Source organism: Variovorax davisae, assembly GCF_030316845.1.
In the GTDB taxonomy this organism is placed as follows: domain Bacteria; phylum Pseudomonadota; class Gammaproteobacteria; order Burkholderiales; family Burkholderiaceae_C; genus Variovorax; species Variovorax davisae.
Genome location: NZ_JASZYS010000009.1, coordinates 163,598 through 219,654, shown reverse-complemented (window position 1 = coordinate 219,654; position 56,057 = coordinate 163,598). Strand labels below are relative to the sequence as shown.

The 56,057-nt window shown below is 69.8% G+C and carries 48 protein-coding genes and 2 tRNA genes (1 of these 50 cut by a window edge); 23 read left to right on the top strand and 27 right to left on the bottom strand.

What is annotated here, in order from left to right; all coding sequences use genetic code 11:
• Positions 1 to 96 precede the first annotated feature (96 nt).
• The 5 genes from QTI33_RS21505 to QTI33_RS21485 form a co-directional block, all read right to left on the bottom strand.
• Positions 97 to 990, bottom strand: a complete 894-nt coding sequence (locus QTI33_RS21505) for a LysR family transcriptional regulator (RefSeq protein ID WP_286508297.1) — start codon at positions 988 to 990, stop codon at positions 97 to 99.
• Between the two features lie 6 nt (positions 991 to 996).
• The gene (locus QTI33_RS21500) at positions 997 to 1,899 is read right to left on the bottom strand and encodes a LysR family transcriptional regulator (RefSeq protein ID WP_286508296.1); all 903 of its coding nucleotides are present in this window, start codon (positions 1,897 to 1,899) and stop codon (positions 997 to 999) included.
• Positions 1,900 to 1,939: 40 nt separating this feature from the next.
• On the bottom strand, positions 1,940 to 2,845 hold the full coding sequence (locus tag QTI33_RS21495) for an SDR family NAD(P)-dependent oxidoreductase (protein WP_286508295.1): 906 nt from the start codon (positions 2,843 to 2,845) through the stop codon (positions 1,940 to 1,942).
• 99 nt (positions 2,846 to 2,944) lie between these two features.
• Positions 2,945 to 3,766, bottom strand: coding sequence for a thioesterase family protein (locus QTI33_RS21490; protein WP_286508294.1), 822 nt, complete (start codon positions 3,764 to 3,766; stop codon positions 2,945 to 2,947).
• 49 nt (positions 3,767 to 3,815) lie between these two features.
• Entirely contained in the window at positions 3,816 to 4,313 is a 498-nt protein-coding gene (locus QTI33_RS21485; RefSeq protein WP_286508293.1) for an Lrp/AsnC family transcriptional regulator, read from the bottom strand.
• A gap of 64 nt (positions 4,314 to 4,377) precedes the next feature.
• On the opposite strand from QTI33_RS21485, the gene ilvB reads away from it, so the two are divergent.
• Positions 4,378 to 6,183 (top strand): biosynthetic-type acetolactate synthase large subunit, encoded by a 1,806-nt coding sequence (ilvB, locus tag QTI33_RS21480; protein WP_286508292.1) that lies wholly within the window; start codon positions 4,378 to 4,380, stop codon positions 6,181 to 6,183.
• On the opposite strand, the gene QTI33_RS21475 is transcribed toward ilvB, so the two are convergent.
• From QTI33_RS21475 to bktB, 3 genes are all read right to left on the bottom strand, one after another.
• Positions 6,164 to 11,215 (bottom strand): non-ribosomal peptide synthetase, encoded by a 5,052-nt coding sequence (locus QTI33_RS21475; RefSeq protein ID WP_286508291.1) that lies wholly within the window; start codon positions 11,213 to 11,215, stop codon positions 6,164 to 6,166. The genes ilvB and QTI33_RS21475 overlap by 20 nt on opposite strands.
• A gap of 290 nt (positions 11,216 to 11,505) precedes the next feature.
• Positions 11,506 to 11,581, bottom strand: a tRNA-Lys gene (locus QTI33_RS21470).
• 62 nt (positions 11,582 to 11,643) lie between these two features.
• Positions 11,644 to 12,825: a beta-ketothiolase BktB gene (gene bktB / locus QTI33_RS21465; RefSeq protein WP_286508290.1), complete on the bottom strand. Its 1,182-nt coding sequence runs from the start codon at positions 12,823 to 12,825 to the stop codon at positions 11,644 to 11,646.
• 97 nt (positions 12,826 to 12,922) lie between these two features.
• Between bktB and QTI33_RS21460 the strand changes: the two genes are divergently transcribed.
• The 7 genes from QTI33_RS21460 (at position 12,923) to QTI33_RS21425 (ending at position 23,275) form a co-directional block, all read left to right on the top strand.
• A complete protein-coding gene (locus QTI33_RS21460) occupies positions 12,923 to 13,633 on the top strand; it encodes an SDR family NAD(P)-dependent oxidoreductase (RefSeq protein WP_286508289.1) in 711 nt (236 codons plus the stop codon).
• Between the two features lie 171 nt (positions 13,634 to 13,804).
• Positions 13,805 to 15,379, top strand: coding sequence for an arylsulfatase (locus tag QTI33_RS21455; RefSeq protein WP_286508288.1), 1,575 nt, complete (start codon positions 13,805 to 13,807; stop codon positions 15,377 to 15,379).
• A 139-nt stretch (positions 15,380 to 15,518) separates the two neighbouring features.
• Positions 15,519 to 16,529, top strand: coding sequence for an HAD family hydrolase (locus tag QTI33_RS21450; RefSeq protein WP_286508287.1), 1,011 nt, complete (start codon positions 15,519 to 15,521; stop codon positions 16,527 to 16,529).
• A 16-nt stretch (positions 16,530 to 16,545) separates the two neighbouring features.
• Positions 16,546 to 17,019, top strand: a complete 474-nt coding sequence (locus QTI33_RS21445) for a YidH family protein (RefSeq protein ID WP_286508286.1) — start codon at positions 16,546 to 16,548, stop codon at positions 17,017 to 17,019.
• Between the two features lie 22 nt (positions 17,020 to 17,041).
• Positions 17,042 to 18,622 carry an efflux RND transporter periplasmic adaptor subunit gene (locus tag QTI33_RS21440; RefSeq protein ID WP_353506348.1) on the top strand — a complete coding sequence of 527 codons (1,581 nt, stop codon included), beginning with the start codon at positions 17,042 to 17,044 and terminating at the stop codon, positions 18,620 to 18,622.
• A complete protein-coding gene (locus QTI33_RS21430; protein WP_286508285.1) occupies positions 18,619 to 21,810 on the top strand; it encodes an efflux RND transporter permease subunit in 3,192 nt (1,063 codons plus the stop codon). The genes QTI33_RS21440 and QTI33_RS21430 overlap by 4 nt, the downstream gene beginning before the upstream one ends.
• Complete coding sequence (locus QTI33_RS21425) at positions 21,797 to 23,275, top strand: efflux transporter outer membrane subunit (protein WP_286508284.1); 1,479 nt, start codon at positions 21,797 to 21,799, stop codon at positions 23,273 to 23,275. Before QTI33_RS21430 ends, QTI33_RS21425 begins: the two co-directional genes overlap by 14 nt.
• Positions 23,276 to 23,303: 28 nt before the next feature.
• Here QTI33_RS21425 and QTI33_RS21420 read toward each other — a convergent pair.
• Positions 23,304 to 23,379, bottom strand: a tRNA-Ala gene (locus QTI33_RS21420).
• A gap of 97 nt (positions 23,380 to 23,476) precedes the next feature.
• Here QTI33_RS21420 and QTI33_RS21415 point away from each other — a divergent pair.
• A complete protein-coding gene (locus QTI33_RS21415; protein WP_286508283.1) occupies positions 23,477 to 24,343 on the top strand; it encodes an alpha/beta hydrolase in 867 nt (288 codons plus the stop codon).
• 93 nt (positions 24,344 to 24,436) lie between these two features.
• Here the strand turns inward: QTI33_RS21415 and QTI33_RS21410 are convergent, their stop codons facing one another.
• Positions 24,437 to 25,414 (bottom strand): GMP reductase, encoded by a 978-nt coding sequence (locus QTI33_RS21410; protein ID WP_286508282.1) that lies wholly within the window; start codon positions 25,412 to 25,414, stop codon positions 24,437 to 24,439.
• Positions 25,415 to 25,618: 204 nt separating this feature from the next.
• Here QTI33_RS21410 and QTI33_RS21405 point away from each other — a divergent pair, with 204 nt between their 5' ends.
• Positions 25,619 to 27,991, top strand: a complete 2,373-nt coding sequence (locus QTI33_RS21405) for a UvrD-helicase domain-containing protein (protein WP_286508281.1) — start codon at positions 25,619 to 25,621, stop codon at positions 27,989 to 27,991.
• 13 nt (positions 27,992 to 28,004) lie between these two features.
• On the opposite strand, the gene QTI33_RS21400 is transcribed toward QTI33_RS21405, so the two are convergent.
• Entirely contained in the window at positions 28,005 to 29,405 is a 1,401-nt protein-coding gene (locus QTI33_RS21400; RefSeq protein ID WP_286508280.1) for an amino acid permease, read from the bottom strand.
• Between the two features lie 37 nt (positions 29,406 to 29,442).
• On the bottom strand, positions 29,443 to 30,585 hold the full coding sequence (locus QTI33_RS21395) for a cupin (RefSeq protein ID WP_286508279.1): 1,143 nt from the start codon (positions 30,583 to 30,585) through the stop codon (positions 29,443 to 29,445).
• Positions 30,586 to 30,758: 173 nt separating this feature from the next.
• On the opposite strand from QTI33_RS21395, the gene QTI33_RS21390 reads away from it, so the two are divergent.
• Positions 30,759 to 31,475 carry a Crp/Fnr family transcriptional regulator gene (locus tag QTI33_RS21390; RefSeq protein WP_286508278.1) on the top strand — a complete coding sequence of 239 codons (717 nt, stop codon included), beginning with the start codon at positions 30,759 to 30,761 and terminating at the stop codon, positions 31,473 to 31,475.
• On the opposite strand, the gene QTI33_RS21385 is transcribed toward QTI33_RS21390, so the two are convergent.
• Genes QTI33_RS21385 through QTI33_RS21375 form a run of 3 tightly spaced genes read right to left on the bottom strand, consistent with a single transcriptional unit; the run spans position 31,476 to position 33,705 of the window.
• Entirely contained in the window at positions 31,476 to 32,273 is a 798-nt protein-coding gene (locus QTI33_RS21385; protein ID WP_286508277.1) for a BPSS1780 family membrane protein, read from the bottom strand.
• Between the two features lie 9 nt (positions 32,274 to 32,282).
• Positions 32,283 to 33,326 carry a homoserine kinase gene (locus QTI33_RS21380; protein WP_286508276.1) on the bottom strand — a complete coding sequence of 348 codons (1,044 nt, stop codon included), beginning with the start codon at positions 33,324 to 33,326 and terminating at the stop codon, positions 32,283 to 32,285.
• A gap of 7 nt (positions 33,327 to 33,333) precedes the next feature.
• A complete protein-coding gene (locus QTI33_RS21375; RefSeq protein ID WP_286508275.1) occupies positions 33,334 to 33,705 on the bottom strand; it encodes a hypothetical protein in 372 nt (123 codons plus the stop codon).
• 98 nt (positions 33,706 to 33,803) lie between these two features.
• Between QTI33_RS21375 and polA the strand changes: the two genes are divergently transcribed.
• The 4 genes from polA to QTI33_RS21355 are packed head-to-tail and all read left to right on the top strand — an operon-like array spanning position 33,804 to position 39,547.
• Entirely contained in the window at positions 33,804 to 36,596 is a 2,793-nt protein-coding gene (gene polA / locus QTI33_RS21370; protein WP_286508274.1) for a DNA polymerase I, read from the top strand.
• 26 nt (positions 36,597 to 36,622) lie between these two features.
• The gene (locus tag QTI33_RS21365; RefSeq protein WP_286508273.1) at positions 36,623 to 37,909 is read left to right on the top strand and encodes a M20/M25/M40 family metallo-hydrolase; all 1,287 of its coding nucleotides are present in this window, start codon (positions 36,623 to 36,625) and stop codon (positions 37,907 to 37,909) included.
• A 7-nt stretch (positions 37,910 to 37,916) separates the two neighbouring features.
• Positions 37,917 to 38,828, top strand: a complete 912-nt coding sequence (locus tag QTI33_RS21360) for a LysR family transcriptional regulator (protein WP_286508272.1) — start codon at positions 37,917 to 37,919, stop codon at positions 38,826 to 38,828.
• On the top strand, positions 38,825 to 39,547 hold the full coding sequence (locus QTI33_RS21355) for a hypothetical protein (RefSeq protein ID WP_286508271.1): 723 nt from the start codon (positions 38,825 to 38,827) through the stop codon (positions 39,545 to 39,547). The genes QTI33_RS21360 and QTI33_RS21355 overlap by 4 nt, the downstream gene beginning before the upstream one ends.
• 8 nt (positions 39,548 to 39,555) lie before the next feature.
• Here QTI33_RS21355 and QTI33_RS21350 read toward each other — a convergent pair whose 3' ends face one another.
• Genes QTI33_RS21350 through QTI33_RS21340 form a run of 3 tightly spaced genes read right to left on the bottom strand, consistent with a single transcriptional unit; the run spans position 39,556 to position 41,693 of the window.
• Complete coding sequence (locus QTI33_RS21350) at positions 39,556 to 39,960, bottom strand: hypothetical protein (protein WP_286508371.1); 405 nt, start codon at positions 39,958 to 39,960, stop codon at positions 39,556 to 39,558.
• 22 nt (positions 39,961 to 39,982) lie between these two features.
• Positions 39,983 to 40,462: an ASCH domain-containing protein gene (locus QTI33_RS21345; protein WP_286508270.1), complete on the bottom strand. Its 480-nt coding sequence runs from the start codon at positions 40,460 to 40,462 to the stop codon at positions 39,983 to 39,985.
• 16 nt (positions 40,463 to 40,478) lie between these two features.
• Positions 40,479 to 41,693 (bottom strand): D-amino acid dehydrogenase, encoded by a 1,215-nt coding sequence (locus tag QTI33_RS21340; RefSeq protein ID WP_286508269.1) that lies wholly within the window; start codon positions 41,691 to 41,693, stop codon positions 40,479 to 40,481.
• Positions 41,694 to 41,903: 210 nt separating this feature from the next.
• Between QTI33_RS21340 and QTI33_RS21335 the strand changes: the two genes are divergently transcribed.
• The 3 genes from QTI33_RS21335 (at position 41,904) to QTI33_RS21325 (ending at position 44,156) form a co-directional block, all read left to right on the top strand.
• Positions 41,904 to 42,788, top strand: a complete 885-nt coding sequence (locus tag QTI33_RS21335; RefSeq protein WP_286508268.1) for a transporter substrate-binding domain-containing protein — start codon at positions 41,904 to 41,906, stop codon at positions 42,786 to 42,788.
• Positions 42,789 to 42,924: 136 nt separating this feature from the next.
• Positions 42,925 to 43,806 (top strand): ZIP family metal transporter, encoded by an 882-nt coding sequence (locus tag QTI33_RS21330; RefSeq protein WP_286508267.1) that lies wholly within the window; start codon positions 42,925 to 42,927, stop codon positions 43,804 to 43,806.
• Between the two features lie 116 nt (positions 43,807 to 43,922).
• On the top strand, positions 43,923 to 44,156 hold the full coding sequence (locus QTI33_RS21325) for a hypothetical protein (protein ID WP_286508266.1): 234 nt from the start codon (positions 43,923 to 43,925) through the stop codon (positions 44,154 to 44,156).
• A 21-nt stretch (positions 44,157 to 44,177) separates the two neighbouring features.
• On the opposite strand, the gene QTI33_RS21320 is transcribed toward QTI33_RS21325, so the two are convergent.
• Positions 44,178 to 44,387 carry a dodecin gene (locus tag QTI33_RS21320; protein WP_286369278.1) on the bottom strand — a complete coding sequence of 70 codons (210 nt, stop codon included), beginning with the start codon at positions 44,385 to 44,387 and terminating at the stop codon, positions 44,178 to 44,180.
• A 76-nt stretch (positions 44,388 to 44,463) separates the two neighbouring features.
• Between QTI33_RS21320 and QTI33_RS21315 the strand changes: the two genes are divergently transcribed.
• On the top strand, positions 44,464 to 45,756 hold the full coding sequence (locus tag QTI33_RS21315) for an alpha/beta hydrolase (RefSeq protein WP_286508265.1): 1,293 nt from the start codon (positions 44,464 to 44,466) through the stop codon (positions 45,754 to 45,756).
• On the opposite strand, the gene QTI33_RS21310 is transcribed toward QTI33_RS21315, so the two are convergent.
• From QTI33_RS21310 to QTI33_RS21280, 7 genes are read right to left on the bottom strand one after another with little or no spacing between them, the layout of a single operon-like run.
• Positions 45,753 to 46,352 (bottom strand): DUF3299 domain-containing protein, encoded by a 600-nt coding sequence (locus QTI33_RS21310; RefSeq protein WP_286508264.1) that lies wholly within the window; start codon positions 46,350 to 46,352, stop codon positions 45,753 to 45,755. The two genes, QTI33_RS21315 and QTI33_RS21310, sit on opposite strands and share 4 nt — an antisense overlap.
• 3 nt (positions 46,353 to 46,355) lie before the next feature.
• On the bottom strand, positions 46,356 to 47,618 hold the full coding sequence (locus tag QTI33_RS21305) for an ABC transporter permease (protein ID WP_286508263.1): 1,263 nt from the start codon (positions 47,616 to 47,618) through the stop codon (positions 46,356 to 46,358).
• Positions 47,615 to 48,319, bottom strand: a complete 705-nt coding sequence (locus QTI33_RS21300; RefSeq protein WP_286508262.1) for an ABC transporter ATP-binding protein — start codon at positions 48,317 to 48,319, stop codon at positions 47,615 to 47,617. Before QTI33_RS21300 ends, QTI33_RS21305 begins: the two co-directional genes overlap by 4 nt.
• Positions 48,320 to 48,326: 7 nt before the next feature.
• Positions 48,327 to 48,872, bottom strand: a complete 546-nt coding sequence (locus QTI33_RS21295) for a DUF2796 domain-containing protein (RefSeq protein WP_286508261.1) — start codon at positions 48,870 to 48,872, stop codon at positions 48,327 to 48,329.
• Positions 48,869 to 49,774, bottom strand: coding sequence for a sulfurtransferase (locus QTI33_RS21290; protein WP_286508260.1), 906 nt, complete (start codon positions 49,772 to 49,774; stop codon positions 48,869 to 48,871). The genes QTI33_RS21295 and QTI33_RS21290 overlap by 4 nt, the downstream gene beginning before the upstream one ends.
• A 12-nt stretch (positions 49,775 to 49,786) precedes the next feature.
• Complete coding sequence (locus QTI33_RS21285) at positions 49,787 to 50,719, bottom strand: DMT family transporter (protein ID WP_286508259.1); 933 nt, start codon at positions 50,717 to 50,719, stop codon at positions 49,787 to 49,789.
• Positions 50,719 to 51,861, bottom strand: coding sequence for an aromatic ring-hydroxylating oxygenase subunit alpha (locus QTI33_RS21280; protein ID WP_286508258.1), 1,143 nt, complete (start codon positions 51,859 to 51,861; stop codon positions 50,719 to 50,721). Before QTI33_RS21280 ends, QTI33_RS21285 begins: the two co-directional genes overlap by 1 nt.
• A gap of 181 nt (positions 51,862 to 52,042) precedes the next feature.
• Between QTI33_RS21280 and xseB the strand changes: the two genes are divergently transcribed.
• Genes xseB through QTI33_RS21260 form a run of 4 tightly spaced genes read left to right on the top strand, consistent with a single transcriptional unit; the run spans position 52,043 to position 55,526 of the window.
• Positions 52,043 to 52,333, top strand: coding sequence for an exodeoxyribonuclease VII small subunit (xseB, locus tag QTI33_RS21275; protein ID WP_286508257.1), 291 nt, complete (start codon positions 52,043 to 52,045; stop codon positions 52,331 to 52,333).
• Positions 52,330 to 53,247 (top strand): polyprenyl synthetase family protein, encoded by a 918-nt coding sequence (locus tag QTI33_RS21270; RefSeq protein ID WP_286508256.1) that lies wholly within the window; start codon positions 52,330 to 52,332, stop codon positions 53,245 to 53,247. Before xseB ends, QTI33_RS21270 begins: the two co-directional genes overlap by 4 nt.
• 15 nt (positions 53,248 to 53,262) lie before the next feature.
• The gene (gene dxs, locus QTI33_RS21265) at positions 53,263 to 55,104 is read left to right on the top strand and encodes a 1-deoxy-D-xylulose-5-phosphate synthase (RefSeq protein ID WP_286508255.1); all 1,842 of its coding nucleotides are present in this window, start codon (positions 53,263 to 53,265) and stop codon (positions 55,102 to 55,104) included.
• A 53-nt stretch (positions 55,105 to 55,157) separates the two neighbouring features.
• Entirely contained in the window at positions 55,158 to 55,526 is a 369-nt protein-coding gene (locus QTI33_RS21260) for a hypothetical protein (RefSeq protein WP_286508254.1), read from the top strand.
• Between the two features lie 3 nt (positions 55,527 to 55,529).
• On the opposite strand, the gene QTI33_RS21255 is transcribed toward QTI33_RS21260, so the two are convergent.
• Positions 55,530 to 56,057, bottom strand: the 3' portion of a protein-coding gene (locus QTI33_RS21255) for an ABC transporter ATP-binding protein (protein ID WP_286508253.1). The gene runs 195 nt beyond the window's last position; the window shows 528 of its 723 coding nt (coding positions 196–723); the start codon falls outside the window, past its right edge; the stop codon is at positions 55,530 to 55,532.

The following is a 56,057-nucleotide window of genomic DNA, read 5'->3' as shown; positions in this document are numbered from 1 at the left end:
TGTCTCCTTCGCTTCTTCGATGGCGCGATTCTTGACGCGCGCAAGCGGGAGAACAATTCGTTTGTGGCGGGCGCGAGGCTTCGCGAAACGCGAAGGCTAGGGCGTGTCGGGGCTGCGCAGATGCTCCAGCACCGAGCGCGCCGCCGCCGTCAGGTCCTGCTCGCGCCGCACGCACAGCAGATGGCGCCGAATCGCCCACGGCGCGTCGAGCCGCAGGCAGCGCAGCCGCAGGATCTGCAGCTGCGGCAGGATGGCGGCGAAGGGCAGCACGCCGATGCCGATGCCCTGCTCGACCATCCGGCAGACCATGTCGAAGCTGCCGACCTGCATGCGCACCTTGAGCGGGACCTGGGCCTCGATCGCGGCAGCGAGCAGCACGCGGTGCAGCGCCGTGCCTTCGCGCACCACGATATGGTCGTGGCGCAGCACCTCCTCGACGCCGACCCGCTTGCGGCGTGCCAGCGGGTGGTCGCGCGCCACCACGACGGCCAGTTCGTCGCTGCGGTAGGCCAGGCATTCGAGCCCGTCGGCCGGCGTGTGGCCCTCGATCACGCCGATGTCGGCCAGCCCGCCGACCACGGCCTTGACCACCTCGGTGCTGGCGCGCTCCTGCAGGTCGATCTTGAGCACCGGGTGCAGCCGCAGGAAGGAGCCGATCTGCGCCGGCAGGAACTGGGCGATGGCCGAGGCGTTGGCCGTGATGCTGACCACGCCGGCCACGCCGTTCTGGAAGTCGTCGAGTTCGGCGCCGAGCCGGTCCATGGCCGACAGCACGGCGCGCGCGTGCAGCAGCAGGCCGTGGCCGGCCGAGGTCAGCGTGACGCCGCGCGCATGCCGCACCAGCAACGGCAGCCGGGCCCGCGCCTCGAGGTCGGAGATGCGCTTGCTGGCCGCGGCCAGCGCGATGTGGCAGCGCTTGGCGCCCTCGCTGATGCTGCCGTGGTCGGCCACGGCCACGAACAGGCGCAGCGATTTGAGGTCGGCCGACATCGGGGCTCAGTCCGGCTGCGAGGGCTGGGCCAGGTAGTCGAAGAGTTCGCGCGCAGAGGCGGGCAACTGCTCGCGGCTGCGCGCGATGATCTTGAGCTCGCGCTCGGCCCAGGCATCGGTCAGCGGCACGGTCTCGATGCGCAGCGCGCGCGACAGGCGCCGTGCCGACGAGGCCGGCAGCACGCCCACGCCGACGCCGGCCTCGATCATCAGGCAGATGGCCTCGAAGCTGCCGACCTGGATCCGCGGCGCGTAGCCGCGGCCCGCCAGCTCGGCCTTGCGCAGCAGGAAGCGGTGGATCGCGCTGGCGTGCTGCAGGCCGACATGCTGCTCCTCGAGCGTGTCGACGAAGGCCATCGCGCTGGCGTCGGCGAAGCGGTGGGCCGTGGGCACCACCAGCACCAGCTGGTTGCGGCCGAAGGGGCGGGCGTCGAAGTCACCGGTGTGGGCGTCGCCCGCGAGGATGCCGATGTCGGCGCCGCCGTCGGCCACCGAGCGCACGATCTCCTCGCTCAGGAATTCGCGCAGGTCGACCTGCACCGCCGGGTGCCGGGTCAGGAAGCCGGCCAGCTTCTCGGGCAGGTACTCGGTGATCGAGGTGGTGTTGGCGAACACCCGCACATGGCCCTTGATGCCCTTGCCGAAGTCCTGCATGTCGATGCGCAGGTGCTCCATCTGCTGCATCACGCGCTTGGCGTGATAGAGCAGGGCCTCGCCCGCGGCCGTGAGGTTCACGCCTTGCGCGGTGCGGTGCAGCAGCTTGCCGCCGATGGCTTCCTCCATCTGCTTGATGCGGGTCGAGGCCGCGGCGAGCGAGATGCAGGCGCGGTCGGCGCCGCGGGTCAGGCTGCGGGCCTCGGCGACGAAGGCGAAGAGCTTGAGGTCGAAAAGGTCGAAGTGCAGGTTCACGGGCGGATTGTCCCGCCAAAACCGTCGAGGCCCGACAAGGTCAGATCGGGTCCCAGCTGAAGACATCCGCCGAGCGGTCGAGCGGATAGAAGCTGGCGCGCATCGCCGGCATCGCATGCTCGGCGATGCTCTGCGGCGTCCAGCCTTCGGCACGGTGCACCGAGCGCAGCGGCCGCGGCTGGCTGATCAGCGAGATCTCGTTGTTGCGCACCGAGAAGATCTGGCCGTTGACCTCGTGGGCGGCATCGCTGGCCAGATAGACCGCCAGCGGCGCGATCTTCGACGGCGTCATCTGCTGGATCTTGGCCACCCGCGCCTTCTGCTCGTCGGTGTCGGTCGGGATGGCGCCGATCATGCGGCTCCAGGCGAAGGGCGCGATGCAGTTGGAGCGCACGTTGAATTTCAGCATGTCGAGCGCGATCGACTTCGACAGCGCCGCGATGCCGAGCTTGGCGGCCGCATAGTTGGCCTGGCCGAAGTTGCCGATCAGGCCCGAGGTCGAGGTCATGTGCACCATCGCGCCCGCGTTCTGTTCCTTGAAGAAGGTCGCGGCCGCGCGGCTCACGAAGTAGCTGCCGTACAGGTGGATCTTGATCACCGAATCCCATTCGTCGACCGACATCTTGTGGAAGAAGCGGTCGCGCAGGATGCCGGCGTTGTTGACCACCGCGTCGATGCGCCCGAAGTTGTCGACCGCGCATTGCACGATGCGGGCCGCGGCGGCGGCGTCGGCCACGCTGTCGGTGCTGGGCACCGCCTCGCCGCCGATCGCGTGGATCTCGTCGACCACCTGCTGCGCCGGGCCGGCGCTGTGGCCGGCGCCGTCGACCGCGGCGCCGATGTCGTTGACCACCACGCGGGCACCGTGCCGCGCCATGGCCAGCGCGATGTCGCGGCCGATGCCGCCCCCTGCGCCGGTCACCAGAACCACTTTGCCTTCGACCATCGGATCTCTCCAGAAACTTGCGTGCGGAATCGCCTGCGCAGGATGCCACGGGCGGCGCCGCCCGTGCTTCGTCGTTCCGAAAGAGGGGCTTCGGCCGGGTCAGCGCCGTTCGCGCAGCACCAGCGTCTGGACGGCAGTGCCGATCGGACCCTGCGCGTCGTGCAGCCGCGACAGCGTGAGGCCGGCGCCGCTGGCGTCGACCTGGGTCTCCGACGACAGGCCGATCCATTCGCCGACGGGTGGGCGGTGCAGATGCAGGTTCAGGTCGGCATTGGAGAACAGGAAGCGGTCGGGCGGCAGCACCCAGCTGAGCCCGTTGCCGAAGTCGGCCGCGGCGGCGGCGCGCATCGCGGGCGAGTTGGGCACGCCTTGCACGATCGGCACCGCCAGCCGGAACCATGCCGCGCCCGGGCCGGGTCGGGAGACGTCGCCCTGGGCCGCCAGGGCCTCGACCGCGGTGGCGTAGAACGAGATGCCCTCGGGCAGGCCCGGGATGCGCAGCGGCTGGCTGCAGTCGGGCGGCGCCGGCAGCAGGCGTGCAGGCGACGCGGCGGGCAGGCCATCGGGCAGGGCCAGCGCCTGGCTGCGCAGCATCAACGCATGGCCGCGCGCCACCAGCGTGTCGCCGGCCAGCAGGTCGATCGTCAGCCGCGCGGTCGAGCGCGCGGACTGCATGTTGGAGCGCGTGGCGAGCGGCGCCACCGGCACTGGCTTGACCAGCTCGACGGTCAGGCGCGCCAGCTGCCAGCCGGGTTCGGCGATGGCGCTTTCGGCCAGGTGCGCCAGCAGGGCGCTGGGCGCGCCGCCGTGCTGGGCGAGAGGGTCCCAGGGGCCGCGCGAGAGCACACTGGGCAGCCAGGTCTCGCCCTCGCGGGTGAACACGGCGTCAGGGCGTTCGGATTCGATCGAGGGAGGGGTCATGGCCGCATTCTCGGCGCTGCTGGGACTGGCGAGCATCGGCCGACCTGGCTCAACGCCCCAGCGGCACGCTCGCTTCCTTCAGCACCCGCAGCACGAAGCTGGACTTGCTGTGGCGGATGCCCGGGATCTTGTAGAGCTTCTCGCGCAGCAGGCGCTCGTAGTCGCGGGTGTCGCGCACCGCGATGCGGATGTAGTAGTCGTAGTCGCCCGACACCAGGTAGGCCTCCTGGACCTCGGGGATGGTCGCCAGCACGCGGCCGAATTCGTAGAGCGTCTCGTCGGTGTGGCTCTCCAGCGTGAGCTGGACGATGACGAAGTCGCGGTAGCCGAGCTTGGCCGGGTCGAGGTCGACCGTGTAGCGCTTGATGACGCCTTGCGCTTCGAGCTTCTTGATGCGGGTCCAGCAACTGGTGGGCGAGAGCCCGACCGCGGCGCCGATCTCCTGCAAGGTCTGGCGCGAATCCTCGCGCAGCACCCGCAGGATCGCCAGATCGATCTTGTCGGATGGATTTTCGTTGGAATCATCGATTTGGCGATTGGTCTTCATGAGGCAGGCGATTTGGGGCTTAAATATGACGCACATTCTGCGCCGTCCCTAGAAGAATCAGGTGATGCAAGTTCTCCAAGCCCATCCCCTTCCGCCCGTCCCGGCCGTCGTGCCCGCCGCGGCGCCCCGCCCGCGCAACGGCGCCGTCGCGCTGCTCGAGACGCTGATCGACTGCGGCGTCGACACGCTCTTCGGCTACCCCGGCGGCGCCGCGCTGCCGCTGTACGACGCTCTGCACGGCGAGCCGCGCCTGCGCCACGTGCTGGTGCGGCACGAACAGGCGGCGGTCCATGCCGCCGAGGGCTATGCCCGCAGCACCGGCCGCGTCGGCGTGGTGCTGGTCACCTCCGGGCCCGGCGTCGGCAACACCATCACCGGCCTGCTCGACGCCATGAGCGACTCGGTGCCGGTGCTCTGCATCAGCGGCCAGGTGGCCAGTTCGGTGATCGGCACCCAGGCCTTCCAGGAGAGCGATGCGCTCGGCATGTCGAGGCCGGTCACCAAGTGGAACCACCAGCCGCGCAGCCCGGAGCAGATTCCGTCGGTGATCCGCCGGGCGCTGGAGATCGCGGCCTCGGGCCGGCCGGGGCCGGTGCTGGTCGACGTGCCGAAGGACGTGCAGCTGGCCTTGCTGCAGCGGCCCGCGCCAACGCAGCCGGCCGTGCCCGCGCGCAAGTCACGTGCGACGCTGCTGCCGCCGCCCGATGCCTTGCAGCGCGCGGCCGACCTGATCTCCACCGCGCGCCGGCCCGTGCTGTACGGCGGCGGCGGGCTGGTGAACTCCGGCCCGCTGGCCTGCGCCGCCTTCACGCGCCTGGTGCGCCGCCTCGACGCGCCCTGCACGCTGACGCTGATGGGCCTCGGCGCCTTCCCGGGCTCCGATCCGCGCTTCCTCGGCATGCTGGGCATGCATGGCGCGCTGGAGGCCAACCTGGCGATGCACGAGGCCGACCTCGTGGTCTGCGTGGGCGCGCGCTTCGACGACCGCGTGACCGGCAAGCTCGACGAATTCTGTCCCCTGGCGCGAAAGATCCACATCGACATCGACCCGGCCAGCATCGACAAGGTGGTCAAGGTCGACGTGCCCCTGCTGGGCGACTGCGCCGCCGTGCTCGATGCCTTGCTGGCCCAGCCCGCGCTCGACGGCCTCGCACCCGGGCGGCTCGCGCCCTGGTGGCAGCGCATCGCGCGCTGGCAGGGCCGGAATTGCTTCGACTTCGCTGCGCGCACCGACGCGATCCTGCCGCAGCAGTTGATGGCGTCGCTGCAGGGCCAGTTGGCCGGCCGCGATGCGATCGTCTCCACCGACGTCGGCCAGCACCAGATGTGGGCCGCGCAGCACCTGCGCTTCGAGCGGCCCGGCCGCTGGCTCACCTCGGGCGGCGCCGGCACCATGGGCTACGGCCTGCCGGCAGCGATCGGGGCCCAGGTGGCGCACCCGGAGGCACTGGTGGTGTGCGTGAGCGGCGACGCCTCGGTGCTGATGAACATCCAGGAGCTGTCGACCGCCGTGCAGCACCGCACGCCGGTCAAGCTGGTGCTGTCGAACAACGGCTACATGGGCATGGTGCGGCAGTGGCAGGAGCTGAACCACGGCAACCGGCTGAGCCACAGCTGGAACGAGGCGCTGCCGGACTTCGTGGCGCTGGCCAGGGCCTTCGGCTGGGGCGCTCGGCGCGTCACGGCGCCCGCCGAGCTGGAGGCCGCGCTGGCCGAGTGCCTGGCGAGCGAGGGTCCGTTCTTTCTCGACGTTCAGGTGGCGGCCGAGGAGAACTGCTTTCCGATGATGCCGGCCGGTTGCGGCCACCACCGGGTGATGCTCGCCAAGGACCGCTGGCATGAGGAGCCGGTCACGGCAGCCAGCCCTTGAACAGCTGCTTGAACAGGCGCCGCCGCGTGCGGTATGGCCGGGGCTGCGCATGGCTGGCCAGCGCCGAGGCGGGGGCGGGAATCGCAGCGCCGGCCGCGAGTTGCGCCAGCGATTCGAAGAGCAGCCTTCTCGGCTCCAGGCGGACGCCGCCGAGACGCTGGAACTCGATGGCGACGCGCCCGGCCTGGAGGGAGTCGCCGCCGAGATCGAAGAAGTTGTCGGAGCGCGCGATCTCGAAGGGCGCCAGGCCCAGCACGCCGCCCCACACGCCCGACAGGGCGACTTCGGCGGGCGTGGCGGGCTCGTCGCCGCGCTTGGCGGCCGAGCGGTCCTCCGCCTTCGGCGCCGGCAGCGCGTGCCGGTCGATCTTGCCGTTGGGCAGCAGGGGCAGCGCCGCCAGCGCCACGTAGTGCTGGGGCAGCATGTAGCCGGGCAGCCAAGGCCGCAGGTGGTCCTTGAGCGCGAGCGGGTCGAGCGCCCCGTCGCGCGGGACGACGTAGGCCACCAGGCGGATGTCGCCCGGGCGGTCTTCGCGCGCCGTCACGAGGCACTGGGCCACCGAGGGGTGCGCCAGCAGCCGGGCCTCGATCTCGCCCGGCTCGATGCGATGGCCGCGCACCTTGACCTGGAAGTCGAGCCGGCCCTGGTGCTCGATCAGGCCGTCGTGCCGCCAGCGCCCGCGGTCGCCGGTGCGGTACAGGCGGGCTTGCGGATCGGCATCGAAGGGGTCGGCGATGAAGCGCTCGGCGCTGAGTTCGGGCCGGTTCCAGTAGCCCAGCGTGACGCCGTCGCCGCCGATGAAGATCTCGCCGGATACGCCGGGCGGACAGGGCCGGTCCTGCGCATCCAGCACGTGGATGCGGGTGTTGGCGATCGGCCGGCCGATCGAGATCGCCTGGGCTTCCGGCTGCACCTTCCAGCAGGTGGACCACACCGTGGTCTCGGTGGGGCCGTACATGTTCCAGAGCTCGCCGCTTCGCTGCAGGAGTTCGCGCGCCAGGCTCGGGTTCAGGCTTTCGCCGCCGACCAGGGCCTTGAAGGTCGGCGAGCCGCGCCAGCCGGCGTCGATCAGCATGCGCCAGCTCGCCGGGGTGGCCTGCATCACCGAGGCCCGGGAGCGTTCGATCAACTGTCCGAGCGCGACGCCGTCGGTGGCCTGCTCGCGGGTCGCCAGCACGACCGTGGCGCCGATCGCGAGCGGCAGCAGCAGTTCCAGCACCGCGATGTCGAAACTCAGCGTGGTGACGGCCAGCACGGCGTCCTGCGCCGTGAGCCCGGGTTCGCGCTGCATCGACAGCAGGAAGTTCACCACCGCCCGGTGCGGCACCACGACCCCCTTGGGCTTGCCGGTGGAGCCGGAGGTGTAGATCATGTAGGCCGCGTCCCCGGCGCCGGCGTCGCGCTCGGCGTCGGGCGGCAGGGGCGTGTCGGGCTGGGCCATCCAGGCGGCGTCTTCGGCGTCCGGCACCAGGGTCGGCAGTCCGTGCTCGCGCCACCATTCGGCCATCTCCTGCGGGCTCATGAGCAGGCTGAGGCCGGCGTCCAGGGCCATGTCGAGCAGGCGCAGGCGGGGATAGGCCGGGTCCAGCGGCACGTAGGCGGCGCCCGCGGCCAGGATCGCGAGCTGCGCGACCACCATGGTCGGGCCGCGCTCCAGGCACAGGCCGACGCGGCAGCCGCGCTGCACGCCCTGCTGGCGCAGCGCATGCGCCAGGCGGTGCACGCGCGACCACAGTTCCGGGTAGCCCAGCGCGTCGCCCGGCAGCTGCAGGATCGCCGTGCCGCCGGCGGCGCGTTGCTCCGCCAGCAGGCCGTGCACCGTCATGGCGCGGGGGTAGGCGCTGGCGGTCTGGTTCCACGTCGCCAGCCTGGCCAGCTCCAGCGGGTCGGCGGCCGCCAACTCGTGCAGGGGCCGTTCCGGATCCTGCATCAGCCGGTCCAGCAGATGGAGGTAGCCGTCCAGCAGCGCCTTGGCCGTCGCCGGCGCGAAGAGCTCGGTGGAGTAGTTCAAGGCCAGCGAACGCTCGTCCTCGGTCTCGATGGTGAGGGCCAGGTCGAACTGGGTCGCGCCCAGGCCCAGGGGCATGAAGCTCGCCTCCAGGCCTTCGAGCCGGGGCAGCTGCCGGGGCGTGTTCAGCACATTGAACATCGCGCGGACCTCGGGCACCCGGCCGCCGCTGTTGTTGCGCCGCAGGCTGTCGACCACGTGGTCGAAGGGCGCATGCTGATGGGTGAAGGCCGACAGGCAGGTCTCGCGCACCTGGCAGGCCAGTTCGCGGAAATTCATCGCCGGCTGCACGTCGCTGCGCAGCATCAGGGTGTTGACCAGCGAGCCCACCAGCGCCTCGGCCTCGATCCGCGTGCGGCCCGCGATCGGCGTCCCGACCACGATGTCCTGCTGCGCGCACTGGCGCGCGAGCAGCACCTGGAACGCCGCCAGCAAGGTCATGAAAGGCGTGAGCCCGAGGCGCCCGCTGAAGCGGTGCACCTCCTGCATCCAGTCGTCGGGGATCAGCCGTCGAACATGCTCCCCGCGGCTGGTGCGGCGGCGGGTCACGGCGGAGTCGGCCACCAGGTTCAAGGGGCTCATGCCGGCGAGTTGCTGCAGCCAATAGGCGGTGTCGCCGGCCAGCGCCTCGTCGTCGGCATGGCCGCGTTGCCAGCTGGCGTAGTCGACGAAGTCGATCGATGGGCGCGGCGCGGGCGCGGGCGCGGGCGCGGGCGCTCCGGTGCAGGCGGCGTTGTACATCGCCTCGAGGTCGCGCAACAGCACGCCCCATGACCAGTCGTCGCCGATCAGGTGGTGCAGCACCAGCACCAGCGCATGGTCCTGGGCGCCGAGTTCGACGAGGATGAAGCGGTGCAGCGGTCCGTGACCGAGGTCGAAGGGCTCGGCCGCCAGGCGCGCGGCCTGCCGTTCGAGTTCGGTGTCCCGCTCGGGCCCGGGGATGGCGCGCAAGTCCAGCCCGACCAGGTTCGCCGGCTGCACCGGTCCGACGGTGGCCATCGGTTCGGCTTCCCCCATCGCGAAGGTGGTGCGAAAGGCCTCGTGGCGGGCCACCAGAGTGTCGAGCGCCTCGCGCAGCGCCGCCGCCTGCAAGGACCCGCGCAGGCGCAGGGCCTTGCGCACGTGGTACGCGGCGCCGTGCGGGTCCATGTCGTGGAACATCCACATGTTGCGCTGCGAGAAGGACACCGGCAGCGGCTGCTCGCGCGGGACCGGGACGATCGGGTCATGCCCGCGGGCGGCGCCGCCGGACAGGTCCGGTCGACGGGCCTCGATGGCCCGGGCCAGGCTCTCGATGGTCGGATGCTCCAGCACGCTGCGCACCGGCAGTTCGATCTTCAGGGCCGCTCCGATGCGCGAGACGATCTGCGTCGCCGACAGCGAGTGGCCGCCGAGTTCGAAGAAGTTGCTGCGGATGCCGAATCCGGATCGGCCGAGCACCGCCTGCCAGATGTCCATCAGGATGGATTCGGCGGTCGACCGGGGGGCCAGCCGGTCGATCTCCTCGGCCTCGAGTCGGGCGGTCCGGCCGTGCATGTCGCGGCGCCTGACCTTGCCGCCCGGGCCGACCGGAATCGTTGCGAGCACGCGGATGCGCGCCGGAATCTTGAAGTCGGCCACCTGCCCGAACAGCGCAGCGCGCAGCGCCTGTCCCTCGATCGAACGGCCGGCCGCGGCGACCACGATGGCATGCACGTCCTCGCCGAGCGTCGGGTGCGGCGCGGGGTAGGCCACGGCCTGGGCGACGCCGGGCAGGCGCAGCAGGGCCTGCTCGACGTCGAAGGGCGAGATCTTCTCGCCGCCGCGGTTGATCATCTCCTTGCTGCGCCCGGTGAGGAAGAGGTCGCCGTCGGCGTCGAAGCGGCCCAGGTCGCCGGTGATGAACCAGCCGTCGCGGAAGGCCTCCGCATTGGCCTCGGGGTTGTCCTCGTAGCCTTCGAACAGGGCCGGTCCGCGCGCCACCACGGCGCCGACCTGCCCGACGGGCAGGCCGTGGCCGTGCACGTCGACCACGCGCAGTTCGGCGCCGACCGGACGCCCCACGGAGCCCGGCTTGCGCGGCGCCGGCGGCAAGGCATTGCTCGCCAGCTGGGTGGCCGATTCGGTCATGCCGTAGGACTCGATGACCGGCACCCCCCAGAGATCCTCGACGTGCTGCAGCAGCGCCACGGGCATGGGCGAGGAGGCCGAGCGGATCAGGCGCAGGGCATGGGCGGGCGCGGCCATGCCTTCGCGCGACGCCTGGTCCGCGATGGCATGGTGGACGGTGGGCGCGGCGGTGTACCAGGTGGGTTCGAACTCGGCCATCCAGCCCATGAAGGCCGGGGCGTCGAAGGCCGGCGCGCAGACCACGGACGATCCGGCCACCAGCGGCGCGAGCAGGCCGCCGACCAGGCCGTGGCTGTGATGGATCGGCATCACGCACAGGGCACGATCCGCCGGCGCGAGGGCCAGGTGGCGCGCGATGCTGCGGGCCGAACTCACGACCTGGCGCTGTCCGAGCGGCACCCGCTTGGCCTTGCCGGTGGTGCCCGAGGTGAACAGCACGAAGGCGGTGTGCGACGGCTCGGGCCAGGGGGCGTGGAGATCCGCCGCTTCTTCAACTGCGCCGGCGCGCCAGTGCGGCAGGTCGAAGTCCAGCGCGACCCGGTTCAGGGTCCGCGCGAGCCCGGACGCCATGGCGTCGCCAGGCAACCCGACGACGGCGTCGGCGCGCGCGTCGGCCAGCAGGGCCAGCAATTCGGGCTCGGGCAGTCCCGCAGGGAGCGGAATGCAGGTGGCTTGGGCGCCGATCGCCAGGGTGGCGACGGCCGATTCGATCCCGCTCGGCATGACCACGGCGATGCGCGAGGCCGGCGAAAGCCCGTGGCCCGCCAGCCAGGACCGCAGGCCGCGCACGATCGCGAACAGTTCGGCATAGCCGATGGCCCGCTGCCCGGGGGACAGCAGGGCCGTGGCCAAAGGCTGTACGAGCGCATGGAGCGCCAACTGGGCGTGCAGGGTCGCGGCGCTGTGCTCGATCAAGGCAGATTCACCGGGCAGGCCGACGCCACCAGGGGAGCGCAGGCGGCGGGGCAGAACCGACGCGCGCCCTCGATGCGTTCCGGTGGTTGGCGTTTCCTGGACGTGGACAGCATCAAGGACACTCTGCCGCGCGCGGGCTGAACTGTCACTGACATTGAGGGTTTGGCGCAACACTCAGGACACTATTGCGTGATTTTCATCACGGTGCCCGAGGCCTCCAGAAGCGAGGCGCACAAAAGAAAACGGCGCTATTGAAAATAGCGCCGTTTTTTTACCAGTGATGGGTTTGCTGGTGGGCCCTGAGTGACTCGAACACTCGACCTACGGATTAAGAGTCCGCTGCTCTACCAACTGAGCTAAGAGCCCCTGAAAAGCATTACTGCTACTCAGGCAATCCCACGATTATAGCCACAACTTTGGCCGCTTCTTCAGGTCCGCTCAAAAATGCAGGCAATCCCCTGGCCGCCGCCGATGCACATCGTCACCAGCGCGTACCGGCCCTGGATGCGCTCGAGCTCGTAGAGCGCCTTCACGGTGATCAGCGCGCCCGTGGCGCCCACCGGGTGGCCGAGCGAGATGCCCGAGCCGTTGGGGTTCACCTTGGCCGGGTCCAGGCCCAGGTCCTGCGTCACGGCGCAGGCCTGCGCTGCGAAGGCCTCGTTGGCCTCGACCACGTCCATGTCCGAGGCCTGGAGGCCGGCCTTCTCGAGCGCCTTGCGCGAGGCCGGCACCGGGCCGATGCCCATGTAGGCCGGGTCGACGCCGGCGAAGGCGTAGGCCACGATGCGCGCCATCGGCTTCAGGCCGCGCCGCGCGGCCTCTTCCTTCTCCATCAGCACCACCGCCGCCGCGGCGTCGTTGACGCCCGACGCGTTGCCCGCGGTCACCGTGCCGTTTTCCTTCAGGAAGGCCGGCTTGAGCTTGCTCATGTCCTCCAGCTTGGCGTCGTGGCGCACGTGCTCGTCGGTGTCGAACAGCGTGGTGCCCTTGCGGCTCTCGAGCGGCACCGGCACGATCTGCGACTTGAAGTAGCCGCCCTCGATCGCCTTCTGCGCGCGCTGGTGGCTGGCGAGCGCGGTCTGGTCCTGGGTCTCGCGGCTGATGCCCCACTTCTTGGCGATGTTCTCGGCCGTGATGCCCATGTGGATGGTCTGGAACGGGTCGTGCAGCGCGCCGAGCATCATGTCGACCATCTTGCTGTCGCCCATGCGGGCGCCCCAGCGGGCCGTGAGGGACGCGAAGGGCGCCCGGCTCATGCTCTCGGCGCCGCCGCCGACCGCCACCTTGGCATCGCCGAGCTGGATGCTCTGCGCCGCGCTGACGATCGCCTGCAGGCCCGAGCCGCACAGGCGGTTGACGGTCAGGGCGGGGGTTTCCTGGGCGCAGCCGCCTTCGATCGCGGCCACCCGGGCCATGTACATGTCGCGCGGCTCGGTGTTGATGACGTGGCCGAAGACCACGTTCTCGACGTCCTTGCCGTCGACCTTGGCGCGGGCCAGCGCCTCCTTGGTGACCAGGGCGGCGAGCTTGGTGGGCGGCACGTCCTTGAGGCTTCCGCCGAAGGTTCCGATGGCGGTGCGAACGCCGCTGACGACAACCACTTCCTTCATGAATATCTCCTTGCAAACGAAGCGCCGATGATGCCAGCCCGGCCGCCGCCGGGGTGACGCCGGCGTTACGATGCGTTCCCCAACCAGGAGCCCTCCGATGGCCGATGCCAGCTTTCCCCGTCATGTGGTGGTCACGGGCGCCGCCGGTGCGCTGGGGCGCGCGGTGGTGCAGCAGTTTCTCGGCCAGGGCGCGCGCCTGGCGCTGGTCGACCATCGGCTGGCGCACCTGGTCAGCACCTTTCCGGGGCTGGACAACTCGCAGCACCTGCTGCTCGAAGCCGACGTGACCTCGACCGAGGCCATGGCCGCGGCGGGGCAGCGCATCCTCGCCACGCTGGGCGGCCAGGTCGACGCCCTGGTCCACATCGCCGGCGGTTTCGAGATGGGCGAGCCGGTGCATGCGCTCGGCCGCGCGGCCTGGGACCGCATGATGAACCTCAACGCCTGGTCCTTCGTGGCGGTGACGCAGGCGCTGGTGCCCGCGATGATCGAGCGCAAGGCCGGCCGGGTGGTCGCCGTGAGCGCCAAGACCGCCGCCCGCGGCGCCGCCGGCATGGCCGCCTACATCGCCTCCAAGAGCGCGCTGCAGCGCCTGGTCGAGGCCGCCGCGGCGGAACTGGCGCCGCACGGCATCGGCGTCAATAGCATCGCGCCCAGCGTGCTCGACACGCCGGCCAACCGGCAGGCGATGCCGGACGCCGACCCGGGCCAGTGGGTGTCGACCGCGGTGGCGGCGCAGACCGTGGCCTTCCTGGCCTCGCCGGCCGCCGCCGCGCTGCACGGCCAGCACCTGGCGCTGGACGCCTGAGCGGCCCGGCGCCCGGGCGCCCGGCTGCCGGGCGGACTTGCACCAAGGGGCAATGGCCGCTTCACCTTGGGACAAGTGCGTTTTGCCCCCGGCTTGCGCATGCTGTGGGCACGCTGCCGCGCGGCGGGCCGCCCGCCCGCGCCTGCGCACCCCCTACAACCAGGAGTCGACATGGCATCCAAGAAACCCGCCGCGAGCCCGTCCGGAGCGAAGCAGCCCAACATCCTCGTGATCTGGGGCGACGACATCGGCATCGCCAACCTCAGCTGCTACACGCACGGCCTGATGGGCTACCAGACGCCCAACATCGACCGCCTCGCCAGGGAAGGGATGAAGTTCACCGATTCGTACGGCGAGCAGTCCTGCACCGCCGGCCGCTCGTCCTTCATCACCGGCCAGAGCGTCTACCGCACCGGGCTCTCGAAGGTGGGCATTCCGGCGGCACCGATCGGCATGAGCGACAAGATCGTCACCATCGCGGCGCTGCTGAAGAACCGCGGCTATGCCACCGGCCAGTTCGGCAAGAACCACCTGGGCGATCGCAACGAGATGCTGCCGACCAACCACGGCTTCGACGAATTCTTCGGCAACCTCTACCACCTGAACGCCGAGGAAGAGCCGGAGATGTACGACTACTACCCGGAAAAGGACTTCCCCAACTTCAAGAAGAAGAACGGCCCGCGCGGCGTGATCCACTCCTATGCCACCGACAAGGACGACGCCACCGAGCAGCCGCGCTGGGGCCGCGTCGGCAAGCAGAAGATCGAGGACACCGGCCCGCTGACCAAGAAGCGCATGGAGACCTGCGACGACGAGTTCGCCGAGGCGGCGAAGGGCTTCATCGGCAAGCAGCACGAGGCCGGCAAGCCCTTCTTCGTCTGGCTCAACTTCACCCACATGCACATGTTCACGCACACCAAGCCCGAGAGCCTGGGGCAGGCGGGACGCTGGCAGTCGCCCTACCACGACACCATGATCGACCACGACAAGAACGTCGGCCAGCTGCTGGACTACCTGGACGAGCTCGGCATCACCGAAGACACCTTCGTCATGTACTCGACCGACAACGGCCCGCACATGAACAGCTGGCCCGACGGCGCGATGACGCCTTTCCGCAGCGAGAAGAACACCAACTGGGAGGGCGCCTTCCGCATTCCGATGGTGGTGCGCTGGCCCGGCCATGTGCCCGCCGGCAGCATCTCCAACGGCATCGTCCAGCACCACGACTGGCTGCCGACCTTCCTCGAGATGGCGGGCGAGCCCGACATCGTCGAGAAATGCAAGAAGGGGGTGCAGGCGATCGGCCGAACGTACAAGAACCACATCGACGGCGTCAGCCTGTTCGGCCACATCACGGGCAAGGAGAAGGAGAGCCCGCGCAAGCTCTTCGTCTACATCAGCGACGACGGCGACATCCTCGGCCTGCGCTACGACAACTGGAAGGTGGTCTTCATGGAGCAGCGGCTGCCCGGTACCATGGCGGTGTGGGCGGAGCCCTTCGTGCGGCTGCGCCTGCCGAAGCTCTTCAACCTGCGAACCGATCCCTTCGAGCGGGCGGACACGACGTCGAACAGCTACTACGAGTGGTTCCTGTACCACGCCTACATCCTGTATGGCGCCTATGCGATCGCCGACCAGTTCGCCGCCACCTTCAAGGACTTCCCGCCGGTGCAGAAGCCCAATACCTTCACCATCGACGACGCGCTGTCGAAGATGGCCGAAGCCTCCGCCGGCGGCGCCACCTGAGCGCCGGCCGCCGGTTCGGGGACAGGCGTCGTGAGCCGCCCCAGCCCGCGCCGGCGGACCGGCCGCTGGAGCCCGCGGTGATCGACGCCCGCTGGACGCCGCCGGCCGTGGTCCGCTGCGCAAGAAGGAGTCCATGATGATGTCCAGATCTTCGGTCACGCGCACGGCGCGCCGCTTCCTGTTCCTGGCCTGGCTGTTGGCCGCGGCCACGCTGGCGCAGGCGCAGACGCAAGGGCTGCCTTCCTGGAACGACGGTGCCGCCAAGCAGGCGATCCTGCGTTTCGTCGCCGACGTCACGACGCCGGGCTCGGCCGGCTTCGTGCCGCCGGCCGAACGCATTGCCGTCTTCGACAACGATGGCACGCTGTGGCTGGAGCAGCCGATCTATGTGCAGTTCGCCTTCGCGCTCGACCGCGTCAAGGCGCTGGCACCGGCGCATCCCGAGTGGAAGACCACGCCGCCTTTCGACGCGATCCTGCGCGGCGACATGAAGGCCTTCGCGGCCTCGGGCGAGAAGGGCCTGGCGCAGGTGCTCGCCGTCACCCATGCGGGAATGACGACCGAGGCGTTCTCGCGCACGGTGGCGGACTGGCTCGCGAAGGCCCGCCATCCGCGCTTCAAGCAGCCCTACGAGGCCCTGGTCTACCAGCCGATGCTGGAGTTGCTCGCCTACCTGCGCGAGAACGGCTTCAAGACCTTCATCGTCTCGGGCGGCGGCGTCGAGTTCATGCGCGTCTTCGCCGAGAAGGTCTACGGCATCCCGCCCGAGCAGGTGGTCGGCTCGACCGGGCAGTTGGCCTTCAAGACCGGCGCAGACGGCAAGCCGGTGCTGCTCAAGCTCGCCAAGATCGACCTGGTCGACGACCATGCGGGCAAGCCGGTCGGCATCCAGCGCTTCATCGGCCGGCGCCCGATCCTCGCCTTCGGCAACTCCGACGGCGACCAGCAGATGCTCGAGTGGACCGCGGCCGGCACCGGGCCTCGCTTCATGGGCCTGGTGCATCACACCGACGCCGAGCGCGAATACGCCTACGACCGCAAGTCCGGCATCGGCAGGCTCGACAAGGCGCTGGACGAGGCCGGGACGCGCGGCTGGACCGTGATCGACATGAAGCGCGACTGGAACAAGGTGTTTGCGGCCGACAAGTAGCCAAGGAGGTGATGGCATGGCAGATGACAAGGCATGGGTCGACCCGGGGGCGGATTTCGATCGGGTGTCGGTCGAGCTGTCCTCGCGCCGGACCGGGATGTCGTTCCAGCGCACGCGCATGAGCGCGGAGCGCACCCTGATGTCGGTGATCAGGACCTCGTTGTCGCTGATCGGCTTCGGCTTCACGATCTTCCAGGTGTTCCAGAAGCTGCACGACATGCAGGTGGTCAAGAGCAGCATGGCAGCGCGCCGCTTCGGCGAGGCGCTGGTCCTGATCGGGATCGCCATGCTGATCTCCGGCATCATCTACCACTGCACCTTCATGGCCGGGCTGCGCGCCGAACGCAAGATGCTGAAGAGCCAGGGGCTGATCCATGCCGAGAGCCAGTTCCCGCCGTCGCTGACGCTGGCGGTGGCGCTGCTGCTGCTGCTGCTCGGCTTCCTCGCCATCTCGAGCATGGTGTTCGACATCGGTCCCTTCGGGTCCTGAGGGGGTCCCGATGCGCCGGACGATGACGGGGCCCCTGGTGGGGCCCGCCGTGCTGCTGGCCGCGGCCCTGCTGGCCGCCTGTTCCGGCAAGGAGGCCGACAAGCCGAAGCCGCCCCCTTCCGAGGTCTCGGTCCAGGTCGTCCAGACCCAGACCGTGCCGGTGGTCTACGCGTTCGTGGGACAGACCGAGAGCTCGCAGCAGGTCGAGATCCGGGCCCGCGTCAACGGCTTCCTCGAGCGTCGGATCTACACCGAAGGCGCCTTCGTCAAGGCCGGCGAGGTCATGTTCCTGATGGACGCCAAGCCCTTCGAGGCCAGCCTGAAGGCCGCCCGGGCCGAGCTGGCGCAGCAGCAGGCGCGCCTCGCCACCGCGCGCGCCAACCTCGCGCGCGTGAAGCCGCTGGTGGCGGACGATGCGCTGGCCGTCAAGGACCTCGACGACGCCACCGGCCAGGAGCAGGCCGCGGCGGCGGCGGTCGAAGCCGCGTCGGCCAAGGTCACCGACGCCCAGCTGAACCTGGGCTACGTGACCATCACCTCGCCGGTGGCCGGCATCTCGTCCTTCGCCAAGGTCCAGGACGGCGCCTATGTCAGCGCGGCCAACAGCCTGCTCACCTACGTTGCGAAGCTCGATCCGATGCGGGTCAACTTCAGCCTGTCGGAGAACGAGTCGCTGCGCGTCCAGGAGGAGATCGCCAAGGGCCAGCTCGTGAAGGCGCCGAACGACGACTATGGGGTCGAGCTGCTGCTGGCCGACGGATCGACCTTCCCGGCCCGTGGCCGCGTCACTTTCGCCGATGCGGCCTTCAGCCAGGAGACCGGCACTTTCCTGCTGCGCGCCGAGCTGCCCAATCCGCGGGGCCAGCTGCGTCCCGGCCAGTTCGTGCGCGTCAAGGTGTCCGGCTTCACGCGGCCGAACTCGATCGTGGTGCCGCAGCGCGCGGTGCAGCAGGGCCCGCGCGGCCAGTTCGTCTGGACCGCCGACGGCGAGGGCAAGGTGATCCAGCGGCCGGTCGAGGCCGGCGACTGGCTCGGCGACCAGTGGCTCGTGACCAGCGGCCTCAAGAACGGCGAGCGCGTGGTGGTCGACGGCTTCATGCGGCTGGCGCCCGGGGTGGTGGTGAGCGCCAAGGAAGTGCCGGCCGAACCGCTGCCCGCGCCGAAGCCGTTGCTGGCCCCGTCGATGTCGCTGCCTTCGGTGTCGGCCGCATTGCCCGCCATCGGCGCCGCCGCCGCGCCGGCGATGCCGTCCGCCGCCGCGCCCGCCGCCGCATCCGGCGCCGCCGACAAGGATGCCGTCTACTTCGAGCGTGGCCGCGCCGTGCTCGACGCCACCGGCCGCGCGCGGCTGCTGGGCGTGGCCGCGACGCTGAAGTCCCGTCCCGCCTTGCGCGCCGAGGTCCAGGGCTACGTCGATGCCAGCGGCGACGCCGCCGCCAACAAGACGCTGGCCCGCGACCGGGCGCAGACCGTGCGCGACGCGCTGGTCGCCGCCGGCGTGGCGCCCGGGCGCATCTTGCTGCAGGCACCGCCCAACCTGGTGGGTGCCGATTCGCCTGCGCTGGCACGCCGGGTCGACGTCGTGCTGGCGGAGGCACGATGAAGTTCGCGCACTTCTTCATCGACCGCCCGATCTTCGCCTCGGTCATCTCGATCATCATCGTGCTGGCCGGCGCGGTGGCGATGCTGAATCTGCCGATCGCGCAGTTCCCCGACATCACGCCGCCGCAGATCTCGGTCAGCGCCACCTACCCGGGCGCCAGTTCGGAGGTGGTGTCGCAGAACGTGGCGGCGCCGATCGAGCAGCAGGTCAACGGCGCCGACCGCATGATGTACATGAACTCGACCTCGAGTTCGACCGGCAACATGACGCTGTCGGTCTATTTCGAGATCGGCACCGACCCGTCGCTGGCCCAGGTCGACGTCCAGAACCGGGTCAACCTGGCGCTGCCCACGCTGCCTTCGGCGGTCAGCAGCCAGGGCGTCTCGGTGGCCAAGAAGTCGCAGGCCTTCATGATGATCGTGGCGATCTATTCGCCCGACGACAGCCACGACCCGACCTACATCGCGAACTACGCCAACATCAACGTGCTGGACGCGATCAAGCGGGTGCCGGGGGCCAACCAGAGCTCGATCTTCGGCTCACCCGACTACGCGATGCGCCTGTGGCTCAAGCCCGACCGCATGGCCGGCCTCGGGCTGACGGCCTCCGACGTGCAGCGGGCGGTGGCGGCGCAGAACCAGCAGTACGCCGCCGGCCGGCTTGGCGCCTCGCCCACCGCGACGCCGGTGCAGCAGACCATTCCGGTCACGACCTCGGGCCGCATGACCGAGCCCTCGCAGTTCGACGACATCATCCTGCGCGCCCAGCAGGGCACCGGCGCCATCGTCCGGGTCAAGGACATCGGCCGCGCCGAGCTGGGCGCCAAGGACTATTCGATCCGCTCCAAGTACAACGGCAAGACCGCCACCCTGATCGCGATCTACCAGCAGCCGGGCGCCAACGCGCTGCAGGTCGCGACCGACGTCAAGAAGCTGCTCGGCGAGCTGAAGCCCACCTTCCCGGAAGGCCTGGACTACGACATCGCGCTCGACACCACCGACTTCGTGCGCGAGTCGATCAGCGAAGTGGTCCACACCTTCGTCGAGGCGGTGGTGCTGGTGGTGCTGGTCGTCTTCCTGTTCCTGCAGAGCTTCCGCGCCACGCTGGTGCCGATCCTGGCGGTGCCGGTGTCGATCCTCGGGGCCTTCATCGGCATGACCGCGATGGGCTTCTCGATCAACATGCTGACCCTGTTCGGCATGGTGCTGGCGATCGGCATCGTGGTCGACGACGCCATCGTGGTGGTCGAGAACGTCGAGCGCAACATGGCCGAGTTCGGGCTCGGCCCGAAGGAGGCCGCGAAGAAGGCGATGGACGAAGTCAGCGGCCCGGTGGTGGCCATCGTGCTGGTGCTGTGCGCGGTGTTCATCCCGGTGGCCTTCCTGTCGGGCATCACGGGCCAGCTCTACAAGCAGTTCGCGATCACGATCGCGGTGTCGGTGGTGTTCTCGGGCCTGGTGGCGCTGACCTTGTCGCCGGCGCTGGCGGCCATCCTGTTGAAGCCGCCGACGCCGGGCGAGCACGAGAAGAAGGGCTTCTTCGGCTGGTTCAACCGGCGCTTCGAGCGCCTCACCGAGGGCTACACCTCGACCACCCGGCTGGCGATCCGGCGCGTGGGCTTCTCGCTGCTGCTGATCGCCGGCATGATCGCGATCATGCTCGGGCTCTTCAAGCGGGTGCCGTCGACCTTCCTGCCGGTCGAGGACCAGGGCTACATCTTTACCGCGGCGATCATGCCCGACGCCGCCAGCCTCGACCGCACCGAGGCGGCCACCGACCGTGCCCAGCAGTGGTTCAGCCAGCAGCCGGCGGTGCAGTCGGTGGCGTCGGTGCCCGGCTTCAGCCTGATCGACTCGCAGCTCAAGTCCAACGCGGGCGTGCTCTTCGTGGCGCTCAAGGGCTTCGCCGAGCGGCAGGCGCCGGGCGACCGGGCCGACGCGCTGATCCGCGACGCCACGGCCGAATTCTCGACCTTCAAGGAGGGCGTGATGGTGCCGGTCAATCCGCCGTCGATCCCGGGGCTGGGCACCACCGGCGGCTTCGAGTTCTGGGTCCAGAGCGAGGGCGACGCCAGCCTGCAGAGGGTCGAGGAGGTGACGCGCGAAATCATCGCCAAGGCGCGCCAGCGGCCCGAGCTGCGCGGCGTCAACTCGACCATCAACACCCGCTCGCGGCAGCTGCTGGTCGACGTCGACCGCGACAAGACCGAGAGCCTGGGGGTGTCGGTGGACGAGGTCTATTCCACGCTGCAGACGCTGTTCGGCTCGCTCTACGTGAGCCAGTTCCCGAAGAACAGCCGGCTGTTCCAGGTCATCCTGCAGGCCGAGCCCGACTACCGCACCCGGCCGGACGACCTGCAGAACATGTTCGTGCGCAACCACGACGGCAAGATGGTGCCGCTGAAGGCCGTGGCCACCACCCGCTACGTGACCGGCGCCGACATCGTCACGCGCTTCAACAATTTCACGGCTGCCAAGATCACGGGCGATGCCGCCGAGGGCTACAGCTCGGGCCAGGCGCTGGACGCCATGGAGGCGCTGGCCAGGGAGGTGCTGCCGCAGGGCTTTTCGTTCGCCTGGTCCGGGCAGTCCTACGAAGAGCGCAAGGCCGGCTCGACGGCCGGCATGGTGTTCGCCTTCGCGCTCGTGATGGTGTTCCTGATCCTGGCCGCGCAGTACGAGAAGTGGACGCTGCCGCTCGGCGTGCTGCTGGCCGTGCCCTTCGCGCTGTTCGGCGCCATCGCCGCGATCTGGCTGCGCGGCATCCAGAACGACGTCTATTTCCAGATCGGCCTGACGGTGCTGATCGCGCTGGCGGCCAAGAACGCGATCCTGATCTTCGAGTTCGCGGTCGAGCTGCGCCACAAGGAGGGGCTGTCGGCCTACCACGCGGCGGTCGGCGCCGCCAAGCTGCGGCTGCGGCCGATCATCATGACCTCGCTGGCCTTCATCCTCGGCTGCATCCCGCTGGCCATCGCCAGCGGCGCCTCGGCCGCCAGCCGGCAGTCGCTGGGCACCGGCGTGATCGGCGGCATGCTCGGCGCGACCCTGATCGCGATCTTCTTCATCCCGATGTTCTTCTGGGGCTTCGAGACGCTCGGCGATCGCGCGGCGGCCAGGAAGCCGACCTCCGTTCCGGCCGGGCCCGCGGCGCCCGAAGCTGGGGGAGCCACCGATGCCCCGCACTGACAGCCTCCCCATCGGCCGCGCCGGCGCCGCCCTCGGGCTGGCGGCGCTGCTGGCCGGCTGCACGCTGGGCCCGGACTACAAGCGGCCGGAACTGGACATGCCGGCCCAGTTCCGCGGGGCCAGCCCGCCGACCGCGGCCGAGCTCGCCCTGGCCGACTCGGCCTGGTGGCGCCAGTTCGGCGACCCCGCGCTCGACGCGTTGATCGCCGAAGGCCTTCGCAACAACCTGGACCTGGTGGCGGCCGCCGCGCGGGTCGAGCAGTTCTACGGCGCGCTCGGCAGCACGCGCGCGCCGCTGTTTCCGCAGCTCGGCGCCGACGCGGCCGGCAGCCGGACCCGGGCGAGCGAGCAGACGATCAGCCCGGCGCCGTCGAACAACCCCTACGACGCAGCCCAGGTCACGCTGCTCGCGAGCTGGGAAATCGACCTGTTCGGGCGCACCCGGCGGCTGACCGAGGCGGCCGCCGCCGACCTGCAGGCCAGCGAAGCCTTCCGGCGCGGCACCGTGCTGTCGGTGGTGGCGGCGGTCACCACCGGCTATGTGCGGCTGCGCGAGCAGGACCGCGAGCTCGAGGTCGCGCGCAGCACGCTGGGGCTGCGCACCGATTCGCTCAGGCTGTTCGAGCGCCGCTTCAAGGGCGGCGTGGTGTCGCAGGTCGAGGTCAGCCAGGCCCGCTCGGAATACGCCACCGCGCTGCGCGCCGTGCCGGTGCTGCTGCAGGCCATCGTCGAACAGGAAAACGCGCTGTCGGTGCTGATCGGGCGCGACCCCGGGCCGGTCGCGCGCGGGCGCAGCATCGATGCGCTGGCGGCGCCCGCCGTGCCCGGGGGGCTGCCGTCCGAACTGCTCGACCGGCGCCCCGACATCCTGCAGGCCGAGCAGACGCTGGTCGCCGCCAATGCGCGCATCGGCGCCGCCAAGGCGGCGTACTTTCCGACCATTTCCCTGACCGGCGCCTTCGGCCAGGCCAGCCGCTCGCTGTCCGACCTGTGGGGTGGCCCGGCGCGGGTCTGGACGTATGGGGCCGACGTCAGCCTGCCGATCTTCACCGCCGGCGCCATCGCCGGCCAGGTGGCGAGCGCCGAGGCCGGGCAGCGCGCGGCGCTGGCCCAGTACCGCAAGACCGTGCAGGCGGCCTTCGGTGAAACCGCGGACGCGCTCGCCGGCATCGGCAACTCGCGCGAGTCGCTGGACGCCCAGCAGATCCAGGTCACGGCGCTGATCAACTACGCGCGGCTGGCGCGCAAGCGCTTCGAAGGCGGCTACACCAGCTACCTGGAGGTGATCGACGCCGAGCGCAGCCTGTTCACCGCCCAGGTGCAGCTGGCGCAGTCGCAGGGCGACGTGCTGCTGCGGGCGGCGGCGCTCTACAAGGCGCTGGGCGGTGGCTGGGTGGACCTGGCGAACCAGGATGCGCCGCAGCCGGCGGTGCGGCTGAGCGAACGGCCGCCGCTGGTGCCCTGAGGGCGGGTGCGAGGCCGAAGAGAAGTGTTGGTGGAGAGGATGAGGATCGAACTCACGACCTCCGCATTGCGAACGCGGCGCTCTCCCAGCTGAGCTACCCCCCCAACGCAGAGAGAATTCTAACCAGAACCGGCGCCGGTTTGCACGGCGGCGTGGCGGCCGTGCCAAGATGCGCGCCTCGCACACCCTGGAGCAGACCTGATGGCCTCGTACGATCCCGCCTGGCTGGACCGCATGTACAACAACCGCGCACTGGTGCCCGACCACCCGGCCTACTTCGAGCGCTGGGCGGCGGAATCCGCCGCGACCCGCGCCGCGCAGCCTTGCCATGTCGACCTGCGCTACGGCGACGGCGCGGGCGAAACGCTCGACCTGTTCCCGGCGCCGGTGCCCGATGCGCCGGTGCTGGTCTTCATCCACGGCGGCTATTGGCGCGCGCTCGACAAGAGCGAGCATTCATTCATCGCGCGCCCCTTCAACGACCGCGGCGTCTGCGTCGTGGTGCCCAACTACGCGCTGTGTCCGGGCACGCCGGAGCAGCCGGTCGGCATCGACCACATCGCCCTGCAGATGGTGCAGGCGCTGGCCTGGACCTGGCGCCACGTCGCGGCGCATGGCGGCGATCCGGCGCGCATCACGGTCTCGGGCCACTCCGCCGGCGGGCACCTGGCGGCGATGCTGCTCGCGTGCGACTGGCAGGCGGTGGCGCCCGACCTGCCCCCGCAACTGGTGCGCAACGCGCTGTCGATCTCGGGCGTGCACGACCTGCGGCCGCTGCAGCATGCGCCCTTCATCGCCGACACGCTGGGGCTGGACGCTGCCGAAGCCCGGCGCCTGAGTCCGGCGCTGTGGCCGGCGCCGGCGCGGGGGCGGCTCTGGGCGGTCGCCGGCGGCGACGAGAGCGAGGAGTTCCGGCGCCAGAACGCGCTGATCCGCGATGCCTGGGGGTCGCGGACCGTGCCGGTGTGCGAACTGATGCCGGGGCGCAACCATTTCAGCGTCCTGGATGCGCTGGCCGAGCCGGCGCACCGGCTGCACCAGCTCGCGGCGCAGCTGCTGGAGGCCTGAGCCGGGCCGGCGCCGGGCCGCCCCAAGACGGCCCGCGGCCCCCTCGGGGGGCAGCGCCCCACACGAAGTGGGGAAGCGTGGGGGCCCGCGTGCCTACATCAGCAGGTGTTCGCCGGCGTTGTCGCCGCCCAGCGTGACGTAGTTGACGCGACGGATGTCCATCAGCTTGCGCCCGCCGGCATAGCTGATCGAGCTCTGGATGTCCTGCTCCATCTCGACCAGCGAGTCGGCCAGCTTGCCCTTGATCGGCTCGAGGATGCGCTTGCCCTCGACGTGCTTGTATTCGCCCTTGTTGAAGTCGCTGGCCGAGCCGTAGTACTCCTTGAAGAGGGCGCCGTCGACCTCGACCGTCTTGCCGGGCGACTCTTCGTGGCCCGCGAACAGCGAGCCGATCATCACCATCGAGGCGCCGAAGCGGATGCTCTTGGCGATGTCGCCATGGTCGCGGATGCCGCCGTCGGCGATGATCGGCTTGGTCGCGACGCGGGCGCACCACTTCAGCGCCGACAGCTGCCAGCCGCCGGTGCCGAAGCCGGTCTTGAGCTTGGTGATGCAGACCTTGCCCGGTCCGATGCCGACCTTGGTGGCGTCGGCGCCCCAGTTCTCGAGGTCGATCACGGCCTCGGGCGTGCCGACGTTGCCGGCGATCACGAAGCTCTTGGGCAGCTTCTTCTTCAGGTAGCCGATCATGTTCTTGACGCTGTCGGCATGGCCGTGCGCGATGTCGATCGTGATGTATTCGGGCGCCAGGCCGGCGGCGACCATCTGGTCGACCGTGTCGTAGTCGGGCTTCTTGACGCCCAGCGAGATCGAGGCGAACACGCCCTGGGCGTGCATGTCCTTGACGAACTGGAGGTTGTCGAGGTCGAAACGGTGCATCACGTAGAAGTAGCCGTTCTTCGCCAGCCAGGTGCAGATGGTCTCGTCGACCACCGTCTTCATGTTGGCCGGCACCGTCGGGATGCGAAAGCTGCGCCCGCCCAGCGTGACGCTGGCGTCGCACTCCGAGCGGCTTTCCACCACGCATTTGCGGGGCAGCAAGAGGATGTTGTCGTAGTCGAAAATCTGCATACCAAGCTCCTTTGTGTAAGGTGAATGAGCGCTTGGTCCGGCCGGTTTTCGAGCTGTTCGCACTGCAGGACGCAGCGTGCAACGGGCACAAAAAACCGGGCGCAAGAAACTTGGGCCCGGTGACTGATTTTACGCGCCTGTCGGCGCTCAGGCCTTGCGCAACTTCGTATAACCCCGATACGCAGGGCTTTCTACAATCGACGGATGTTCACCGACCTCGCAGCCGCCGCCGATTCGCCGTTGCTCCACAACCTCAACCCCGAGCAGCTGGCCGCCGTCACCCTGCCGGCCGGCAACGCCCTGATCCTGGCCGGCGCCGGTTCCGGCAAGACCCGGGTGCTCACCACCCGGATCGCCTGGCTGATGCAGACCGGGCAGGTGTCGCCGGGCGGCATCCTGGCCGTCACCTTCACCAACAAGGCGGCCAAGGAAATGATGACCCGGCTGGGCGCCATGCTGCCGGTCAATGTGCGCGGCATGTGGATCGGCACCTTCCACGGCCTGTGCAACCGCTTCCTGCGCGCCCACTGGAAGCTCGCCAACCTGCCGTCGACCTTCCAGATCCTCGACACCCAGGACCAGCTCTCGGCCATCAAGCGGCTGATGAAGCAGTTCAACGTCGACGACGAGCGCTTTCCGGCCAAGCAGACGCAATGGTTCATCGCCGGCGCCAAGGAAGACGGCCTGCGCCCCCGCGACGTCGAGGTCCGCAGCGACGACGACCGCAAGAAGGTCGAGCTCTACCAGCTCTACGAGGAGCAGTGCCAGCGCGAGGGCGTGGTCGACTTCGGCGAGCTGATGCTGCGCAGCTACGAGCTGCTGCGCGACAACGACCCGGTGCGCGAGCACTACCAGCGGCGCTTCCGCCACATCCTGATCGACGAGTTCCAGGACACCAACCGGCTGCAGTACGCCTGGATCAAGATGCTCGCCGGCCGCACGGCCGAGGGCCGCTTCACGCCGGGCGACAACAGCGTGATCGCGGTCGGCGACGACGACCAGAGCATCTATGCCTTCCGTGGCGCGCGGGTGGGCAACATGGCCGATTTCGTGCGCGAGTTCGACGTCTCGCACCAGATCAAGCTCGAGCAGAACTACCGCAGCTACAGCAACATCCTCGATTCGGCCAATGCGCTGATCAGCCACAACACCAAGCGCCTGGGCAAGAGCCTGCGCACCGACCAGGGGCCCGGCGAGCCGGTGCGGGTCTACGAATCCACCAGCGATTTCGCCGAGGCGCAGTGGATGGTCGAGGAGATGCGCCAGCTGGTGCGCGACGGCTTCGACCGCAAGGAGATGGCCGTGCTCTACCGCAGCAATGCGCAGAGCCGCGTGATCGAAACGGCGCTCTTCAACGCCTCCGTGCCGTACCGGGTCTATGGCGGGCTGCGCTTCTTCGAGCGGGCCGAGATCAAGCACGCGCTGGCCTACCTGCGGCTGCTCGAGAACAAGGACGACGACACCAGCTTCCTGCGGATCGTCAATTTCCCGCCGCGCGGCATCGGCGCGCGCAGCATCGAGCAGCTGCAGGACGCGGCCCGTGCAGCCGGCCGATCGATGCACGACGCGGTGAGCGCGGTCGGCGGCAAGGCGGGCGGCAACCTGACGGCCTTCGTGGCGAAGATCGACGTGCTGCGCGAGCAGACCCAGGGCCTGTCGCTGCGCGAGATCATCGAGCTGGTGCTCGACCACAGCGGCCTGATCGAGCACTACAAGGCCGACCGCGAAGGCGCCGACCGGATCGAGAACCTGGAAGAACTGGTCAACGCGGCCGAGAGCTTCGTGACCCAGGAGGGTTTCGGCCGCGACGCGGTGGCGCTGCCGGTCGACGAGCTGCGCCAGTCGCCGGCCAGCCAGGGGCTGGACCCGAACCGGCCGGTGCTCGACGAGCCGCTGGCGCCTGACGCCGAGACCGGCGAGACCCTGAGCCCGCTGGCCGCCTTTTTGACCCACGCGGCGCTGGAATCGGGCGACAACCAGGCCCAGGCCGGCCAGGACGCCGTGCAGCTGATGACCGTGCACGCGGCCAAGGGGCTCGAGTTCGACTGCGTGTTCATCACCGGCATGGAAGAGGGCCTGTTCCCGCACGAGAACTCGATGAGCGACAACGAGAGCCTCGAGGAAGAACGGCGCCTCATGTATGTGGCCATCACGCGGGCCCGCAAGCGGCTCTACATGAGCCACTCGCAGACCCGGATGCTGCACGGCCAGACCCGCTACAACCTCAAGAGCCGCTTTTTCGACGAGCTGCCCGAAGGCGCCCTCAAGTGGCTGACGCCCAAGAACCAGGGCTTCGCGCCCTCGGCCTTCGGCTATGGCGGCGGCTACGCGACCACGCGCGGCGGCGCGGGCGGCTTCAGCAAGGATTCGTTCGCCAGCCCCCCGGTGCCGCCGCAGAAGGCCGCGCCGTCGCACGGCTTGCGCTCGGGCATGCAGGTGTTCCACACCAAGTTCGGCGAGGGCACGGTGACGGCGCTCGAAGGCAGTGGCGACGATGCGCGGGCGCAGGTGAATTTCCCGCGCCATGGCATCAAGTGGCTGGCGCTCAGCGTCGCCAAGCTCACGCCGGTGCCCTGAATCCGCGCGGCGCTCAGGTCTCGATCGAGCGAACCTTCTGTCGATGGACGCCGTACTTGCAGAGATACACGACGCTCAGGAAGAGCACCCACACGCTGGCCGAGATGACCCCGACATTCCAGAACTCGGTGTCCATGCCCATGGTGACCAGCACAGCGACGAGGAGGAAGATGCCGAGGTACTGAAGCCAGGGAAACAAGGGCGCGCGCACCACGGCGCGGGCGCCGCCGGCGGCCTCCCTGCGCTTGCGGAAGGACAGGTGGCTCAACAGGATGATCAGCCAGACCAGGATGCCGCCGCCCAGGGCCACGCCGAACAGGTAGCCGTAGGCCACCGGGCTGAACACGCTGGTCAGCACGGCGATGCCCACGCCCACGCTGGAGATCAGGATCGCCGCCACCGGCGTCCCGCTGGGGCTCAGCTTGCCCAGCCCGGCCGGGGCGAAGCCACCACGCGCCAGCGAGAAGAGCATGCGCGAGCACAGGTAGAGGTTGGCATTCATGCTCGACAGGGCCGCGCTGATCAGCACGAAGTTCATCGCCGCGGCGGCGTACTTGAAATCGAAGAAGGCAAAGACCTTCACGAAGGGGCTTTGCGAGACCTCCTTGGCGCCGGTTTCGGTCCAGGGCACGACGGCCAGCATGATGCCGAGCGACAGCACGTAGAACAGGACCAGCCGCACGAGCATGGTGCGCATGGCGCGCGGCACGGCGGTGGCCGGGTCGGCCGCTTCGCCGGCGGTCACGGCGATGATCTCGATGCCGTAGAAGGAGAAGATGGCGATCAGCACCCCCATCCAGACGCCCCAGAAGCCGTGCGGCAGGAAGCCGTCGTGGGCCGTGTAGTGGCTGAATCCCGTCCCCGGCCCGCCGATGCCGAAGACCACCGCCAGGCCGAAGACGATGAAGGCGCAGATCGCGAAGACCTTCACGGCCGAGAGCCAGTACTCCAGCGTGCCGAAGGTGGCGACCGACCGCATGTTGGCGTAGACGATTGCGAAGCCGAAGCCGGTGGTCCACATCCACACCGGAATGTCCGGGAACCAGAAAGTCATGTAGAGCCCGATGGCCACCGCCTCGCCGCCGATCGCGATCGACTGCGCGGCCCAGTAGGTGAAACGGACGATGAAGCCGGACCAGCGGTTCAGGTAGAGCTCCGCATAGGTGCCGAAGGAACCGGCGGTGGGATGGGTCACCGCCATTTCCGACAGGCTGTACATCATGATCAGCGCGATCGCGGCGGCCACCAGATAGCTCAGCAGCACGCCCGGCCCGGCATAGCCGATGGCGATGCCGCTGCCCATGAAGAGGCCGGTGCCGATGGCGCCGCCCAAGCCGATCATGGTGAGCTGGCGCTGGGTCAGAGTGCGGGCCAGGCCTTGTTCCCGGTCCATGATTTTTCCGTCATCGTTCATCGCTTGTCTCCCTGGGTGGTTGTGGTGGCTCAAGTCGTCACGTTCGGGGCCCCTCGGGAAGCCGTGCCGGCAGGCTGACTTCCAGCAGTTCGAGTCCGGCCGCGGCGCTGAAGCGGTAGTCGGCGCCGGCCGGCAGCACGCAGCTGTCGCCGGCGGCCAGGGCGTGCTGGCCGAGGGCCTGGCTGCCCAGTTCGCAGCGGCCCGCCAGCACGAAGAGGAACAGGAACTCGCCGCCGTGCGCACCCGACGTGCCGAGCACGGCGGCGTCGGGCGCCGCCGCCGCCGGGACGGCCGCGGGCCGCAGCACCCGGACCCCGCCCAGGCCCTCGGTGGCCCACGCGATGCCGGTGTCGCGGGCTTCGAAGCCGGGCAGCCGCGAGGGCCCCCAGGACGCCGTGGCGGCGATGTGGCGGACGAACTTCTGCGCCTGGTACAGCCGCTGTGGCAGGCAGGCGCCGGTGGGCAGCGCCATCTCGGGGTCGCCGTGGGTCTCGTGGATGGCGGGGCAGCCGATCTCCACGACCTCGGCCCCGCTCGACGATTCGAGCACTCGGTGGCGGATCTCGGGTGGCTGCAGCACGCAATCGCCGGCGTTCAGGATGAAGGGCTCGCCCTGGTCCTCGTAGACCAGCCGGACCCAGCCCGCCTTGCAGAAGATCACTTGGAACCGGACCCGGTGGTAGTGCACGTAGTCCGGCACCGGACCGCCCGCTGGAAGGAGGATGTGGGAGGCCACGAAGCGCCCGTTCAGGCGCGAGGGGATCAGGTCGCGGTAGAGCATGCCGGCGCGGCCGACCCCCCAGCTTTCGGGCCCCCCGAGCCGAGTGAGCACGAATTCCTGGACCCCCGGCGGAATGGCGACCGGGGCGTGGGCGTCGACCAGGTCCACCACCAGGCCGTCCGGTCCGTGCAGTTGCGCGGGCGTGCCGGCGGGCAGCAGGGCCGGCTTGCAGAGCAGGCGCAGATGGGCCGGGTCCGGCGCGCCGTCGGTGGCCGTCTCGAGCCGCAGGGTGCAGCCGTGGGCGCGCAGCACCGCGACGCTCGGCGCCTCCGAGGGCATGATCAGCCGGACCTTGAAGCCGAGCCGGCTGGTGAGGAATTCGAGCGAGGCGCCGAGGTCCGTGCAGCGCAGCACGAGCTGGGCCGCATCGATGGCCGGGGCGAGCGAAATGGAAGACATGCGTGAGGGTTTCCTGAAAGGGTCGAGGTGTTTGATCCGAGGCAAGGCGACGCATCGGATCCAATGCTAGGAAGGGCCCTCGGCCGGGCGTGTAAGGCGCTTGACGGCCGGGTGCGCTTTGGCCCCCCTGAAAACCCGAGAGCCGGTGCGCGACCCCGGATTCCGCCCGCACCATGTCGACCATGCCCGCCACGCTTCCCCCTTCCTCGCCGCCACGGGACGGCCCGCCGGTCTCGGCCTGGCTGACCGCCCTGGACTTCGAGTGGAGCGAGCTCACCCGCGGCTATCGCCCGCAGGCGGTCGCCAACAACGCCTTGCTGTTCGGCCAGGGGCTGCCGCTGGATGCGGTGTACGTGGTGCAGGCCGGCCGGCTGCGGCTGACCGGCGATTCGGTGGACGGCAGGAAGCGCCACCTGATGATCATCGGCGCCAACGGACTGGCCGGGGACTGCGGCCTGTTCCTGGACGGCGGCCGCTACCTGGTGTCCGCGGAGGCCGCGACGGCGGCCGTCGTCTGGGCGCTCCCGGCGGCGGCCGTGGCGGCCGCGCTGCAGCGCTCGCCGGTCCTGATGCGCCAATATGCGGCCCTGTCGGCCCTGCGCTACCGCATCATGCTGCAGCACCATGCCTTGCAGGGCGCCAATTCCGCCGGGCGACGGGTTTGCCACCATCTGCTCGGCCTGATGGGCAGCTATGGCACTCCGCATCGCGACGGCACCCTGATCTCGGTCGCCTTCACCAAACAGGAGATGGGCGACCTGTGCGGCCTCTCGCGGGTCAGCGTGTCGCAGATCCTCGGCCGGCTGGCCCGGCAGGGCGTGGTGGCCGAGGCGGGCCGGCACGTGGTGGTGCTGGCGCCGGACCGGCTGGCGGCCGTGGCCCAGACCTGACTATTCGGCCTGGAAGCTGTCGCGGAAGGTGAACCAGGTGCTGGTGAAGAACATCGCGGCCATCACTAGCGCGCCGGCGATCATCATGGCGCCGCCGATCGCCGCGGCACCGTCGCCGGCACCCATCGCACCCACCGCCACCAGCAGGCTGGCGAGCAGGCTCAGCACGATGCCGGCGCCGATGAAGACGCCGACCCAGGCCAGGCCGAAGACGGTGAGGGCGCCGAAGTTCTTGAAGCAGGCCACGAAGCTGAAGAACAGGCTCTTGGCCGGCGGCACCCGGTGCCAGTGGACCAGCGCCGGCGCGTGCCAGAAAGCCAGCGAGAGCGGCAGGTAGAGCCCCATGGCGATCCACAAGGCCACCTGGAATTCGGTCGATTCCGCCAGCTCGCGGGTGAGCGGGCCGCCGAGCAGGTAGACGCGGGCGAACTGGCCGCCGTCGGCCAGGGCCGAGATTGCCATGACGCCGAGGAACAGGCCGGCATACAGCGCGCCCAGCACCGCCATCGGCCGCACGTCCGTGCGCACCGCGTTCAGGGCGGCCAGGAAGACGGTGCCGGCGGCCGGCTTGTCGGGCCCGGCGGCCTGCTGCGCCGCCGCCATGAGCCCGAGCGTCATCGTCGGCAGCAGCATCAGCGCGATCGCGGCGCCGACCAGCGGCAGCTGGGAGGCGATCGAGACCAGCGCCATGAAGAAGAAGAACAGCGAGATGAAGGCCAGCGGCTGCCGGGCGAAGGCCTTGAGCCCGCTGCGGACCCACAGCACGCCGGTACGGGCCGGCACGAGATTGAGTTTCATCGGATCCGGTCAGGCGGCCAGCGCGTCGGCGCCGGTCGCAAATTCGAAGGTGGCGTGGGCGCGCTGGCGCAGCACGCGCTCGAAATGGGTGGGGTCGTGGGCCTTGAGCATGCTGGCTTCGCGCGGCAGGTGGAAGTCCCACAGGCGCGAGATCCAGAAGCGCAGCGCCGCGGCCCGCAGCATCGCCGGCAGCAGCGCCCGCTCGGGCGCCGTCAGCGGCCGGACGGTGCCGTAGGCGGCCAGCAGGGCATCGGCCCGGGCCGCATCGTGGCGGCCGCTGCCGAGGTCGATCGCCCAGTCGTTCAGGCAGACGGCGAGATCGAACAGCCAGCTGTCGGCGCCGGCGAAATAGAAATCGAAAACCCCGGTCAGGCGTGGTGCGTCGGCGCTGGCGTGGGTGTCGAACATCGCGTTGTCGCGGAACAGGTCGGCGTGCACCGGCCCGCGCGGCAGCGCCGCATAGGCCGAGGACTCGGCCACGTGGTTCTGGTAGGCCAGCTCGCTGCGCAGCAGCGCGGCCTGGGCGGCGTCCAGGTGGGGCAGCACCACCGGCATGGTGTCGTTCCACCAGGCCAGGCCGCGCAGGTTGGGCTGGATGCGGGGGTAGTCGCGGGCCGCCAGGTGCATGCGGGCCAGCAGCCGGCCGAGCTCGGCGCAATGGGCGGCCGAGGGTGCCAGTTCGCTCTTGCCGTTCAGGCGCTGGACCACCGCCGCCGGCTTGCCTGCCACCGTGTGCAGCAACTCGCAGGGGGCGTTGGCGGGGATCGACAGCGGGTGGCCCTGGGGCGGCGCCACGGCCGGGTCGGCCACCGGCTCGGGCACCGGGATGCCGCGCGCCGCCAGGTGCTTCATCAGGCAGAGGTAGTAAGGCAGCTGCTCGGCGCCCAGGCGCTCGAACAGGGTGAGAACGTATTCGCCGGATTCGGTGCTGGCGAAGTAGTTGGTGTTCTCGATGCCGCCCTCGATGCCCTTGAGGGCGGTCAGGGCGCCCAGGCCGAGGCGGCGGACGAGCGCGTCTGCCTCGTCGAATCCGACTTCCGTGAAAACCGCCACTGCGCGCTCAGAACTTGAAGACGTTCCACCAGACCCGGGAGCCGCCGTCGCTCGCGTTGGAGTCGGACTGGCCCTGGCTGCGGCCGCGATCGTCGGCGTTGGGCATGACCTGGTAGGCCGGCGCGTTGTTCTTGGGCTTGACCGTGATGTCCTGGGTCTGGCCGCCGACGCGGAGTTCGTCGATGGTGGCGCCGCTGTCCTCGACGTGGATGCGCTCAATCTTCTGGTTCTGGCGGCCGGCCGCCTTGTCCGGGTCGGGCTGCGCCTGGGCGGGCGCCGGGGCCGCGGGCTGCGGGTTTTGCGCGAAAACGACGGCGGCGGGCGCGGCGCAGGCCAGCGCGAGCAGTGCCAGGCGGACCAGGGGCATGGAAGAAGACATGGATGAGATTGTAGGTCCGGGCCCGGTTCGGAGATAGCCACGGGACGCTATCTTTTCGGCCTTCCCGGGGCGCCCGCGCGGCACGGCAAAATGGCCCGATGACCGACAAGAAAACGCTGCTGCTCGTGGACGGATCGAGCTACCTCTATCGCGCCTTCCACGCCATGCCCGATCTGCGCGCCGTCCCGGGCGACAACGGCAGCCCCGCCACCGGGGCCATCCGCGGAATGATCAACATGATGCAGGCCTTGCGGCGCGAGGTGCGGGCCGACTATGCCGCCTGCGTCTTCGATGCGCCCGGAAAGACCTTCCGCGACGACTGGTATCCCGACTACAAGGCCAACCGCTCGCCGATGCCGGACGACCTGCGCAGCCAGGTCGAGCCGATCCACCGCGTGGTGCGGATGCTCGGCTGGCCGGTGCTGACCGTGCCCGAGGTCGAGGCCGACGACGTGATCGGCACGCTGGCGCGCACCGCCGCCAGCCAGGGCATCGAGGTGATCGTCTCCAGCGGCGACAAGGACCTGAGCCAGCTGGTGGACGAGCACGTCACGATCATCGACACCATGAACGGCAAGAAGCGCGACGTGGCCGGCGTGACGGCCGAATTCGGCGTGCCGCCGAGCCTGATGATCGACTACCAGACGCTGGTCGGCGATACCGTCGACAACGTGCCGGGCGTGCCGAAGGTCGGCCCCAAGACGGCGGCCAAGTGGCTGCTCGAATACGGCTCGCTCGACGCCCTGATCGCGCGCGCGGCCGAGGTCAAGGGCCAGGCCGGCGAGAACCTGCGCCAGGCCCTCGACTGGCTGCCCCAGGGCCGCCGGCTGGTCACGATCCGCACCGACTGCGAGCTGGGCGAGCATGTGGCCGGCCTGCCGGCGCTGGACGCGATCGCGATCGGCCCGCAGCAGGTCGACGCGCTCAAGGATTTCTACGAGCAGTACGGCTTCAAGAGCCTGGTCAAGACGCTCGAGGCGCACGCCGTGCCGCCCGAGCTGATCGAGGAAAACAAGAAGCGCGGCGGCCCCGAGGCGAACGGCGACCTGTTCAGCGACCCGGCCCAGGCGGCGGCCGAAAAGGTCAGCAACCTGGCCTACGACACGGTCATGACCTGGGAGGCCTTCGACACGTGGCTGGCGAAGATCGAGGCCGCCGAGCTGGTCGCGCTCGACACCGAGACCACCTCGCTCGACGAGATGCGCGCCGAGATCGTCGGCCTGAGCTTCAGCGTCGAGCCAGGCGCGGCGGCCTACATCCCGGTGGCCCACGACTACCCCGACGCGCCGGCGCAGCTGCCGCGCGACGAGGTGCTCGCCAGGCTCAAGCCCTGGCTCGAGAACGGAGCGAAGAAGAAGCTGGGCCAGCACGTCAAGTACGACCGCCACGTGTTCGCCAACCATGGCATCGAGGTGCAGGGCTACGCCCACGACACCATGCTGCAGAGCTATGTGCTCGAAGTGCACAAGCCGCACGGCCTGGCCAGCCTGGCCGAGCGGCACCTGGGCCGCAGCGGCATCGACTACGAGGACCTGTGCGGCAAGGGCGCGCACCAGATCTCGTTCAGCCAGGTCGCCATCGACAAGGCGGCCGAGTATTCGTGCGAGGACTCCGACCAGACGCTGGACGTGCACCGGGTGCTCTGGCCGAAGCTCGAGGCCGACGGGAAACTGCGCTTCGTCTACGAACTCGAAATGGCCAGCAGCGAGACGCTCTACCGCATCGAGCGCAACGGCGTGCTGATCGACGCGCCGACCCTGGCGTCGCAGAGCAACGAACTCGGCAAGCGCATCATGGCGCTCGAGGAGGAGGCCTACGCGCTGGCGGGCCAGCCTTTCAACCTCGGTTCTCCGAAGCAGATCGGCGAGGTGTTCTTCACCAAGCTCGGCCTGCCGGTGATCAAGAAGACGCCGAGCGGCGCGCCCAGCACCGACGAGGAGGTGCTCGAGAAGCTGGCCGAGGACTTCCCGCTGCCGGCGAAGATCCTCGAGCACCGCGGGCTGTCCAAGCTCAAGGGCACCTACACCGACAAGCTGGGCCTCCTGGCCCATCCGCGCAGCGGCCGCGTCCACACGCACTATGCGCAGGCGGTGGCGGTGACCGGGCGGCTGTCGAGCAACGACCCGAACCTGCAGAACATCCCGATCCGCACCCCCGAGGGCCGGCGCGTGCGCGAAGCCTTCGTGGCGCCCGCGGGCCGTGTCATCGCGAGCTCCGACTACTCGCAGATCGAGCTGCGCATCATGGCCCACATCAGCGGCGACGCATCGCTGCTGCGCGCCTTCACCGAGGGCATCGACGTCCACCGCGCGACCGCGGGCGAGGTCTTCGGCGTGCCGGTCGACCAGGTGTCGAGCGAGCAGCGCCGCTATGCGAAGGTGATCAACTTCGGGCTGATCTACGGCATGAGCAGTTTCGGGCTGGCGCGCAACCTGGGCATCGAGACCAAGGCCGCGGCCTCCTACATCGAGCGCTACTTCGCCCGCTACCCGGGCGTGAAGGTCTACATGGACGAGACCAAGGCGCTGGCCAAGGAAAAGGGCTATGTCGAGACCGTGTTCGGCCGCCGGCTCTACCTGCCCGAGATCAACTCGCCCAACGGCCCGCGCCGCGGCGGTGCCGAGCGCGCCGCGATCAACGCCCCGATGCAGGGCACGGCGGCCGACCTGATCAAGCTCAGCATGGTCAAGGTGCAGCAGGTGCTCGATGCCGAGCAGCGCGGCACGAAGATGATCATGCAGGTGCACGACGAACTGGTCTTCGAGGTGCCCGAGGAAGAGGTCGAGTGGGTCCGCACCGAAGTCCCGCGCCTGATGGCGGGCGTGGCCGACCTCAAGGTGCCGCTGCTGGCCGAAATCGGCTTTGGACCCAACTGGGACAAGGCCCATTGAGAAACCCCAAGGAAGACAAGAACCCGATGAAACGCTCCGCTCTCGCCACCTTCGCGCTCTGCGCCGTCTGCGCCGCCTGGATGGGCAGCGCGTGCGCGGCCCCCGATGCACGCATCGCCGCGCTGGCCGCCAAGGAAAAGCCCGCGCTGCTGCAGACCTTGAACCAGCTGGTCTCGATCGAATCCGGCAGCCGCGATCTCGAAGGGCTCGACAAGATTGCCAACCTGATCGCGGACAGGTTCCGTGCGCTCGGCGGCCAGGTCGAGCTGATCGATCCCTCGGCCGACGCCTACCGCATGGAAGACACGCCCGAGAAGATCGGCAAGGTCGTGCGGGCGACCTTCAAGGGCACCGGCAGCAAGAAGATCATGCTGATCGCGCACATGGACACGGTCTACCAGATCGGCATGCTGAACAAGCAGCCGTTCCGCATCGAGGGCGACAAGGCCTACGGCCTGGGCATCGCCGACGACAAGCAGGGCATCGCCGTGATCGCCCACACGCTGGCGCTGCTGAAGGCGATGGACTTCAAGGAGTACGGCACGCTGACCGTGCTGATCAACGGCGACGAGGAGATCAGCTCGCCCGGCGCGCGCAAGCTCATCACGCAGCTGGGTGGCGAGCACGACGTCGTGATGTCCTACGAAGGCGCCTACATCCACGGCGACAAGCTGTCGCTGGCCACCGCGGGCATCGCCTCCGTCACCTTGAACGTCACCGGCAAGGCCTCGCATGCGGGCTCGGCGCCCGAGCTGGGCGTGAATGCGCTGTACGAACTGTCGCACCAGATCCTGCAGATGCGCGACCTGTCCGACCCGGCGACCGGTCTCAAGATGAACTGGACCATCTCGCGCTCGGGCAGCAACCGCAACGTGATCCCGGCCAGCGCCTCGGCGGGCGCCGACGTGCGGGTGCTCAGGGTCGCGGACTACGACCGCATCGAGCAGCAGGTGCAGGAGCGGGTGAAGAAGCAGCTCGTGCCGGAGGCCAAGGTCGAGCTGAAGTTCGAGCGCCGCCGGCCGCCGCTCGAGGCCAACGACGCCTCGCGGGCGCTGGCGCTGCATGCGCAGCAGATCTACAAGGCGATGGGCCGCGAGCTCGGGGCCGACGACAAGGTCGCCGGCGGCGGCACCGATGCGGCCTTCGCGGCCCTGAAGACCAAGGCGGCGGTGGTCGAGCGCTTCGGCCTGCAGGGCTTCGGCGCCCACTCGGCCGACGCCGAGTACGTGCTGATCGATTCGATCGAGCCGCGGCTGTCGCTGTCGGCGCAGCTGATCATGGACATCTCGCGCGACAAGGTCGCAGCCCCCTGAGCGATCGATGCGCCTGCGCCACATCGAGGTCTTCAACGCCATCATGCTCACCGGCAGCGTGAGCGCCGCGGCGCGGCTCATCAACATCACGCAGCCGGCGGTCAGCCGCACCTTGCAGCATGCCGAGATCCAGCTCGGCTTTCCGCTGTTCCAGCGCGCCAAGGGCCGGCTCACGGCCACCACCGAGGCACTGGCCCTCTATCCGCACATCGAGCGCCTGTTCGCGCAGCTCGACGAGGTGCAGCGGCTGGCGGCCAACCTGCGCACGGCGAGCGATGCGGGCGAACTCCGTGTCCTGAGCGTGCTGGCCTTGAGCTACGAGGTGCTGCCGCGGGCCCTGAAGCGCTTCCGCGAGCAGCATCCGTCGATCATGGTGACGCTGGAGTCGCTGCATTCGCCGCAGATCATGTCGGCGCTGCTGCGCCAGGAGGCCGACGTCGGCTTCGCGTTCAGTCCGGCGGTCCATCCCTCGCTGACGCAGGAGGCGCTGGCCGACAGCCGCATGGTCTGCATCGCCCCGAAGGGCATGCTGCCGCGGGCCCTGCTGCGCAACGGCTCGGTGGCCCTGCACGACCTGGTCACGTTGCCGGTGGTCGGGCTCGACAGCCGCGACCCGGTGGGCACCAGCCTGAGCCAGGCCTGCCGGCAGGCGGGCGTGGGCTTCCAGCAGGCGGTGGTCACGGTGCAGACCTACCATGCGGCGCTGGCGATGGCGCACCACGGCCTGGGCGTGGCGCTGGTCGACGGCTGCACCGCGCATTCGGCCGATCGCGCCAAGGTCGACGTGCTGACGCTCGAGCCGCACATCCCGGTGCCGGTCCGCGCGCTGCGCTTCGCCGGCCGGCCTGACTCGGTCGCGGTGCGCAGCATCACGCGCTTCATGCGCGAGGCGATCGAGGAGATGAAGGGGGGCGCATGAGCCGACCACCCGAGCGCCTGACTTCGTTCTTCCACAGCGGCGACGCGATGCGCAGTCGAAGCGTGAGCGATGTCGTGCTGTGGGGCCGGCTCGAACTGCCCGCGCCGCCCGCGCGCCTGGTCGCCGATTGGGAGCGCGAGGTCGCTTCGCACCTGGCACTGGCGCCCGGCGACGTCGAGCCCCTGCCGCTGGCACGGGCGCGTGCCCGCTGGCCGGACCACAGGCGCTGCGTGCAGGCCATGGCCGACTGGACCCGCACGCTCGGGCTCGCCGAGGTGCTGGCCAGCAGCGAGCTGGCCCTGATGGCCTGCCGGGGCGCGAGGTACCACCACGACGGAGAGCAGTATGGCGGGGCCGCCTTCTGCAATCTCTTCGTGAGCGAGGACAAGGGCCTGGACCTGCACTTCCCGGTGGCGGGCCACCGGATCCCGCTGGCCCGGGGGACGGCGGTGGTGTTCGACACCGGCCAGCCGCACGCCGTGATCCGGCGCCATGGCGGCGGCTTCGACCCGGCCGACTTCGCGCCCGACAAGGACTGCACCCAGGTGTTCCTGACCTGGGAGCTGCCGATCGAAGACCTGCACGTGGCACGCGTGCTCCGGGTGGCCTTCGACACCGATCCCGCCGCCGCGCAGGGGATCGACGAAGGGCAGCTCCGGCTGGCGGGCGAACGGGCCGTGGTGTGCCCCGAGTCCGGCCGCTGGCGCCGGCCCCTCTGAGCGCGCCCTCAGCGCCCCGAGATCCGCGCCCAGGCGGCCCGCAGGCGGCGCGCGCGGTCTTCGAACAGGTACGAGCCCGCCAGCGCCAGCAGCCCCGAAATGAGCCCTGTCACGAGCGCCTCGGCGTAGGGGATGTCGTAGTGATTGGCATGCGAGTAGGCGTCTCCCAGCGCGGTCAGGCAGCCGACCACCAGCGCATTGCCGTAGCGATTGGCGTAGAGCCTGGCCGCCGGCGTGAAGCTCAGGAGCACGGCCAGGAGGCCGGTCGCCAGGCCGGTCTGCAGCGCGGTCGCCCAGTGCGCCGCACTCATCAGATTGCCCCAGCTCCCCGGCATGCAGCTCATGCAGGCCGAGGTGGGTTGCCAGAAGCGCTGGATGAACAGCCTGGCGCGGCGCTTCCAGTCGGTCGAGATCATGCGGGCCCCCGTCGAGGCCTCAGATGATCGCACGGAAGACGACGGCGAACTCTTCGCACACGAGAAGCATCCGGGCGCCGGGCTCGACGCCGATGCGCCGGCACTCGCGGCCGAAGTACGCCGTGTGCGCCTTCTGCCAGTCCTCCAGGGACTTGTCGCCTTCGCCTTCCCTGGCGGCGAAGGCTTCGGTGACTTCATCGAACGGAACCACGGCCAGCCCTGTGGTCTCGATGACGCACAGCGGCGTTCCCCGCCAGTCCGTGACCACGCTCAGGCTGCCGACCGCGGGCGGCCGGCGCTTCTCGTCCTCGAAGGATGCGAGCAGGGTCGCGGTGGCGCGCTTGGTGCCCGCCAGCACCAGCGCGGCCAGTTCGTCGGCGAGCGCTTCGGTGTCGCCGAAATGGAAGGCCTCGCAGAAGCGCGGTGTCGGGTCGACAGCGGCCGATGCCCGGAAGCTGTCCCAGAAGGGCTGGATCTCCTGTGGGATGCTGATGGGCATCGGTGTCGACCTCGTGTCATCCAGGCCGAATCAGCTCGGCCGCCCGCTCGGCCGAGCCAAAGGCCAGCGTGAACCCCAGCGCCCCGTGCCCGGTGTTGAACACCATGTTCGAGGGGGCGCCCGCGAGCCGCCCGACGATCGGCACGCCGGTCGGCGTGGCCGGCCGCATGCCGGTCCAGGGCTGCAGCGCGTCGAGCCGGCCGGCGCGCGGAAACACGGCGCGCGTGGCCTCGGCCAGGGCCTCGATGCGCTGGGCCGGAATGCTGGCGTCGTGGCCGACGAGCTCGGCCATGCCGGCCACCCGCAGGCGCGAGCCGATGCGCGCGAACACCACCTTGCGGGCGCTGTCGGTGACGCTCACCCGCGGCGCCGCATCCGGTGCCGGATCGACCTCGACCGTGATGCTGTAACCCTTGAGCGGGTAGACCGGCAGGTAGGCGCCGAGCTGGCGCCCGAGCCGGTGCGAGGCCGTGCCCAGCGCCATCACGAAGGCATCGGCCTCGACGTCGCCGGCGGCGGCGTGCACTGCCGCCACCCGGCCGGCGCGGGCATCGAAGCCGGTGATCTCGGTGTCGAGCATGAAGCGCACGCCGCGCGCGCGCAGGACCCGCAGCAGCTCCGTGCAGACCTTGAGGCAGTCGGCCGCGCATTCGCTGGGCGTGTGGACGGCGCCGGCGATCCGCGCCTGGTAGCTGGCCAGCGCCGGCTCGATGGCGATGCACTCGTCGGCCGTGACCAGGCGCTGCTGGCTGCCCATGGCACGCTGCAGTTCGAGCTGCCGCTGGGCGCCGGCCAGCGACGCCGCGCCGGCGTAGAGCACCAGCTTGCCGGTGGCCGAGAAATCGCAGTCGGGCGCCACGTCGGCGCGCATGGCCTCGAAGGCGGCGCGGCTGCGTGCCGCGAGCGCCAGCAGGCTGGCTGTGCTCGCGTGCGAGGTGCGGGCGTTGCAGGCCGCCAGGAAGGCCAGCGCCCAGCGCCACTGCAGCGGGTCGAGCTGCGGGCGCAGCTTGAGCGGGGAGGAGGGCGACAGCAGCAGCCTGGGCAACTGCTTCCAGATCGACGGGTCGGCCAGCGGCTGGACGTAGGAATAGCTCAGCTGCGCGCCATTGCCGCCGCTCGCGCCGGCGCCGGGCGCGGCGCGGTCGATCACGCTGACCTGGAAACCCTGGCGGTTCAGCTGCCAGGCGGTCGCCAGGCCGACGATGCCGGCCCCGAGCACGCAGACGTGCATGACGCTTTCCTCTCGCTTTTGTTTGGGAAGGCTCGACTCTAGGTTCGCGCCGGTGCGCCGGGAAATGCCAAAAGCGCCGCAGCCCATAGCCAAAGCACATGGCATGCCCAGCCCATAACTTTTGGTCATGCCCCGGCGCACAAAAGGAATTGTGACCGGCGCGTGAATGATTCCTACACTTGCTTACCTTCAATCCGCCGAAAGGGCTCCATGAAATTCTCCGCATCGATGGCCGCGGTCCTGCTCACCGCAGTCACCACCGGCGCCCAAGCCGCCGACACCCTGGCCAAGATCGCCGAGAGCGGCAAGATCACCCTGGCCTACCGCGAATCGTCCGTGCCCTTCAGCTACCTCGCAGGCGGCGAGAAGCCGATCGGCTTCTCGGTCGAGCTGTCGAACGCGGTGGTCGAGGCGGTCAAGAAGAAGCTCGACAAGCCCAAGCTCGAGGTGGCGCTGATGCCGGTGACCTCGCAGAACCGGATCCCGCTGATCAGCAACGGCACCATCGACCTGGAGTGCGGCTCGACCACCAACAACACGGCGCGTGCCAAGGACGTCAGCTTCGCGGTCAACCACTTCTACACCGGCACCCGGCTGCTGGTGAAGAAGTCCTCGAAGATCAAGAACTACGCCGACCTGGCGAAGAAGACCGTGGCCAGCACCACCGGCACCACCAACGCCCTGGTCATGCGCAAGTACAACACCGAGAAGAACCTCGACATCGACCTGGTGCTCGGCAAGGACCATGCCGACGCCTTCCTGCTGGTCGAGAGCGACCGCGCGGTCGCCTTCGCGATGGACGACATCCTGCTGTTCGGCCTGATGGCCAACGCCAAGAGTCCGGCCGACTTCGAGGTCGTCGGCGACGCGCTGCAGGTCGAGCCCTATGCCTGCATGCTGCCCAAGGACGACCCGGCCTTCAAGAAGCTGGTGGACGACACCTTCATCGGTCTCATGAAGAGCGGCGAATTCGAGAGGATGTACAACAAGTGGTTTCTGCAGCCGATCCCGCCCAAGGGCGTGCCGCTGAACCTGCCGATGAGCCCGCAGCTGCGCGAGAACATCCAGGCGCCGAACGACAAGCCCGCGACCTGAGCCCGGGCGGCGGCATCGCACGCGCGCGGCTGTCGCCGGGTCCGGGGCATCCCCCTTGACATGGTTGATAAGATCGATGCGCCGAAGCCGTCCGATGGGGCGGCTTTCGTTTTTGCCCCCCAAGCGCGAAGCCGCCATGAATTTGTTTGCCATCATCGCCGCGACCCTGGTCGCCGGCATCGGAAGTGTCTGGATCGCCGCGCTGCTGCTGCGCGTGGGCGTGCGCAGCGGCGCCGGCGGAGTCAATCCGCAGCACCTGCTGAGCCTGGCCGCGGGCGCCTTGCTCGCGACCGCCTTCATGCACCTGCTGCCGGAAGCCTTCGAGAGCCGGATCGAGCCCGGCGTGCTGTTCGGCGTGCTGCTGTTCGGCCTGGTCTTCTTCTTCCTGCTCGACAAGGCGGAGCTGTGGCACCACGGGCACGAGCATCACCAGGGCCGCGCGGACGACCATGGCCACGGCCATGCGCACGATCACGCGCATGCCCACAACCATGACCATGCGCCGCGCGGCGGCGGCTGGGCCGTGCTCACCGGCGACAGCGTGCACTGCTTCGGCGACGGCATCCTGATCGCCTCGGCCTTCATCGCCGACCTGCGGCTGGGCATGGTGGCGGCGATCGCGGTGCTGGCGCACGAGGTGCCGCACCACATCGGCGACCTGGTGGTGCTGCGCCAGAGCTCGGCCAACCCGCGGGCCGCGCTGGTCAAGGTCTCGCTGGCCGGCACCATGACGGCCATGGGCGGCGTGGTCGGCTGGTGGCTGGTCGACCGGCTGCATGGCTGGCTGCCGTATTTCCTGGTGCTGGCGGCCAGCAGCTTCGTCTACGTGGCGCTGGCCGACCTGATCCCGCAGCTGCAAAAGCGGCTGCCTGCGCGCCAGACCGCCTTGCAGATCGCCTGGCTGGTGGCGGGCATCGTGCTGGTCACCCTGGTGAGCCGCCTGGCGCATGGCGACCACGACCATGCCCATGACGGCGCTGGCCACGACGCCGCCCATGAGGCCGCCCACACGCATTGAATGGACACCCGCGGCGCTTTCTGACAAGCTTCTTGTCCCTGCGCCGACGAGGTGGATTCGGCTGGGGCGCGCCCACTGGGGCGCATCATGCGAAGCAGTTATCTAGGAGTCCGATCATGACCAGCGCCGACCCCCCTCTGCGGTCCGGAGAAACCGCAGACGATCCCGAGATCGACGACGCCGACGACGCCTTGCCCGAGGACGAAGACGAATTCGATTCGGACGAAACCGGGGCCACCGACGAGCTGTCGGAAGAAACCGGCATCGACCTCACCGACGCCAGCGAACTCGACGCCGACAACGTGCCGGCCGACGAGGAGTTCGACCGGGTCATCCAAGCCCCGGACTGAGCCCGCCACCGCGGGCGAAGCTCAGTCCTCCAGGGTAAAGCCCACTTTCAGCGTCACCTGCCAGTGGCCGACCTTGCCGTCGACCACGTGGCCGCGGGTCTCCGTGACCTGGAACCACTGGATGTTGCGCACCGATTCGCTGGCCTTGGCGATCGCGCGGCGCACCGCGTCGTCGCTGCTGGTCGGGGACGAGCCGGTGAGCTCCAGAAGCTTGTAGACGTGATCGGACATGGTGGTCTCCTTTTTTCGGGAACGCCATGGTGGCACGTTCGCGGCCGTCTGTGGGGCCTGCCTATACTTCCCGCGCATGCACCCCTCTCAAGTCGGATTCCGCCGGGCCTCGCGCCTTGTCTTCTCCTTGCTGGCCGCGGTGCTGCTGGCCGGCTGCTACGCGCCCGTGCGGCTGATGCCCACCCCGGTGAGCTTCAGCAACGGTGACATCGACCCCTTCGAGAAGATCGGCGAGAAGCTCAAGACCACCGACGTGCCGGTGTTCTACGCCACCAACCGGCTGGCGCTGATCGAGCAGCCCGATCCGGTCCACACCATCGTGCCGACCGACGATCTGCGCATGGGCGTGGCGCACGTGCGGGTCGGCGACGAGTCGCTCGACTGGGAGACGCTGCACCGCCTGTCGACCAGCGCCGACCCCGACGAGCGCCCGATCGTCCATCTGGAGCGCCTCGAGCAGAAGGCGGTGTTGCGCTCGAACGAGGACGTGAAGAACTCGCCCGAGGCCCAGGCCTTCTTTGCGATGGTCAACAAGGCGCTGGCCGCCAGTCCCAACAGCGAACTGCTGATCTACGTCCATGGCTCCAACAACACGGTGCCGCGCGCGGCCGCCCAGGCGGCGCAGTTCCGCCATTTCACCGGCCGGCGGATGGTGGTGCTGGTCTTCATGTGGCCCTCGGCGGGATCGATCCTGCGCTACCTGACCGACGTCAGCAACGCGGCCAGCACGGTCGAGCCCTTCGCGCGGATGGTCGAGCTGCTGGGCGAGAACACCACGGCGTCGAAGATCGACGTGCTGGCCTACAGCGCCGGCGCGCAGGTGCTGAGCCCGGCGCTGGTGCGGCTGGGCACGCCGCGGCCCGGCGAGACGCGGGCCCAGCTGCAGCAGCGGCTGCGGCTCGGGCAGATCTACTTCGCGGCGCCGGACATCGACACCCGCCGCTTCGTCGACGAGCTGAGCGGCTACATCGACATCATCGAGCGGGTGAGCATCGCGGCCAACCTCAACGACTCGGTGCTGCGCTTCGCCGCCATCGTCGGGCGGGCCTCGCGCGCCGGCCGGCCCGACGTGACCGAACTCGACGAGGAGCAGACCCGCTTCCTGGTGGAAGCGTCGCGCAAGCTGCGCTTCGACCTGATCCGCGTCGACCCGAACGACATCCCCAACCTGCCCGAGAGTTCGCATGCCTTCTGGTACGACGACCCCTGGGTCAGCGGCGACATGGTGGCGCAGTTCCTGTTGAACGCGCCGCCGCCGCGGCGCGGGCTCGACGAGCAGCAGACCCCGGGCGGCGCGCGCTACTGGCGCTTTCCGGCCGATTTCTACGACCGCATCTACCAGCTGTTCCGGCCTAGGGCGGGTGGTTAGGGCTTCGGGCTGCCGCTGTACTTCGTGACGCTGTCGGCGGCGATCTGGTAGCCGCTGACGCCCATCATCGAGTCGTTGCGCACGGTCTGCAGCTTGCCGCTGACCCAGACCGTGTCCATGGCGCGGAACTTCGCACCCTGCTTCGGGCGCACGTGGAGGATCTGGTTGGCCGGCGGCGGCGGCGTGTGGATGCAGGCGCCGAAGTAGGGCACCAGCAGGAACTCGGTGACCTCGCCCTTGTTCTCCTCGAGCGGCACGATGAAGCCCGGGATCTTGACCTCGACGCCGTTGAGCGCCGGATTGGTCGGTGCGTTGTTCGACACCTCCTGCAGCTTCATCAGCAGCTCGTTGGCGCGCGGGTCGCTGTCGTCGAGCTTGCTCAGGTCGATGCCCTTGAGTTCCTTGCCAGGGTCCCAGTCCTTGGGCACCAGCTCTTCCCAGGTGATGACGCGCGGCTGGCCCGGCACGGCCTTGTCGGCGACCTTGCCGCCGAGCGGCTGGGTCGGGGAGGTCGCCTGGGGCGCGGGGCCGGCGGCGAAGGCGCTGCCCGCGATGGCGAGCGATAGCAACGGCAGGAGAAGAGGGCGCAAGTTCATGTGTCAGATCCTGGGAGAGAGTCCATCTGCAAGCGACAGTCGATAGGCGCGAATGCCGGGCAGCAAACTGGCCAGCCAGCCAGCCGCCAGCACGCTCGCGAGCAGCAGCCATTCGTTGGGCGTGGGTTCGGTCAACCGCAGTGCCAGGCCATAATGGGACTGCAGCCAGGGCGACAGGCAGGCGACGCCGAGCGCCGTCGCCACGACGCCGAGCAGCACACCCAGCAGCGTTACCAGGGCCCCTTCGAGCGCCAGCAGCGCCAGCACATGGCGCAGGCTGGCGCCGACCGCGCGCAGCACGGCGAGTTCGCGGCGCCGCTCGTTCAGGCCTGCCATCACCACCGACACCAGCCCGGCCAGGCTCACCAGCGCGACCAGTGCCGACATCAGCAGCAGCGCGTTCTCGCCGACGCCCACCACCCGCCAGAGCTCGTCGAGCGCCACGCCCGGCAGGATCGCCATCAGCGGCTCGCCGCCATAAGTCGAGACCCAGCGCTGGACCGCGAACACGGCGGCCCGGTTCTTCAGGCCGACCAGCACCGCCGTCACGGTCTTGGGCGTGAGGTCGAACTTGCGCACCTGCTCGGCCGGGATCCTGAGGCCCGGCATCGGCGCGCCGCCGACCCATTCGAGGTGGATCGCCTCCATCGCCTCGAGCCCGATGTGGACCGTGCGGTCGACCGGCGTGCCGGTGCGCGCGAGCACGCCCACCACGGTGAAGGGCTTGTCGGCATGCTCGGAGACGTCGAGTTCGCCGCTGCCGTGCGCCAGCGTGATCTGCTGGCCGACGCGGTAGCCGAGCGACTCCGCCACCTCGGCGCCGACCACGGCGTCGAACAGCGCGGCGAAGGGCTTGCCTTCGCGCAGCTGCAGCGGCTGGCGGTTGCCGTAGCGGAAGTGCTCGAAGTAATCGGGCGTGGTGGCCAGCACCGAGAAGCCGCGATGGGAGTCGCCGAGCGACACCGGCACCACCCAGGCGACGCCCGGGTGGGCGGCCAGCGCCTGCACGCTCTTCCACTGCAGGTTGTTGGTGGCGGCGCCGATGCGGAACACCGAATACAGCAGCAGCTGGGTCGAGCCGGTGCGCGCGCCGACGATCAGGTCGGTGCCCGACACCGAGGACGCGAAGTTCTGGCGCAGCTCGGTGCGGATGCGTTCGACGCCGAGCAGCAGGAAGGTCGACAGCGCGATCGACAGCACCGTGAGCGCGAGCGTGAAGCGCCGGTTCCAGGCACTGCGCCAGGCGATGCCGAACAGCGCCGTCATGCCGCCACCCCCGAGGCGGCGCGGTTGATCTCGGGCAGCAGCACATGGCGCGAGAAGCGCGCGGCGATGCGCTGGTCGTGGCTCACGAAGACCAGCGCGCTGCGATGGACCGCGCAGGCCGCCAGCAGGACGTCGAGGAAGGCCTCGCGGCGGTCCTCGTCGAGCGCCGAGGTGGGCTCGTCGGCGATCACCACCTCGGGGTGGCCGATCAGTGCGCGGGCGGCCGCCACCCGCTGCTGCTGGCCGACCGACAGCTGCATCGCCTGGCGCTGCCAGAGGCTGCTGTCCAGGCCCATCCGGGCCAGCAGCTCGCGCGCCTGCGCCAGCGCCGAGCCGTCCTGCGTGGCCTGGGCCATGCGGCGAGCCGAGAAGCGGCAGGGCAGCAGCACGTTGTCGAGCACGCTGAGGTAGGGCAGCAGGTTGAATTGCTGGAAGATGTAGCCCACGTGCGCGACCCGGGCCCGGTCGCGCGCCGCGCCCGAGAGCGCGGCCCAGTCGTGGCCCAGCAGCCGGACCTGGCCGGCGTCGGCGATCAGCACGCCGGCCAGCAGCGACAGCAGCGTACTCTTGCCGCAGCCGCTCGGCCCGTGCAGGAACACCGCTTCGCCGGCATCGACCTCGAAGCGCTCGATGTCGATGCAGGGGCGGTCGGCGCCCGGCCAGGCGAAACGCAGCGCAGCGGCCGAAAGTACAAGGCTCACGGCCGGACTACTTGCCCCAGGCCAGCCGGACGGCGGGCCGCTTCAGCGTGCGCTTGAACTGGCCCTGCGGTGCGGCAATCTGGGCCTCGATCTGGCGCGGCCCCTTGAAGGCATTGAACAGCTCGACGTCGATGAACTTGGCCGCCGCCGTGTTGGTGCAGTTGAAGGCGAAGCTGCCATCGAGGTCGGCGTGGCCTTCGGCGGCGCCTTCCTCGCCCTTGCCCAGGCCCAGCGTGGCCGAGCGCAGCGTCACCGGCCCGAGCTTGCAGTTCGCGGCCGGATCGATCTTGAACAGGTCGGCGCCGGCGCGCAGCTGCGCGATCGCGTCCTCGACGGTCTTCTTCTCGGCCTCGGTGCGCGGGGCGCGCTCGAAGCCGACGAAGTTGTCGAGCGGGGATTCCATCGCGATCACGATGGTCGGGCCGTCGACCACGACGTCGAGCCGGATCTGGCCATGGACATGGGCGGCCTGGGCCTGGGCCGATGCCGCCAGGGGGGCGGCCAGGAGAGCGGCGGTCGCGAAGGTGACGAACGGTCGTCGGAACAGGGTCATGCTTGGGCGCCTTGCCGGGTCGGCAGCCCCGGCGTGTTGCTCCATTCGCTCCAGCTGCCGGCATAGAGCGCGGTCGGCCCGAGGCCCGCGATCTGCATGGCGAGCAGGTTGGGCACGGCGCTCACGCCGCTGCCGCACTGGTGGACGACCGTCGCGGGATCCCGGCCCGCCAGCAAGCTTTCGAACTCGGTGCGCAACTGCGCGGCCGGCTTGAACTTTCCGTCGGGACCGAGGTTCTCGGTGAAGGGCCGGTTCAGGGCCCCCGGGATGTGACCCGCGATCGGGTCCAGAGGTTCCACCTCGCCGCGATATCTTGCGCCGGCGCGGGCGTCGATCAGCGTCTGGTCAGGCTGCTCGAGCCGGGCCGCCACGGTTCGGGTGTCGACCAGCTTCAGCAGCGGCGCGCCGGCGACGAAGTTCGACTGGAAGTGCGTCGGCTCCTCGCGGCCCGTGACCTCGCCGCCCGCGGCCTGCCAGGCCTGCAGGCCGCCGTCGAGCACGGCCACCGCCTCGTGGCCCATCCACTTGAGCATCCACCAGAGCCGGCCGCAATAGTTGGCGCCATTGCGGTCGTACACCACCGCCTGCATGCCGTTGGCGAAACCGACGCTCGACAGCCAGGCCGCGAAGCGCTCGCGGCTGGGCAGCGGATGGCGCCCGCCCGAGGCCGGCGGGCCGTCGTCGCGCGCCACCACCACCCCGTGGGCGCCCGGCGCGCCGTGCTTGGCGCTCAGGTCGGTGTCGATGTTGGCGTACACGGCGCCCGGGATGTGGGCCGCGCGGTACAGCTGCGGGCCGGCGTCGGGCTTCATCAGCTCGAAGCTGCAGTCGAACAGCATCGATGCGGTGCCGCTGGCCAGCAAGGACTTGAGCTGCTCGGCGGAAATCAAGGTCGTGTACATGGAAGCTCCCCTTCAGTGTTCCTCGGCCGGCGCCTTGGGCAGCGAGCGCTGGCGCAGCACGGTGGCGGCGATGCCGCTGCAGACGATCAGCGCCATTCCGGCCCAGCCCGAGGCGTCGATCCGGTCGCCGAACAGCAGCACACTGTAGATCGCCGCAAAGACGATGCCGGAATACTGGAGATTGGCGACCAGCAGCGTGCCGCTCTCGGTCTTGGCGCTGGCGTAGGCGCGCGTCATGCAGAGCTGGCCCAGCGCCGCCAGCACGCCGACCGGCAGCAGCCAGACGGCGTGGCCCCAGGTCCATTCGGCCCACGGGGTGGCGCCGCCCAGCAGCGTGCCCAGCGCGCCCGCGACCGCCGAGCCGACGGCGAAATAGAACACCGTGCGCGCCTCCGGCTCGCCGAGCCGCGACAGCGCCACCACCTGCATGTAGGCGAAGGCGGCCGTGAGGCCGGACAAGAGGCCCATCAGGCCGGCGAAGCCCTGGTTGTCGCCGACCGTGGGCTTGAGCATCAGCACCACGCCGCCGAAGCCGGCCAGCACGGTCAGCACCAGCGGACCCTGCAGCGGCGGTCGTGGAATGTTGCCGTCGCGGCCCGGCACCGGCACCCAGGCGAGCAGGGCGCCGCCGACCAGGAAGGCGGCGATCCAGACGCTGCTCATGTAGTTGAGCGTCATCGCGGTGGCCAGCGGCATGTGGGCGATGGCGAAGAACCAGGCGCCGAGCGAGACCACGCCGATCAGGCTGCGCCAGGCATGCATGCCGGGGTAGCGCGTGGCCAGCGTGACGCCGCGGCTGCGTGCCAGCACCCACAGGAAGACGATGCCGATCAGGCCGCGGTAGAACACCAGTTCGGCGCTGGAGAACCAGGCCGAGGCGAACTTCACGCACACGCCCATGGTGGCGAAGATCAGTGCGCCCAGCACCATCCAGAGCGCCTGCATCAGGAGGGGCTGCGCATCTCGCGGCGGTACCACTCGTGGAACTGCTGCATGCCGTCTTCCATCGGGCTCTGGTAGGGGCCGCTCTCGTCGTCGCCGCGCAGCATCAGCGCGCGGCGGCCGGCGTCCATGCGCTCGGCGATCTCGTCGTCTTCGACGCAGGTCTCCATGTAGGCGGCCTGCTGGGCCTCGACGAACTCGCGCTCGAAGGCGACGATCTCCTCAGGGTAGAAGAACTCGACCATGTTGAGCGTCTTCTGCGGCCCGGCCGGGTGCAGGGTCGACACCGTGAGCACGTGCGGATACCACTCGACCATCACGTGCGGGTAGTAGCTGAGCCAGATCGCGCCGTAGCGCGGCGGATGGCCGTTGCGGTATTTCAGCAGCTGCTCCTGCCAGCGCTGGTAGACCGGGCTGCCGGCGCGGCCGAGGCGGTTGGCCACGCCCACCGTCTGGACCGAGAAATGGTGGCCGAACTCCCAGCGCAGGTCGTCGCAGGCGACGAAGCTGCCGAGGCCGGGGTGGAACGGGCCGACGTGGTAGTCCTCGAGGTAGACCTCGATGAAGGTCTTCCAGTTGTAGTTGCACTCGTGCAGTTCGACGCGATCGAAGGCGTAGCCTTCGAAATCGAGGTCGAGGCGGGGGCCGATGCGGGCCAGGTCGGCGGCGACGTCGCGGCCCTGGCCGTTGACGTTCTGCTCGAACAGCAGTCCGTTCCATTCGCGCAGCGGATAGTTGTGCAGGTTGAGGCAGGGGTCCTGCTCGAAATGCGGCGCGCCGATCAGCGTGCCGGTGGTCCGCGGGTCGGATGCGGCATAGGTCCAGCGGTGCAGCGGGCAGACGATGTTGCCGCCGGCCTGGGCATCGAGCTGGCCGCGGCCTTGCAGGATCAGCGCCTGGCGATGGCGGCAGACGTTGGAGATCAGCTCCACCCCCTTCGGCGTGTGCACCAGCGCGCGGCCCTGCTGTTCCTGCGGCAGGGTGTGGAAGTTGCCCGGCTCGGGGACCGTGAGGCGGTGGCCGACGTAGCGCGGCCCGTCGGCGAAAAGCGTTTGCAGCTCGCGGGCGTAGAGCGCCTCGTCGAAGTACGCGGAAACCGGAAGTTGGCTCGAGGCCTGCTGCAGTTGAAGACTTAAATCAGACATGGGTGACCTGACCAAGCTCCCCACAGGGAGAGAGAAAATAAAACGGAAGGCTGCCGCCGAAGGTGTGGACGGCCCGAAGGAGGGCGCCGGCCGGGCCGGCTTTTGGGAGAGGGCGATTGTACCCTTGGCGCCGCATTCCTGCCCCCGCCCTAAAATGGCGCGTTTCACGCCAAACCCCTGAATGCCCAAGGTGCCTTCCTCTCCCATGCCCGCCAAAGCGCCCGCCGATGTGCCCGCCGGGGCCGGCTCGCCCGACACCGGTCCCTTGCCCGCGAGCTACGAAGCCGGGCTCCAGGAACTCGAACGACTCGTGACCGAACTCGAATCGGGCCAGCTGCCGCTCGACCAGCTGCTGGGCAGCTACCAGCGCGGCGCCGTGCTGCTTGCCTTCTGCCGCGACCGCCTGCAGGCGGTCGAAGACCAGATCAAGGTGCTCGACGCGGGCAGCCTCAAGGTCTGGGCCGGCGAATGAAGGGCGTGGACACCTCGCACTGGGATGCGGTGCGACTGGCCGCCTGGAGCGAGCCCCATCTGGCGCGGGTCGAGGCGGCGCTGTCGCAATGGGTGGGCGTCGATGCCCCGGTGCGGCTCGGCGATGCCATGCGCTATGCGGTCCTCGACGGCGGCAAGCGGCTGCGGCCGCTGCTGGTGTTCGCGGCCAGCGAAGCGGTCGGCGGCCAGCCGGCCGCGGCCCTGCGCGCGGCCTGCGCGGTCGAGCTGATCCATGCCTATTCGCTGGTGCACGACGACCTGCCGTGCATGGACAACGACGTGCTGCGCCGCGGCAAGCCGACGGTGCACGTGAAGTTCGGCGAAGCCGGCGCCCTGCTGGCGGGCGACGCCCTGCAGGCGCTGGCCTTCGAACTGCTCACGCCCGCCGGCGACGAGGTGGCGCCCCCGGTCCAGGCCCAGCTCTGCCGTCTGCTGGCCACGGCGGCCGGCAGCCAGGGCATGGCCGGTGGCCAGGCGATCGACCTGGCCAGTGTCGGGCTGGCGCTCGACGAGGCCCAGCTGCGCGAAATGCACCGGCTCAAGACCGGCGCGCTGCTGCAGGGCAGCGTCGAGATGGGCGCGGCCTGCGGCGACCGGCAGGCGCCCGCGGTGCTCGCCGCCCTGCGCGACTACGGCGCTGCCGTCGGGCTCGCCTTCCAGGTGGTGGACGACATCCTCGACGTCGTCGCCGATTCCGAGACGCTCGGCAAGACCGCCGGCAAGGACGCTGCCAGCGACAAGCCCACCTACGTCTCGCTGCTGGGCCTGGAGGGCGCCCGCGCGCAGGCCCGCGAGCTGCTGGCCCGGTCGCTCGCCGCGCTCGATCGCAGCACGCTGGCCGACACCGCCGCCCTGCGGGCGCTGGCCCACATGGTCGTGGACCGCGATCGATAACAACAACCCATCCCCATGGCTCCGCTGCTCCCCACCATCCACGATCCCTCCGTGCTGCGCCGCTTCGACCGCCTGCAGCTCAAGCAACTGGCCGACGAGGTGCGCACCTGCGTGCTCGACAACGTGTCGCGCACCGGGGGCCACCTGAGCTCGAACCTCGGCACGGTCGAGCTCACGGTCGCGCTGCACCATGTCTTCAACACGCCGCACGACCGGCTGGTATGGGACGTGGGCCACCAGACCTATCCGCACAAGATCCTCACGGGCCGGCGCGAGCGCATGCCCACCCTGCGCCAGCTCGGCGGCATCTCGGGCTTTCCGCAGCGCAGCGAGAGCGAGTACGACACCTTCGGCACGGCCCATTCGTCGACCAGCATCTCGGCGGCGCTCGGCATGGCGATGGCGGCCAAGCAGAAGGGCGAGGACCGGCATTCGGTGGCGATCATCGGCGACGGCGCGCTGACCGCGGGCATGGCCTTCGAGGCGCTCAACAACGCGGGCGTGTGCGACTGCAAGCTGCTGGTGATCCTGAACGACAACGACATGTCGATCAGCCCGCCGGTGGGTGCGCTCAACCGCTATCTGGCGCAGCTGATGAGCGGCAACTTCTACGCCGCCGCGAAAAACGTGGGCAAGAGCGTGCTGCGCGCGGCGCCGCCGCTGTTCGAGCTGGCCAAGCGCTTCGAGCAGCATGCCAAGGGCATGGTGGTGCCGGCCACGCTGTTCGAGCAGTTCGGCTTCAACTACGTCGGGCCGATCGACGGCCACGACCTCGATTCGCTGATCCCGACGCTCGAGAACCTCAAGCATCTCGACGGTCCGCAGTTCCTGCACGTGGTCACCAAGAAGGGGCAGGGCTACAAGCTGGCCGAGGCCGACCCGGTGGCCTACCACGGCCCCTCCAAGTTCGATCCCGCGGTCGGCCTCGTCAAGCCGGCCACCGCGCCGAAGCAGACCTTCACGCAGGTCTTCGGCCACTGGCTGTGCGACATGGCGGCACAGGACGGCCGGCTGGTCGGCATCACGCCGGCGATGCGCGAGGGCTCGGGGCTGGTCGAGTTCGAGCAGCGCTTTCCGGGCCGCTACTACGATGTCGGCATCGCCGAGCAGCATGCGGTCACCTTCGCCGCCGGACTGGCCTGCGAAGGCCTGAAGCCGGTGGTGGCGATCTACTCGACCTTCCTGCAGCGCGCCTACGACCAGCTGATCCACGACGTCGCGATCCAGAACCTGCCGGTGGTGTTCGCGCTCGACCGCGCGGGGCTGGTGGGGGCCGACGGCGCGACGCACGCGGGTGCCTACGACATCCCGTTCCTGCGCTGCATTCCGAACCTGAGCGTGGCCTGCCCGGCCGACGAGGCCGAGTGCCGGCAACTGCTGAGCAGCGCCTACGAACAGGACCACCCGGTGGCGGTGCGCTACCCGCGCGGCGCCGGCGCCGGCGTCACGCCGCCGCTGACGCTCGAAGGGCTGCCCTTCGGCAAGGGCGAGATCCGCCGCGAAGGCCGGCGCATCGCGATCCTGGCCTTCGGCACCCTGCTGTACCCGGCGCTCACGGCCGCCGAGGCGCTCGACGCGACGGTGGTCAACATGCGCTGGGCCAAGCCGCTCGACGTCGAGCTCTTGCTGAAGGTCGCCGGCACCCACGATGCCCTCGTCACCCTGGAAGAGGGCGCGATCATGGGCGGCGCGGGCAGCGCGGTGCTCGAAGCGCTGCAGGCGGCGGGCGTGCCGAAGCCGGTGCTGCAGCTGGGCCTGCCGGACCGATTCATCGAGCATGGCGATCCGGCCAAGCTGCTGGCGGGCCTGGGCCTCGACGCGGCCGGGATCGAGCAGTCGATCCGGGCCCGGTTCTAGGGCGCTGACCGGGCGGCCGGTTGGGTGGCCGCCGGAACCCGTACACTGGCGCCATGGCCAGGATCTTCGATCAGGTCGCGCGTTCCATGCAGCCGGTCGTCGAGTTGCGCCGGGAGGCCGCCACCTACACCTACGGCGTGCGTGCACCGCGCGCGGGCGGCGTGGTGCCACCGGTGTCCTTCAACGAAGGCGGCTTCGCCAGCCTGGCGGCCTGCCTGCTGCATGTCGCCCGCGGGATGGGCGGCAACTTCCCGTGCATCTACGTGCGGCTGGAAGGCCAATGCGTCGGCGAGCGCGCCGTCGCCGAGCTGCAGCGCGAGCCGGAGCGTGTCGCGGCCGAACTGGAGGCCGCCTGCCGCGCAGGGCTCGGCGTCCAGCAGCCACAGCGCCCGGTTTCGGCGGCCGAAACGCTGTCTGGCTAGGCTCTACCCGCCCAGGTAGGCGTCCTGCACCTTCGGATTCCCCAGCAGTTCGCGCCCCTCGCCTTCCAGCACGATCTTCCCGGTCTCGATCACGTAGGCGCGGTCGGCGATCTTCAGCGCCTGCCGCACGTTCTGCTCGACCAGGAACACCGTCAGGCCGGCCTTGTTGATCTCGCGCAGGGTCCTGAAGATGTCCTGCACGATGATCGGCGCCAGGCCCATCGAGGGTTCGTCGAGCAGCAGCACGCGGGGCTTGGCCATCAGCGCGCGGCCGATCGCCAGCATCTGCTGCTCGCCGCCCGAGAGGTTGCCGGCGAGGCCGTCGGAGCGCTCCTTGAGCCGGGGGAACAGCGTGTAGATGTGGTCGAGGTCGTCGGCCCGCTGGCCCCGGCTGTCGCGTCGCGTGTAGCCGCCGAGTTCGAGGTTCTCGCGCACGGTCAGCGTGGTCAGGGTGGCGCGGCCTTCGGCCACCTGGACCATGCCGGAGGCCACGATCTTGTGCGGCGAGAGCGACGTCAGGTCCTGGCCGCC

What these genes read in the sequence shown, in the direction of transcription:
- QTI33_RS21485 (WP_286508293.1), bottom strand. Translation starts at nt 4,313, where the DNA reads ATGAAGACCAATCGCCAAATCGATGATTCCAACGAAAATCCATCCGAC.
- QTI33_RS21495 (WP_286508295.1), bottom strand. Translation starts at nt 2,845, where the DNA reads ATGGTCGAAGGCAAAGTGGTTCTGGTGACCGGCGCAGGGGGCGGCATC.
- QTI33_RS21440 (WP_353506348.1), top strand. Translation starts at nt 17,042, where the DNA reads ATGACGGGGCCCCTGGTGGGGCCCGCCGTGCTGCTGGCCGCGGCCCTG.
- QTI33_RS21335 (WP_286508268.1), top strand. Translation starts at nt 41,904, where the DNA reads ATGAAATTCTCCGCATCGATGGCCGCGGTCCTGCTCACCGCAGTCACC.
- QTI33_RS21295 (WP_286508261.1), bottom strand. Translation starts at nt 48,872, where the DNA reads ATGACCCTGTTCCGACGACCGTTCGTCACCTTCGCGACCGCCGCTCTC.
- QTI33_RS21360 (WP_286508272.1), top strand. Translation starts at nt 37,917, where the DNA reads ATGCGCCTGCGCCACATCGAGGTCTTCAACGCCATCATGCTCACCGGC.
- QTI33_RS21490 (WP_286508294.1), bottom strand. Translation starts at nt 3,766, where the DNA reads ATGACCCCTCCCTCGATCGAATCCGAACGCCCTGACGCCGTGTTCACC.
- QTI33_RS21340 (WP_286508269.1), bottom strand. Translation starts at nt 41,693, where the DNA reads ATGCACGTCTGCGTGCTCGGGGCCGGCATCGTCGGCCTGGCGACCGCC.
- QTI33_RS21410 (WP_286508282.1), bottom strand. Translation starts at nt 25,414, where the DNA reads ATGCAGATTTTCGACTACGACAACATCCTCTTGCTGCCCCGCAAATGC.
- QTI33_RS21345 (WP_286508270.1), bottom strand. Translation starts at nt 40,462, where the DNA reads ATGCCCATCAGCATCCCACAGGAGATCCAGCCCTTCTGGGACAGCTTC.
- QTI33_RS21460 (WP_286508289.1), top strand. Translation starts at nt 12,923, where the DNA reads ATGGCCGATGCCAGCTTTCCCCGTCATGTGGTGGTCACGGGCGCCGCC.
- ilvB (WP_286508292.1), top strand. Translation starts at nt 4,378, where the DNA reads ATGCAAGTTCTCCAAGCCCATCCCCTTCCGCCCGTCCCGGCCGTCGTG.
- QTI33_RS21405 (WP_286508281.1), top strand. Translation starts at nt 25,619, where the DNA reads ATGTTCACCGACCTCGCAGCCGCCGCCGATTCGCCGTTGCTCCACAAC.
- QTI33_RS21310 (WP_286508264.1), bottom strand. Translation starts at nt 46,352, where the DNA reads ATGAACTTGCGCCCTCTTCTCCTGCCGTTGCTATCGCTCGCCATCGCG.
- xseB (WP_286508257.1), top strand. Translation starts at nt 52,043, where the DNA reads ATGCCCAAGGTGCCTTCCTCTCCCATGCCCGCCAAAGCGCCCGCCGAT.
- QTI33_RS21455 (WP_286508288.1), top strand. Translation starts at nt 13,805, where the DNA reads ATGGCATCCAAGAAACCCGCCGCGAGCCCGTCCGGAGCGAAGCAGCCC.
- QTI33_RS21365 (WP_286508273.1), top strand. Translation starts at nt 36,623, where the DNA reads ATGAAACGCTCCGCTCTCGCCACCTTCGCGCTCTGCGCCGTCTGCGCC.
- QTI33_RS21260 (WP_286508254.1), top strand. Translation starts at nt 55,158, where the DNA reads ATGGCCAGGATCTTCGATCAGGTCGCGCGTTCCATGCAGCCGGTCGTC.
- QTI33_RS21270 (WP_286508256.1), top strand. Translation starts at nt 52,330, where the DNA reads ATGAAGGGCGTGGACACCTCGCACTGGGATGCGGTGCGACTGGCCGCC.
- QTI33_RS21285 (WP_286508259.1), bottom strand. Translation starts at nt 50,719, where the DNA reads ATGCAGGCGCTCTGGATGGTGCTGGGCGCACTGATCTTCGCCACCATG.
- dxs (WP_286508255.1), top strand. Translation starts at nt 53,263, where the DNA reads ATGGCTCCGCTGCTCCCCACCATCCACGATCCCTCCGTGCTGCGCCGC.
- QTI33_RS21385 (WP_286508277.1), bottom strand. Translation starts at nt 32,273, where the DNA reads ATGAAACTCAATCTCGTGCCGGCCCGTACCGGCGTGCTGTGGGTCCGC.
- QTI33_RS21400 (WP_286508280.1), bottom strand. Translation starts at nt 29,405, where the DNA reads ATGAACGATGACGGAAAAATCATGGACCGGGAACAAGGCCTGGCCCGC.
- QTI33_RS21290 (WP_286508260.1), bottom strand. Translation starts at nt 49,774, where the DNA reads ATGTACACGACCTTGATTTCCGCCGAGCAGCTCAAGTCCTTGCTGGCC.
- QTI33_RS21280 (WP_286508258.1), bottom strand. Translation starts at nt 51,861, where the DNA reads ATGTCTGATTTAAGTCTTCAACTGCAGCAGGCCTCGAGCCAACTTCCG.
- polA (WP_286508274.1), top strand. Translation starts at nt 33,804, where the DNA reads ATGACCGACAAGAAAACGCTGCTGCTCGTGGACGGATCGAGCTACCTC.
- QTI33_RS21390 (WP_286508278.1), top strand. Translation starts at nt 30,759, where the DNA reads ATGTCGACCATGCCCGCCACGCTTCCCCCTTCCTCGCCGCCACGGGAC.
- QTI33_RS21505 (WP_286508297.1), bottom strand. Translation starts at nt 990, where the DNA reads ATGTCGGCCGACCTCAAATCGCTGCGCCTGTTCGTGGCCGTGGCCGAC.
- QTI33_RS21330 (WP_286508267.1), top strand. Translation starts at nt 42,925, where the DNA reads ATGAATTTGTTTGCCATCATCGCCGCGACCCTGGTCGCCGGCATCGGA.
- QTI33_RS21450 (WP_286508287.1), top strand. Translation starts at nt 15,519, where the DNA reads ATGTCCAGATCTTCGGTCACGCGCACGGCGCGCCGCTTCCTGTTCCTG.
- QTI33_RS21425 (WP_286508284.1), top strand. Translation starts at nt 21,797, where the DNA reads ATGCCCCGCACTGACAGCCTCCCCATCGGCCGCGCCGGCGCCGCCCTC.
- bktB (WP_286508290.1), bottom strand. Translation starts at nt 12,825, where the DNA reads ATGAAGGAAGTGGTTGTCGTCAGCGGCGTTCGCACCGCCATCGGAACC.
- QTI33_RS21415 (WP_286508283.1), top strand. Translation starts at nt 23,477, where the DNA reads ATGGCCTCGTACGATCCCGCCTGGCTGGACCGCATGTACAACAACCGC.
- QTI33_RS21320 (WP_286369278.1), bottom strand. Translation starts at nt 44,387, where the DNA reads ATGTCCGATCACGTCTACAAGCTTCTGGAGCTCACCGGCTCGTCCCCG.
- QTI33_RS21430 (WP_286508285.1), top strand. Translation starts at nt 18,619, where the DNA reads ATGAAGTTCGCGCACTTCTTCATCGACCGCCCGATCTTCGCCTCGGTC.
- QTI33_RS21315 (WP_286508265.1), top strand. Translation starts at nt 44,464, where the DNA reads ATGCACCCCTCTCAAGTCGGATTCCGCCGGGCCTCGCGCCTTGTCTTC.
- QTI33_RS21325 (WP_286508266.1), top strand. Translation starts at nt 43,923, where the DNA reads ATGACCAGCGCCGACCCCCCTCTGCGGTCCGGAGAAACCGCAGACGAT.
- QTI33_RS21375 (WP_286508275.1), bottom strand. Translation starts at nt 33,705, where the DNA reads ATGTCTTCTTCCATGCCCCTGGTCCGCCTGGCACTGCTCGCGCTGGCC.
- QTI33_RS21355 (WP_286508271.1), top strand. Translation starts at nt 38,825, where the DNA reads ATGAGCCGACCACCCGAGCGCCTGACTTCGTTCTTCCACAGCGGCGAC.
- QTI33_RS21445 (WP_286508286.1), top strand. Translation starts at nt 16,546, where the DNA reads ATGGCAGATGACAAGGCATGGGTCGACCCGGGGGCGGATTTCGATCGG.
- QTI33_RS21395 (WP_286508279.1), bottom strand. Translation starts at nt 30,585, where the DNA reads ATGTCTTCCATTTCGCTCGCCCCGGCCATCGATGCGGCCCAGCTCGTG.
- QTI33_RS21305 (WP_286508263.1), bottom strand. Translation starts at nt 47,618, where the DNA reads ATGACGGCGCTGTTCGGCATCGCCTGGCGCAGTGCCTGGAACCGGCGC.